The organism is Novosphingobium sp. BL-S-32, from assembly GCF_056857055.1.
This window is the reverse complement of record NZ_CM166477.1, coordinates 1,880,511-1,935,074: the sequence shown is the minus strand read 5'-3', so window position 1 is coordinate 1,935,074 and position 54,564 is coordinate 1,880,511. Positions and strand designations below refer to the sequence as shown.

At 61.3% G+C, this 54,564-nt stretch carries 63 protein-coding genes (2 of these 63 running past the window's edge); 40 read left to right on the top strand and 23 right to left on the bottom strand.

The window, feature by feature from the left end; all coding sequences use genetic code 11:
• The 3 genes from AC1VVK_RS24955 to AC1VVK_RS24945 form a co-directional block, all read left to right on the top strand.
• Positions 1-2,501: the 3' portion of a TonB-dependent receptor domain-containing protein gene (locus tag AC1VVK_RS24955; protein WP_482905842.1), read on the top strand. It extends 193 nt beyond the left edge of the window; only the last 2,501 of its 2,694 coding nucleotides appear in the window; the start codon falls outside the window, past its left edge; its stop codon occupies positions 2,499-2,501.
• 202 nt (positions 2,502-2,703) lie between these two features.
• Positions 2,704-3,339 carry a carboxymuconolactone decarboxylase family protein gene (locus AC1VVK_RS24950; RefSeq protein WP_482905841.1) on the top strand — a complete coding sequence of 212 codons (636 nt, stop codon included), beginning with the start codon at positions 2,704-2,706 and terminating at the stop codon, positions 3,337-3,339.
• Positions 3,340-3,510: 171 nt separating this feature from the next.
• A complete protein-coding gene (locus AC1VVK_RS24945) occupies positions 3,511-4,275 on the top strand; it encodes an SDR family NAD(P)-dependent oxidoreductase (protein WP_482905840.1) in 765 nt (254 codons plus the stop codon).
• A 106-nt stretch (positions 4,276-4,381) separates the two neighbouring features.
• Here AC1VVK_RS24945 and AC1VVK_RS24940 read toward each other — a convergent pair whose 3' ends face one another.
• Complete coding sequence (locus AC1VVK_RS24940) at positions 4,382-4,639, bottom strand: hypothetical protein (RefSeq protein WP_482905839.1); 258 nt, start codon at positions 4,637-4,639, stop codon at positions 4,382-4,384.
• A gap of 62 nt (positions 4,640-4,701) precedes the next feature.
• Positions 4,702-4,884 (bottom strand): hypothetical protein, encoded by a 183-nt coding sequence (locus AC1VVK_RS24935; RefSeq protein WP_132392689.1) that lies wholly within the window; start codon positions 4,882-4,884, stop codon positions 4,702-4,704.
• A gap of 807 nt (positions 4,885-5,691) precedes the next feature.
• Here AC1VVK_RS24935 and AC1VVK_RS24930 point away from each other — a divergent pair.
• Positions 5,692-5,901 (top strand): hypothetical protein, encoded by a 210-nt coding sequence (locus AC1VVK_RS24930; protein WP_482905838.1) that lies wholly within the window; start codon positions 5,692-5,694, stop codon positions 5,899-5,901.
• A 289-nt stretch (positions 5,902-6,190) separates the two neighbouring features.
• On the opposite strand, the gene AC1VVK_RS24925 is transcribed toward AC1VVK_RS24930, so the two are convergent.
• A complete protein-coding gene (locus tag AC1VVK_RS24925; protein WP_482905837.1) occupies positions 6,191-6,400 on the bottom strand; it encodes a hypothetical protein in 210 nt (69 codons plus the stop codon).
• 544 nt (positions 6,401-6,944) lie between these two features.
• On the opposite strand from AC1VVK_RS24925, the gene AC1VVK_RS24920 reads away from it, so the two are divergent.
• The 10 genes from AC1VVK_RS24920 (at position 6,945) to AC1VVK_RS24875 (ending at position 14,385) form a co-directional block, all read left to right on the top strand.
• Complete coding sequence (locus AC1VVK_RS24920) at positions 6,945-7,265, top strand: DUF736 domain-containing protein (RefSeq protein ID WP_482905836.1); 321 nt, start codon at positions 6,945-6,947, stop codon at positions 7,263-7,265.
• 108 nt (positions 7,266-7,373) lie between these two features.
• The gene (locus AC1VVK_RS24915; protein ID WP_482905835.1) at positions 7,374-8,279 is read left to right on the top strand and encodes a HEPN domain-containing protein; all 906 of its coding nucleotides are present in this window, start codon (positions 7,374-7,376) and stop codon (positions 8,277-8,279) included.
• Positions 8,280-8,309: 30 nt separating this feature from the next.
• Positions 8,310-9,254 carry a nucleotidyltransferase and HEPN domain-containing protein gene (locus tag AC1VVK_RS24910; RefSeq protein ID WP_482905834.1) on the top strand — a complete coding sequence of 315 codons (945 nt, stop codon included), beginning with the start codon at positions 8,310-8,312 and terminating at the stop codon, positions 9,252-9,254.
• A gap of 132 nt (positions 9,255-9,386) precedes the next feature.
• On the top strand, positions 9,387-9,602 hold the full coding sequence (locus AC1VVK_RS24905) for a cold-shock protein (RefSeq protein ID WP_482905833.1): 216 nt from the start codon (positions 9,387-9,389) through the stop codon (positions 9,600-9,602).
• 256 nt (positions 9,603-9,858) lie between these two features.
• Positions 9,859-10,089, top strand: coding sequence for a helix-turn-helix domain-containing protein (locus tag AC1VVK_RS24900; RefSeq protein ID WP_482905832.1), 231 nt, complete (start codon positions 9,859-9,861; stop codon positions 10,087-10,089).
• Positions 10,086-10,670, top strand: coding sequence for a S26 family signal peptidase (locus AC1VVK_RS24895; RefSeq protein ID WP_482905831.1), 585 nt, complete (start codon positions 10,086-10,088; stop codon positions 10,668-10,670). The genes AC1VVK_RS24900 and AC1VVK_RS24895 overlap by 4 nt, the downstream gene beginning before the upstream one ends.
• A 5-nt stretch (positions 10,671-10,675) precedes the next feature.
• Positions 10,676-11,308 carry a lytic transglycosylase domain-containing protein gene (locus AC1VVK_RS24890; RefSeq protein WP_482905830.1) on the top strand — a complete coding sequence of 211 codons (633 nt, stop codon included), beginning with the start codon at positions 10,676-10,678 and terminating at the stop codon, positions 11,306-11,308.
• Between the two features lie 233 nt (positions 11,309-11,541).
• Positions 11,542-11,904 carry a hypothetical protein gene (locus AC1VVK_RS24885; RefSeq protein ID WP_482905829.1) on the top strand — a complete coding sequence of 121 codons (363 nt, stop codon included), beginning with the start codon at positions 11,542-11,544 and terminating at the stop codon, positions 11,902-11,904.
• Positions 11,905-12,176: 272 nt separating this feature from the next.
• A complete protein-coding gene (gene rlxS, locus AC1VVK_RS24880; protein WP_482905828.1) occupies positions 12,177-14,132 on the top strand; it encodes a relaxase/mobilization nuclease RlxS in 1,956 nt (651 codons plus the stop codon).
• Positions 14,133-14,232: 100 nt separating this feature from the next.
• Positions 14,233-14,385 carry a hypothetical protein gene (locus AC1VVK_RS24875; protein WP_482905827.1) on the top strand — a complete coding sequence of 51 codons (153 nt, stop codon included), beginning with the start codon at positions 14,233-14,235 and terminating at the stop codon, positions 14,383-14,385.
• 78 nt (positions 14,386-14,463) lie between these two features.
• On the opposite strand, the gene AC1VVK_RS24870 is transcribed toward AC1VVK_RS24875, so the two are convergent.
• Positions 14,464-15,075 (bottom strand): SOS response-associated peptidase, encoded by a 612-nt coding sequence (locus AC1VVK_RS24870; protein WP_482906774.1) that lies wholly within the window; start codon positions 15,073-15,075, stop codon positions 14,464-14,466.
• A gap of 340 nt (positions 15,076-15,415) precedes the next feature.
• Between AC1VVK_RS24870 and AC1VVK_RS24865 the strand changes: the two genes are divergently transcribed.
• On the top strand, positions 15,416-16,177 hold the full coding sequence (locus AC1VVK_RS24865) for an ImuA family protein (protein ID WP_482905826.1): 762 nt from the start codon (positions 15,416-15,418) through the stop codon (positions 16,175-16,177).
• Entirely contained in the window at positions 16,092-17,627 is a 1,536-nt protein-coding gene (locus tag AC1VVK_RS24860; protein ID WP_482905825.1) for a Y-family DNA polymerase, read from the top strand. Before AC1VVK_RS24865 ends, AC1VVK_RS24860 begins: the two co-directional genes overlap by 86 nt.
• Before the next feature lie 127 nt (positions 17,628-17,754).
• Here the strand turns inward: AC1VVK_RS24860 and AC1VVK_RS24855 are convergent, their stop codons facing one another.
• Positions 17,755-19,494 (bottom strand): S53 family peptidase, encoded by a 1,740-nt coding sequence (locus AC1VVK_RS24855; RefSeq protein WP_482905824.1) that lies wholly within the window; start codon positions 19,492-19,494, stop codon positions 17,755-17,757.
• A gap of 372 nt (positions 19,495-19,866) precedes the next feature.
• Between AC1VVK_RS24855 and dinB the strand changes: the two genes are divergently transcribed.
• The 3 genes from dinB (at position 19,867) to AC1VVK_RS24840 (ending at position 25,147) form a co-directional block, all read left to right on the top strand.
• Entirely contained in the window at positions 19,867-20,940 is a 1,074-nt protein-coding gene (dinB, locus tag AC1VVK_RS24850; RefSeq protein ID WP_482905823.1) for a DNA polymerase IV, read from the top strand.
• Between the two features lie 29 nt (positions 20,941-20,969).
• Positions 20,970-24,245, top strand: coding sequence for an error-prone DNA polymerase (locus tag AC1VVK_RS24845; protein ID WP_482905822.1), 3,276 nt, complete (start codon positions 20,970-20,972; stop codon positions 24,243-24,245).
• 152 nt (positions 24,246-24,397) lie between these two features.
• Entirely contained in the window at positions 24,398-25,147 is a 750-nt protein-coding gene (locus tag AC1VVK_RS24840; protein ID WP_482905821.1) for a hypothetical protein, read from the top strand.
• Between the two features lie 248 nt (positions 25,148-25,395).
• On the opposite strand, the gene AC1VVK_RS24835 is transcribed toward AC1VVK_RS24840, so the two are convergent.
• A protein-coding gene (locus AC1VVK_RS24835; RefSeq protein ID WP_482903756.1) for an IS630 family transposase occupies positions 25,396-26,342 on the bottom strand; the annotation gives its coding sequence in 2 pieces (ribosomal slippage) (positions 25,396-26,006 and positions 26,006-26,342; 948 coding nt in all).
• A gap of 2 nt (positions 26,343-26,344) precedes the next feature.
• Between AC1VVK_RS24835 and AC1VVK_RS24830 the strand changes: the two genes are divergently transcribed.
• The gene (locus AC1VVK_RS24830) at positions 26,345-26,944 is read left to right on the top strand and encodes a DUF4274 domain-containing protein (RefSeq protein WP_482905820.1); all 600 of its coding nucleotides are present in this window, start codon (positions 26,345-26,347) and stop codon (positions 26,942-26,944) included.
• Between the two features lie 111 nt (positions 26,945-27,055).
• Here AC1VVK_RS24830 and AC1VVK_RS24825 read toward each other — a convergent pair whose 3' ends face one another.
• From AC1VVK_RS24825 to AC1VVK_RS24805, 5 genes are all read right to left on the bottom strand, one after another.
• Positions 27,056-27,274, bottom strand: a complete 219-nt coding sequence (locus AC1VVK_RS24825) for a hypothetical protein (RefSeq protein WP_482905819.1) — start codon at positions 27,272-27,274, stop codon at positions 27,056-27,058.
• Positions 27,275-27,276: 2 nt separating this feature from the next.
• Positions 27,277-27,879: a hypothetical protein gene (locus tag AC1VVK_RS24820; protein WP_482905818.1), complete on the bottom strand. Its 603-nt coding sequence runs from the start codon at positions 27,877-27,879 to the stop codon at positions 27,277-27,279.
• Entirely contained in the window at positions 27,876-28,046 is a 171-nt protein-coding gene (locus tag AC1VVK_RS24815) for a hypothetical protein (protein ID WP_482905817.1), read from the bottom strand. Before AC1VVK_RS24815 ends, AC1VVK_RS24820 begins: the two co-directional genes overlap by 4 nt.
• Positions 28,047-28,125: 79 nt before the next feature.
• Positions 28,126-28,428 carry a HigA family addiction module antitoxin gene (locus AC1VVK_RS24810; protein WP_482905816.1) on the bottom strand — a complete coding sequence of 101 codons (303 nt, stop codon included), beginning with the start codon at positions 28,426-28,428 and terminating at the stop codon, positions 28,126-28,128.
• Complete coding sequence (locus AC1VVK_RS24805) at positions 28,428-28,709, bottom strand: type II toxin-antitoxin system RelE/ParE family toxin (protein ID WP_482905815.1); 282 nt, start codon at positions 28,707-28,709, stop codon at positions 28,428-28,430. The genes AC1VVK_RS24810 and AC1VVK_RS24805 overlap by 1 nt, the downstream gene beginning before the upstream one ends.
• Before the next feature lie 280 nt (positions 28,710-28,989).
• Here AC1VVK_RS24805 and AC1VVK_RS24800 point away from each other — a divergent pair, with 280 nt between their 5' ends.
• From AC1VVK_RS24800 to AC1VVK_RS24770, 7 genes are all read left to right on the top strand, one after another.
• Positions 28,990-30,000 carry a LysR family transcriptional regulator gene (locus AC1VVK_RS24800; RefSeq protein WP_482905814.1) on the top strand — a complete coding sequence of 337 codons (1,011 nt, stop codon included), beginning with the start codon at positions 28,990-28,992 and terminating at the stop codon, positions 29,998-30,000.
• A gap of 153 nt (positions 30,001-30,153) precedes the next feature.
• Complete coding sequence (locus tag AC1VVK_RS24795) at positions 30,154-31,206, top strand: NAD(P)-dependent alcohol dehydrogenase (RefSeq protein WP_482905813.1); 1,053 nt, start codon at positions 30,154-30,156, stop codon at positions 31,204-31,206.
• A 16-nt stretch (positions 31,207-31,222) separates the two neighbouring features.
• The gene (locus AC1VVK_RS24790) at positions 31,223-31,990 is read left to right on the top strand and encodes a glucose 1-dehydrogenase (RefSeq protein WP_482905812.1); all 768 of its coding nucleotides are present in this window, start codon (positions 31,223-31,225) and stop codon (positions 31,988-31,990) included.
• An 11-nt stretch (positions 31,991-32,001) separates the two neighbouring features.
• Positions 32,002-32,421, top strand: a complete 420-nt coding sequence (locus tag AC1VVK_RS24785) for a carboxymuconolactone decarboxylase family protein (protein WP_482905811.1) — start codon at positions 32,002-32,004, stop codon at positions 32,419-32,421.
• A gap of 73 nt (positions 32,422-32,494) precedes the next feature.
• On the top strand, positions 32,495-32,854 hold the full coding sequence (locus AC1VVK_RS24780) for a putative quinol monooxygenase (RefSeq protein ID WP_482905810.1): 360 nt from the start codon (positions 32,495-32,497) through the stop codon (positions 32,852-32,854).
• 39 nt (positions 32,855-32,893) lie between these two features.
• Positions 32,894-33,307, top strand: a complete 414-nt coding sequence (locus tag AC1VVK_RS24775; RefSeq protein WP_132392899.1) for a (R)-mandelonitrile lyase — start codon at positions 32,894-32,896, stop codon at positions 33,305-33,307.
• Positions 33,304-34,524: a multidrug effflux MFS transporter gene (locus tag AC1VVK_RS24770; protein WP_482905809.1), complete on the top strand. Its 1,221-nt coding sequence runs from the start codon at positions 33,304-33,306 to the stop codon at positions 34,522-34,524. Before AC1VVK_RS24775 ends, AC1VVK_RS24770 begins: the two co-directional genes overlap by 4 nt.
• 21 nt (positions 34,525-34,545) lie before the next feature.
• On the opposite strand, the gene AC1VVK_RS24765 is transcribed toward AC1VVK_RS24770, so the two are convergent.
• The 6 genes from AC1VVK_RS24765 to AC1VVK_RS24740 form a co-directional block, all read right to left on the bottom strand.
• Positions 34,546-35,034, bottom strand: coding sequence for an isochorismatase family protein (locus AC1VVK_RS24765; RefSeq protein WP_482905808.1), 489 nt, complete (start codon positions 35,032-35,034; stop codon positions 34,546-34,548).
• Between the two features lie 115 nt (positions 35,035-35,149).
• The gene (locus AC1VVK_RS24760; protein ID WP_482905807.1) at positions 35,150-35,620 is read right to left on the bottom strand and encodes a nuclear transport factor 2 family protein; all 471 of its coding nucleotides are present in this window, start codon (positions 35,618-35,620) and stop codon (positions 35,150-35,152) included.
• A 33-nt stretch (positions 35,621-35,653) separates the two neighbouring features.
• Positions 35,654-36,385, bottom strand: a complete 732-nt coding sequence (locus tag AC1VVK_RS24755) for a nitroreductase (protein ID WP_482905806.1) — start codon at positions 36,383-36,385, stop codon at positions 35,654-35,656.
• 58 nt (positions 36,386-36,443) lie between these two features.
• Positions 36,444-37,247, bottom strand: a complete 804-nt coding sequence (locus AC1VVK_RS24750; protein WP_482905805.1) for an enoyl-CoA hydratase/isomerase family protein — start codon at positions 37,245-37,247, stop codon at positions 36,444-36,446.
• A gap of 114 nt (positions 37,248-37,361) precedes the next feature.
• Positions 37,362-38,378 carry an aldo/keto reductase gene (locus AC1VVK_RS24745; protein WP_482905804.1) on the bottom strand — a complete coding sequence of 339 codons (1,017 nt, stop codon included), beginning with the start codon at positions 38,376-38,378 and terminating at the stop codon, positions 37,362-37,364.
• An 83-nt stretch (positions 38,379-38,461) separates the two neighbouring features.
• Positions 38,462-39,538 carry an aromatic ring-hydroxylating dioxygenase subunit alpha gene (locus AC1VVK_RS24740; RefSeq protein ID WP_482905803.1) on the bottom strand — a complete coding sequence of 359 codons (1,077 nt, stop codon included), beginning with the start codon at positions 39,536-39,538 and terminating at the stop codon, positions 38,462-38,464.
• A 108-nt stretch (positions 39,539-39,646) separates the two neighbouring features.
• On the opposite strand from AC1VVK_RS24740, the gene AC1VVK_RS24735 reads away from it, so the two are divergent.
• The 6 genes from AC1VVK_RS24735 (at position 39,647) to AC1VVK_RS24710 (ending at position 45,371) form a co-directional block, all read left to right on the top strand.
• Positions 39,647-40,615 (top strand): LysR family transcriptional regulator, encoded by a 969-nt coding sequence (locus tag AC1VVK_RS24735; RefSeq protein ID WP_482905802.1) that lies wholly within the window; start codon positions 39,647-39,649, stop codon positions 40,613-40,615.
• Positions 40,616-40,963: 348 nt separating this feature from the next.
• Positions 40,964-42,130 carry an IS110 family RNA-guided transposase gene (locus AC1VVK_RS24730; protein WP_482905801.1) on the top strand — a complete coding sequence of 389 codons (1,167 nt, stop codon included), beginning with the start codon at positions 40,964-40,966 and terminating at the stop codon, positions 42,128-42,130.
• Positions 42,131-42,745: 615 nt separating this feature from the next.
• Positions 42,746-43,057, top strand: a complete 312-nt coding sequence (locus AC1VVK_RS24725; protein WP_482905800.1) for a hypothetical protein — start codon at positions 42,746-42,748, stop codon at positions 43,055-43,057.
• 65 nt (positions 43,058-43,122) lie between these two features.
• On the top strand, positions 43,123-43,488 hold the full coding sequence (locus AC1VVK_RS24720; RefSeq protein ID WP_482905799.1) for a hypothetical protein: 366 nt from the start codon (positions 43,123-43,125) through the stop codon (positions 43,486-43,488).
• A 41-nt stretch (positions 43,489-43,529) separates the two neighbouring features.
• On the top strand, positions 43,530-44,960 hold the full coding sequence (locus AC1VVK_RS24715) for a dihydrolipoyl dehydrogenase (RefSeq protein WP_482905798.1): 1,431 nt from the start codon (positions 43,530-43,532) through the stop codon (positions 44,958-44,960).
• A 243-nt stretch (positions 44,961-45,203) separates the two neighbouring features.
• Positions 45,204-45,371, top strand: coding sequence for a DUF1328 domain-containing protein (locus tag AC1VVK_RS24710; RefSeq protein WP_482905797.1), 168 nt, complete (start codon positions 45,204-45,206; stop codon positions 45,369-45,371).
• Positions 45,372-45,531: 160 nt separating this feature from the next.
• Here AC1VVK_RS24710 and AC1VVK_RS24705 read toward each other — a convergent pair whose 3' ends face one another.
• On the bottom strand, positions 45,532-46,128 hold the full coding sequence (locus tag AC1VVK_RS24705; RefSeq protein ID WP_482905796.1) for a CGNR zinc finger domain-containing protein: 597 nt from the start codon (positions 46,126-46,128) through the stop codon (positions 45,532-45,534).
• Between the two features lie 61 nt (positions 46,129-46,189).
• Here AC1VVK_RS24705 and AC1VVK_RS24700 point away from each other — a divergent pair, with 61 nt between their 5' ends.
• From AC1VVK_RS24700 to AC1VVK_RS24675, 6 genes are all read left to right on the top strand, one after another.
• A complete protein-coding gene (locus AC1VVK_RS24700) occupies positions 46,190-46,717 on the top strand; it encodes a lipocalin-like domain-containing protein (RefSeq protein WP_482905795.1) in 528 nt (175 codons plus the stop codon).
• A gap of 7 nt (positions 46,718-46,724) precedes the next feature.
• Entirely contained in the window at positions 46,725-47,564 is an 840-nt protein-coding gene (locus AC1VVK_RS24695) for an SDR family oxidoreductase (protein WP_482905794.1), read from the top strand.
• A 180-nt stretch (positions 47,565-47,744) separates the two neighbouring features.
• The gene (locus tag AC1VVK_RS24690) at positions 47,745-48,317 is read left to right on the top strand and encodes a sigma-70 family RNA polymerase sigma factor (protein ID WP_482905793.1); all 573 of its coding nucleotides are present in this window, start codon (positions 47,745-47,747) and stop codon (positions 48,315-48,317) included.
• A complete protein-coding gene (locus AC1VVK_RS24685; protein WP_482905792.1) occupies positions 48,310-49,029 on the top strand; it encodes an anti-sigma factor in 720 nt (239 codons plus the stop codon). The genes AC1VVK_RS24690 and AC1VVK_RS24685 overlap by 8 nt, the downstream gene beginning before the upstream one ends.
• 80 nt (positions 49,030-49,109) lie before the next feature.
• Entirely contained in the window at positions 49,110-49,679 is a 570-nt protein-coding gene (locus tag AC1VVK_RS24680; RefSeq protein WP_482905791.1) for a fasciclin domain-containing protein, read from the top strand.
• A gap of 160 nt (positions 49,680-49,839) precedes the next feature.
• Positions 49,840-50,478, top strand: coding sequence for a glutathione S-transferase family protein (locus tag AC1VVK_RS24675; protein ID WP_482906773.1), 639 nt, complete (start codon positions 49,840-49,842; stop codon positions 50,476-50,478).
• Positions 50,479-50,569: 91 nt separating this feature from the next.
• Here the strand turns inward: AC1VVK_RS24675 and AC1VVK_RS24670 are convergent, their stop codons facing one another.
• From AC1VVK_RS24670 to AC1VVK_RS24650, 5 genes are all read right to left on the bottom strand, one after another.
• On the bottom strand, positions 50,570-51,649 hold the full coding sequence (locus AC1VVK_RS24670) for an MBL fold metallo-hydrolase (RefSeq protein WP_482905790.1): 1,080 nt from the start codon (positions 51,647-51,649) through the stop codon (positions 50,570-50,572).
• Positions 51,650-51,879: 230 nt separating this feature from the next.
• Complete coding sequence (locus AC1VVK_RS24665; protein WP_482905789.1) at positions 51,880-52,458, bottom strand: PRC-barrel domain-containing protein; 579 nt, start codon at positions 52,456-52,458, stop codon at positions 51,880-51,882.
• Between the two features lie 70 nt (positions 52,459-52,528).
• The gene (locus AC1VVK_RS24660) at positions 52,529-52,939 is read right to left on the bottom strand and encodes a low affinity iron permease family protein (RefSeq protein ID WP_482905788.1); all 411 of its coding nucleotides are present in this window, start codon (positions 52,937-52,939) and stop codon (positions 52,529-52,531) included.
• 103 nt (positions 52,940-53,042) lie between these two features.
• Positions 53,043-53,957 carry an NAD(P)/FAD-dependent oxidoreductase gene (locus AC1VVK_RS24655; RefSeq protein WP_482905787.1) on the bottom strand — a complete coding sequence of 305 codons (915 nt, stop codon included), beginning with the start codon at positions 53,955-53,957 and terminating at the stop codon, positions 53,043-53,045.
• Positions 53,958-53,965: 8 nt separating this feature from the next.
• The gene (locus AC1VVK_RS24650) at positions 53,966-54,175 is read right to left on the bottom strand and encodes a ComEA family DNA-binding protein (protein ID WP_482905786.1); all 210 of its coding nucleotides are present in this window, start codon (positions 54,173-54,175) and stop codon (positions 53,966-53,968) included.
• A 260-nt stretch (positions 54,176-54,435) separates the two neighbouring features.
• Here AC1VVK_RS24650 and AC1VVK_RS24645 point away from each other — a divergent pair, with 260 nt between their 5' ends.
• On the top strand, positions 54,436-54,564 hold the start of the coding sequence (locus AC1VVK_RS24645; protein ID WP_482905785.1) for a hypothetical protein. The gene runs 135 nt beyond the window's last position; only the first 129 of its 264 coding nucleotides appear in the window; its start codon is at positions 54,436-54,438; its stop codon lies beyond the right edge, outside the window.

Below are 54,564 nucleotides of genomic sequence, written 5' to 3'. Positions count from 1 at the left end.
TCCTCAGCACAATTCCGCAAGTCGGCAACTTCTTCAATGGACTCCCAGCGGGCGTCTCGCAGCAGCCCGGGGCCAACACCAGCAACCCCATCAACCGCCCTAACCTGCGCAATCTGCCGGGTGCAAATACGAGTGGCGGTGCGCAGACGCTTGTCCTCTTTGACGGTCAGCGCGTCGTCGGTGCCGGCATTCAGCAGGTCGCCGTCGATCCCGACATTATCGCCCCGGGCGTGATCCAGCGGGTCGAGGCGATGACGGACGGCGGCTCGGCAGTTTATGGCTCGGACGCGCTTGGAGGCGTGATCAATTTCGTCACCCGCGATCGTTTCAACGGTGTGCAGGTCGACGCCCGATACGGCATCGGCGAGGACTATCAGTCGGTCGATGCAAGTGCGATTGCCGGCAAGGACTGGGGGTCAGGTGGCCTCTACGTCGCATACGGCTATTCCCATCACGACAGCGTGTTCGGCTCCGATCGGGACTGGGTGAAGCAGGTCGACTGGAACACCAATATTCCGACTGGTCGCAACTGCGCCGAGCCCAACGTGACTGTCGGCGGAAGGTCCTACATCCCATCCGGATCCGGTATTGTGGCGGGAGGCCCCAATGTCTGCGATTTCTCGGATCCCGTCGCCATCTATCCGACGACGACACTGCACACTGTCTTCGCCCGGCTCAACCAGCACCTTTCCAGCAATGTCCGCTTCGACATGACGGCTTTGTACGCCAATCGCTCGATCGATCAGATTGGCGGTACGTTGGGGACGGGCGCCCTTGGCACGGGCGCAGCGGGTCAGGCGACCCTTACCAGCGCTTCGCCGTTCTATCGCCCGACGGGCGATGCCAACGCGGGTCTGCCTCAGGTCGTCAAATACGACTACAGCCCGCTTTACGGAACCCGTTCCGCGACGCAGGGAACCGATCTCGAGACATGGCGCGTGGCGCCTTCGCTCTCGGTCGAACTCGGCTCAGATTGGGAGTTCAGCGGCCTGTTCAGCTACGGCCTGTCGACGACTTCGTTCAGCAACGCCCAGATCAGCGCAGCGGCCCAATCGGCAGCTCTCGCGGCCGGCACACTCAACCCTTACGACGTGGGCTCGACCGCTCCGGGCGTCGCCTCCGGATTGCTCCGCTACGCCACGGGTACCGGCCGGAACGAATTGTTCGACTACCGGGCCATCGTCAACGGGCCGGTGTTCGCGCTTCCCGGCGGCATGCTGCGTGCCGCCGCGGGCTATGAGCACATGCAGGACAACTTCACACGGCGTAAGTCGAATGCCTCGACTTATGCCCTGCAGGATCCGACGAACTATACCCAGAAGGTAGACTCGGTCTTCGGGGAGCTGTCCATTCCGATCGTCAGCGACGACAATGCCATGCCGTTCCTCAACGAGCTGACACTCTCGGCATCGGCGCGGTACGACAAGTACAACGACTTCGGCGACACCTTCAATCCGAAGTTCGCGGCAACCTTGCGCCCGGTCGAGTGGATCGCGATCCGAGGAAACTGGGGCAAATCCTTCACCGCGCCTTCGCCGGTTGATCAGCTTGGCGTTCTGGCGTCCTCGGTGGCGACAGTGCCTGCGGCATTCCTGCGCACACCGCCCGGGGTCACCGCAGGTCCCGGTGAAATCGGCCTGTTCGTCTCGGGTACGGCTCCGGGCATCCAGCCGCAGAAGGCGACAAACTGGTCGATCGGCGCACAGATCGATCCGCCGTTCGTGCCCGGGCTCACGCTGAATGCGAGCTATTACAACATCGACCTTACCGGCACGATTGGCCGTCCGGTGACCGGCGCGGATCTCAGCGATTACTATGCCAACTTCCCGCAGCTCTACGCAGTTCGTCCCAGCGGCCAGGAGCTTGCAAACTACCTTACCCAGTTCGATCCGGCCAATTTCAACTTCACCGTTGCGAACCCTACGTCGACCAGTCAGGCGATTATCACTTCGGGCGGCACGAGTTCCCCGGTTCTTGTCGCGCTCGACACGCGGGCAAGAAACCTCGGGACCGCAAAGCTCGACGGGATCGATTTTTCGGCAAACTATGTGCTCGACACCAGCTTCGCCTCGTTCGACGCGAGCGTTGCGGGCAACTACCGGCTTTCGCAGAAGTCGCAGGCGCTTCCTTCGCTGCCGGTCGCCGACGATTTGGCGTTCAATACCCCGGTATTCCGCATCCAGGGCACCTTGGGCACGCGGGTCGGCGGCCTTCGGGCGCAGATCACCTGGAACCACACCTCGGGTTACAAGCGAGGTACGGTTGAATTCGGTCAGACCCGGGTATCCGCCTTCGACGCAATCAACTTGTTCTTCAAGTACGACGTGAAATCCAAGTCTGTCTGGGCAAGCGACTTGTCCTTCACGCTGAACGTCCAGAACCTGTTTGACGCGGCGCCGCCCGAGTTCCGCTCGGCTGCCGGGCAGGGCTACGATACCACACAGGGAAGTGCTTTCAGCATCGGCCGCATCGTCCAGCTTGGCGTGACCAAGAAGTTCTGATGGTATGTCGGACCGCACGACCCGCAATGGTCGGGCGGTCCGCGGCCTGCTTCCTCAGTAGCGATGTGTGGTTTGCGTCATATCTTTGTTCCAGCAATTCTGGATGGACCCTCGGCCGGTTCGATACGCTTGTCGCCATTCCGGGCGGAAGCGCTTGCCAGTAGCATTTGAGCGGGGTTTCTCGGTTTCAGGAAAGGCCACAATGAACGACTACCGCATTCAATCCGGTCCGACGCATTTCGACATCGATGCACGCGATGCGCAAGTTTCGGGAAATCCCCGCATCGCCCCGTTGGACCCGCACGAGTTTACCGATGAGGCACGGCAGCTGATCGCGGAGACTTTCTCCAAAGTCGAAGCCATCGACACGTCGGACATTCCATCCATCTTCGGCATCATGTTCAAGCATCCCGGGCTATACCGGGCTCAGTTGCAATTGGGCAACGAACTTGGCCGGGGCGGCTGCATCCCTGCGCGCGAACGAGAACTGGCGGTGCTGCGGGTCGCGTGGCTGTCGCGAACGCCCTACGAATGGGGGCAGCACCTCGTATATGGCAAACAGGCCGGACTTTCGGACGTGGAAGTCGAGCGCGTCACCCAAGGGTCGAATGCTGAGGGCTGGGATGACTTCGATCGGGCAATCGTGCGCGCGGTGGAGGAGCTGATGGGTGACTACGCCATTGCCGACGCCACGTGGGAGGTGCTGGCCAGTCGCTGGAGCGAACCGCAACTCATGGAATTACCAGGCCTTGTCGGCCAATATGTCATGGCTGCGATGGTATTCAACACAATGCGCTTCGACCTGCTGGAGGGAAACACCGGATTGCGCAGGCGCTGAGAGCGGGGGCGCGCAGGCTCGATCGATTTCCCAATCATCCCATCGCGGTGGCGCTGAAAAAGCGGGGCCGGTGGCCTGAAGGCGCAGGTGCATACATTGTCGCCTTCGCGGACAAGCACCGGCAGCTTTTGCATCCGGCGAAAAAATGCACTCACCCCGAGGAGAGAACAGATGAAAATGATCCCCGCACCGCTTAACGGAAAAGTCGCCGTCGTCACCGGCGCTGGCTCGGGCATGGGGCGGTCGATCGCTGAGCGCTTCGCTCGCGACGGCGCCAAAGTGGCGGTATGGGATATCAATGGCGATGCCGCAGCCGAAACCGCCAAGGGCATCACCGATGCTGGCGATGTCGCCATCGCCCTCGCCGTCGATTGCGCCGATGAGGCCGCGATCAAGGCGGCAGCGGATGAGACCCGAGCCGCGCTCGGCCCGATCGACATTCTAGTCAACAATGCCGGTATCGGCCCACATGTCCGGTATTTCGACCAGGACGTGGCCATGTGGGAGGAGATGCTCCGCATCAATCTGACCGGACCGCACTTGTGCATCCGCGAGATGCTGCCCGCGATGCTGGATGCCGGGTGGGGCCGGGTCATCAACATCACATCCTCCTCGACCCAGAGCGGTTCGCCTAGCCAGGCGCATTATGTCGCCAGTAAAGGCGGCTTGCTCGGATTGACCAAGGCGTTGGCCCTCGAATTCGGCAAGAGCGGCGTCACATTCAATATGGTCCCTCCAGGGTCCATCGACACGCCCATGCTGCGCCGCGCGACAACGCTCGATATGGAAGCATTTGGAAAGACCATCCCGGTCGGCCGTCTGGGGGTTGGCGAGGACATCGCTGCCGCTTGTGCCTACCTCGCTTCGCCCGACGCTGGTTACATCACCGGCCAGACCATCAGCGTCAATGGCGGCAGATACATGGGGTCTGCCTGATTGCGCAGACACCTGTCCGGCAGGATATTGGGTGGATTCTGACCGCGGTCAAGCGCAGTGTTGGATGCTGAACGAGCTCTCCCTGTCACTTCTGATCAACGAGTTGTCAGCAGGCCGAGCGCGGCTCCGCTGTTCGTTCGGCGATCTTGTGCTGGGTAATGAGCGGATTTTCCTGCCGACCCATCGTCCAGTTCTTTCCCAGCCGCACAGTCGCATTGGGCGCGCACCAGATCTCACCCGAACTGTCGAGCGCGGTGACCCAGATCAGGTTGTGTTCCTGGCCGTAGTCGATGATCCCGATCGCATAGCCGTCGCCTTTGCCAAGAACGTGCAGGGGAACAGTGGGGTTGAGCTGCGTAAACATGCGGCGAAACTTTCCAGGAATGACCGGGCCGGCGTGACGGGCGCACGCCGGCCCGTCGTGGCTTATTCGCTCTTGTCGGTGCCCGGCTTTGAGGTCTTCGGCGCCTTGCCGTCCTCGACCCGGCCTTCGTTGCGAAGATCGCGACCTTCTTGGGCCTTCTTTTGCGCCTCGGGCGACTTGCCGTGCTCGTTCATCTCTTCCTTGATGTAGCCGGCAGCTTCCTTGGCCTTGCCTTCGATGCTCATGGTTCTCTCCAAAATACACATCCAACGCTCTTGCGTGGTGTATACTAATTGCACGAGAAACGATTTGGCTCCTGTGAACAAAAGTGATCATTTCGTCGTGCTATATTCATCGATAACTAAGTATTTTAGGGTGTCTCGGGAACTTTTTTGAATTGTTCCGGAGTTGGTCAGCGGTCAGCGGGTAACGGCCAATGGTCAACGGGATGCGCTGGCGTGCGATGCATCCGTCTGAAGCGCCGGGATCAACAGGCTTGTCACACAAGCCGTGCCGATGTGCGGCGATCGGCGGGACGGATGGGTTTCAGCCTCTTGGACGGCCGGATTAGCGGGCAGAATGGGCAGTGCTCCCCCGCGCCTGAGGCGCGAACGCGCTCTATGCCGCGCGCGGACGGGCTGAACGCCCGGTTTTTCCGTGCACACGGCACCGAGCCCCTTCGGGTCTCGTCCTTGCGGCCACGATCGCTGGCGCTGCGAGGGCACGCCTTCGGCGCGCTACCCTGCAAACCGAGTCCGAACAGGCAGTGGATGAGGTCGGTGAGGGTTCGGCGCAAGATTACGATTCGCGTGTGACCCATGGCGCTGGGCCCGAGGAGCGTGAAGAGGATGCGGGGCCGGAAGGCGATCGGCAAGCAGCCTGAATAAATGATGGGAGGCGGGCACCCCGCCTCCCATTCATCCGCTTGACCGGACGCGAAATTTTTGCGGGGAGCCCGCGCCCTGAAAGGCGCGGGCTCCCCGCTGATACCAAAAGTACATTGCCGCAAGTCCAGCCTGGTGGCACGGCTTTGGGTGAGGGAAAAAACGGCCATGACTGCACTTCAAGCCATCGAGAAACTCGTGTCCCGGCTTTCGCCAGAGCCGGTCTGCGACGACTGCATCGCGCAGACGCTCGGGCTTTCGCCATGCGAGCATACCGAACAGGCTGCGCGCGAACTTCTCGGAGCCGGCGGCTTTGAGCGCAGCAAGGATGTCTGCAGTCTGTGCGGCGAGACGCGCCTCGTCACGCGGCAGCGGTGACGAACAACCGAGGCATCACGCGGCAGCGGTGACGATTTGCCGAAGCTTCATCCGGTGATGACGTTTCGGGCCGAAACGACCGCCGAAACGACCGTCGCGGCTGTGTGCATTATGCCTCGTTTCGGGAACGCCCTGTCGCCACCTCGTTGCCGTACTGGGCAGAGCCGCTAGGCGCTCGGGCGCGGCCCGGTGCCCCCCATTCAGGGCCGCGAGCCACTTTGTGGGGGGACCGTCTCACCGCCCCCCGAGGCGGTCCCTTTACGAACCCGCCATTCGGCATTTGCCGCGATCAGAACGCATATTGATTGAAACTTGCGGCTACTTCGGCCGGCTTGCGGATGGTGCAGAGCTTCATTGCCCCTTCCCAGAGTTCGGCGCTGCGGCGCGCCGCCTCGCGGTGCGCGATGATGAGCGCTCCCATCAGATCTTCGGCCTTGAATTCGAGGCGCCGGGCGACGCCATGTCCATCATCGCTAAAGCTCAGCGTGTAGATCTTCATCCGCTTCCTCCAACCTGCCCCCAGGTATTTGCAGCGTATTGGTGCCTGCGGGTCTCGATACTTTCGGAGTGCATAACTGCTGAGCCGGTTTGCGTTGGAACGTTTCGCGCGAAAGCCGGTCTGCCGCATTTTGCTTTTGAGTACTCCGATTTCTCCGAACGACTTCTTGCGACACCGGTTTCCTTGAAAGAGCGTTCATTTTTTGTAAGATTCGCTGGGCTTTGGCGGCCTTCTGAAAGCTTGGGCTGCTGGCGGCGATCTTGCGCTGTATTGGGGATCACCCGGGCATCGACCTCGGCCCATTCCGGGTGGGAGGGCAGCGACCTGGAACAGTCGCGCCCCCGCAAAACCATCGCGCCCCGCTTATTTCCCCGCCCGCCGGAGGCGGTCTCCTCGCGCCCGCTTGCGCGTTCAAATAAGCTCGTCGCTCCGGTCCGGCACTAAAGCTGCCGGCCTCCGGTTCGCGGAGGCGCTGCAACTGTCCCCTTGGTCTGCCCATCGCCCGGAAATGGTCCGGAGCGAGCAATGCCAAGGAGATCATGAAATGCCCGCAATCGGATATGTCACCCGCGATGGCCGCAGCTTCAAGGGCCAGCTTCGCACCCTCTCGATCCGCGCCGAAATCGAGATCGCTCCCAACTCCCGCAAGACCTCCGACGCACAGCCCGATTACCGGGTAACGTCCTCCGGCGTCGAAGTCGGTGCCGGCTGGCTGCGCCGCAGCGAGGCGTCCGGCAACGACTACGTCTCGCTGAGCCTCGCCGCGCCGGAATTCGGGCCGCGCCGGCTCTACGCCAATCTCGGGCGTGCTGCCGGGCAGGATGATGAAGACAGCTACGCCATCATCTGGAATCCGGCCGACTGACCGCTCGGACTGGCACCTTCCCCGCGCCGGAAACGGCGCGGGGATTTCCTGGCGGATGCGCAAAACGAGTGTTGTCCTTACCCGGAACTCGTCTAGAATCAGCCGATTATGAAGTCGGATCTCGATCACCTTCCAGAAGAAAAGCGCCGCGACCTGAAGCGCGTGGTGGAGATTGTCTTCGCTGAATTCGAGGATGTCCTGGGGCTCGCCACGCAGGGCTGGAAGAAGCAGGGACGGATCATGAAAGTGATCCTCTACGGCTCCTATGCGCGCGGCGACTGGGTCGCGGATCCCGTCGGCCGGTACTATTCCGATTACGACATCCTTGTCGTGGTGAACGACGAACGCCTCGCGGATGAGGCCGAATACTGGGGCAAGGCGAAGGATCACCTCAACCGGGCATACGACATCATGAATTTGATCTCGGCGCCGGTCGGCCTGACCGTCCATTCGATGGCGGACGCGAACTTCCAGCTTTCGCGTAGCCGACCGTTCTTCGTCGATGTCGTGCGTGAAGGCATCGTGCTGTACGAGCTTGAGGCCCAGCAGTTCGAATTGCCCAAGCCACTCGATACCGCTGTGGCACACATCGAAGCCGAGAACCATTTCAAGCAGTGGTACAGCACCGCGCAGCAGTTCCTGGTACTTGGAAAACTCGGCATCGCCGGCGGAATGAGCAACGTAGCCGCATTCCAGCTCCACCAAGCCACAGAGAACTTCTACCACACAGTGCTGCTGGTCCTGAAACTCTACAGCCCCAAGTCGCATAACCTGAAGTATCTACGCGGGCGAGCAGAGGACATCGCCCGCGACCTGATCCCGATCTGGCCGCGCGATACCAAGTTCGCCAATCGCTGCTGGGAACTGCTCTATCAGGCCTACGTCAAGGGGCGGTACTCGCCGCATTACGTCATCCGCGACGTGGAACTCGAGTGGCTGGTCGAGCGCATCGAACTGCTCGAAACCGAAGTCAAAGCGATCTGCGAAAGGCATCTGGGCAAGTCGCTGGATTAAAAAACGAACACCTGCTGGGGGTGTTTCTCGATGATCGGCGTCTCTGCTGCGGACTTTTCCAAAGCCGGGGGGATTATGAGGACCGATCTCGACCATTTGCCAGATCAGCATCGACGTGACCTCGAGCGGGTTGTGCAGATCATTTTCTCCGAGTTCGAGGACGTGATTGCTCGGGGAACACAGCCGTGGAAGAGGCGGGGGCGGATCCTGAGCGTCATTCTTTACGGCGCCTACGCCCGTGCCGATTGGACCGCCTCTCACAGCGAGGGCCACGCATGGGATTACGATATCCTGGTCGTCGTCAACCATGAGCGGCTCGCCGACGAAGTTGACCATTGGAGCAAGGCGAAGGACGCGCTCGCGCGCGAACATTCGATAGCCAAACGCATATCGGCCCTGCCAAATCTGGTCGTCCATTCGCTGGATGACTTCACCAGGCAACTTGGTCACGGACGCCCGTTCTTCGTGGACCTGCTGTACAAGGGGATAGCCCTCTACCAGTGCAGCTCGACACAGTTCGAGATACCCAAGAAGCTCAGCCGAGACGAACTTCGCCAGCAAACCCAGCAGCTTTTCCACCAGTGGTTCGACAGCGCCAAAATCTTCCTCGATATGGCGGATTTTGCACTAACGCGCGGAGCGAATAGCCATGCCGCGTTCCAGCTTCATCAGGCCGCCGAGCAATCGTATCAGGCCGTTCTTGCGGTCAAGACCCTCCACTGCTCGCTCTCACACCACCTCAAATTCCTGCGCGCCCGGGCCGAGAACGTCGCGCGTGAACTGATCCCGATCTGGCCGCGCGATGACAAGTTTTCCATGCGGTGTTTCGAGCTCCTGCACCTCGCTTACATCAAAGGCCGTTATTCACCCCGCTACTCGATCAGCGACGCCGAACTCGACTGGGCTTTTGACCGGGTACAGACGCTCCAAGCCGCGGTTCAAACCATTGCGGAAAAGCGAATTTCCAGCATCTGAAGGCTGAAAATCGTACTGGGTCTGCAGAAAAATGACCCTTGTGAATTCCGGCTTGCAACAATCGTCAACTAACAGACTTGTCTTCCTTGGGGACTGCGGCTCACCTTTGCTGCAGGTTGAAAGGCTGGGCAGATGCCACGGGGGAAAGTTCTGAATTTCGACACCCGAAAAGGCTATGGCTTCATCGCGCCGCTCGATGGCGGGCCCGACTGTTTCGTCCATATCTCGGCTGTGATCGCATCCGGAATGTGGACGCTGACGGCCGATCAGCAGATTTTCTATCAGATATTGATCGCAAGGAACGGCAAAGTCTCGGCGGTCAATTTGCGCGGCATTTCTCGCGAATGAGCGTGTAGCTGACAATCGCTTCCTCGCCATTTTTCGAACCCTGGAATACGATCTGTCAGCTCAGTTTGTCATGATCGAAACGCCAGCGACCCAGAAAGGCGCCATCGTCATATTGATGGCTCATGGCGAAGCCGTCGGGCCGGGGGGAGTCGAATTTACCTATAGCCGAATTCGACCCTGCCTGAAGCATGGATTGTCCCTCATTTGAGTGTCCCCCAGGGCGACAACGTGTCGCCCGGCGCACGGAAGGGACACCATGGAAAACTCCGACGAGATCGATCGGGCGCGGGCTGCGAAGCGCGGTTCGCCTTTCCTCAACACGCCGCAGGCAGCCGCTTATCTCGGCATCTCGATCCGCCTGCTTCTGCGATATCGGCGCAATGGGGGTGGGCCGATCTTCCGGCGCCACTGCCGTTTCATCCAGTACCACATCGACGATCTCAACGCCTGGAGTGAGGCGAACTCCGACCGGGCCTTCCGCCGATGAACGGGCCCGACGTCGCCGGCAATGACGCGCCGATCCTGCCAGTTGTCGAGGCCTGGAAGACCCGATGGAGCCGTTATCGAAGGCGGCGAGCCTTGGTGCTTGGCATCGCTTTCGCGGGCAGCCTGCTGGGTGCAACCTTGGCCTTCCCGCCTGCACCGCGCCTTCTCTGGAATGCCAGTCCCAGCGCGCCGATGGGCCTTTACCTGGTATCGCCGGGAAGCGACCCGCTTCCGGGCGATATGGTGATTGTCCGCATGCCCCGCCCCTGGCGCGACCTTGCCGCCTCGCGCCGTTATATTCCCTCGAACGTACCATTGGTGAAGCGCGTCGTCGGCTATCCGGGACGCGAGGTTTGTGCACTGGGAAACGAGATTTTTCTCGACGGCGTTCCACTGGTCGTACGCAAGGCGCGCGATGGGAAAGGCCGACCCATGCCCTGGTGGGAAGGGTGCCGCGTGCTCGCTCGCGGTGAATATTTTCTCCTCATGACGGCCAGCCCCGATTCCTTTGACGGGCGGTATTTCGGGATAAGCCTCAGCTCGGACATCATCGGTCAGGCCTATCTGTTATGGGAGCGCTGAAAGCGATGATCGTCGCCGCGACGATCATCGCGGCAAGCCCTGTCCGCGCCCAGGATCTGGAGCGCTGGCAGCCCCATATCGAAGAGGCGTCGGCTCGCTTCGGCGTGCCGACGGCCTGGATAAGGAAGGTGATCTGGGCCGAGAGCCGGGGCCGACCGCAGATCGGTGATGCGCCGATCCGCAGTCCCAAAGGCGCTATTGGCCTCATGCAACTCATGCCCGGGACCTGGGCGGATATGCGCGCCCGCCTGTTGCTCGGTAACGATCCCGACAACCCGCGCGACAACATCCTTGCCGGGACATTTTACCTGCGACTGCTCTACGACCGCTTCGGATATCCGGGCCTGTTTGCTGCCTACAATGCGGGGCCGGCGCGCTATGAAAAGTATCTCTCCGGCGCGCCATTACCGAGTGAAACCGTGGCCTATCTGGCCGCGATAAGCGGGAGTGACGCCCCCGCTTTGCCGCAAGCGCCGCCGCTTTTTGTCGGGACCACGCGGGCTGCCCAAACCCCTGTGGAGAAATCGGCGGACAAGCTGGGGCAAACAGGTGGGGAAGTGGTGGACGGAGGCGGCAAAACTCCCGTTCGGCCGCCTGTACGCGACCCATTGTTCGCGGTTCGTAACGACGCCCACTGAGAGGTTGAGCCCAGACGAGAGGTAGGAATGCTCGTCTGAGATGTCGCAGTGTGACGGGCGCCGAACAGTCTATCAAGGCCCGCGGGTACCCCCCAATTTGCTTCGCAAATCGGTTCCCCCCACGTCCGCTTCGCGGCGCAGGGCTAAAGCCCTGCGGCCCTGACAGACCGCCCGGCGCCCGTCTTCGTAAGGTCGTTCTCAGTCACGGGAACGGTCACGCGAGGAGCTTCATCATGCAGATCGATCGCACCATTGCCGCACACCATAACGATGTTTTCGCGAGCCTCGTTCACGGGCTCGAAATCGAGTTCGGAGTAGGCGCAGGACACGCCCTGGCGCAGCGTTTTATCGACGCGGAGGAAAGCGATTTCCTCTGGGATGCACGTATCTCGGAGCGCTGGCTCGGGCGCTACGAAGGCCTTGGCGAGGATGATGCGTTCGATCTGGATCGGGTCGCGGTCCTGGGACGACTGGGGCGCCGCTGGTTTGCCGCCACGCTCATCATCGATGGCGATGGCGATCCGGTCGGCCTCATTGCCCGGCGCAATTTTGCGAAGCGTGCGGCTGCCGAGATGGCGAGTGCGCAGGCCCACTAGAGGTTTGCACAATGGATGGGGCAGTGCCTGACCGGTGCTGCCCCGTCGATTTGCCGGTGACCGATCTGTACCTGGCAGCTGGTCACAGGGTTGGGACAGGCAGGTTGGTTGAATTGATCGGGAAGGGGCTGAGAGGAGGAAAAGTGGCGGACGACAAGATTGAAGGCGTGTCTCGCGACACGCTTAAGTTTCTGTCTGCACATCGTTTTTCTACGAGACTGTAGGGTTGGTGACGAGACTGTAGCGAGACATGCCGTTTCGGGAGGCTTTGCATGGATTTCGACGACGATTTCGAGCCGCGCCTTGGCCGGCAGCGCGATGCAAGCGGTAGGAAAGCGATCAAATACGCGACCCGCGTTGCCGTCGCAGCGGGGCTGATCGGCGGCGGGAAGAAGGGCGGCAAGTTCGTTGGCAGCCGTATCGGCCGGGGCGCGGTGCTCGGGCGCGCGCTTTCGGGGCGAGACCGGCTGGCGGGATATCGGGCCCGCCGCGTCGTCGTGAAGACAAGGCTCGTCAAGGTGCGTAGCGGTAGCGCGAGTGCCCTCAGGGCGCACCTCCACTACATCCAGCGCGACGGTGTGACGAAGGAGGGCGAGCGGGGCGTGCTTTACGGGCCCGATAGCGACCGCGTGGATGGCGCTGAATTCCTCGATCACTCCAAGGACGACCGGCACCAATTCCGCTTCATCGTCTCGGCCGAAGACGGCGACCAATATGGAGATCTGAAGCCCTACATCCGCCGGCTCATGAACCAGGTCGAGGAGGACCTTGGAACCAAGCTGGAATGGGTCGCCGTCGACCACCACAACACCGGCCATCCTCACACGCATATCGTGCTTCGCGGGATCGACGACCGGGGCAAGGATCTCGTCATCGCGCGGGACTACATTGCCCATGGTTTCCGTGAGCGCGCCGTTGAACTCATGTCGCTCGATCTCGGGCCCCGCGCAGACCAAGAAATCGAGGTGCGGCTTCGTCAGGAAATGGAGCAGGAGCGTCTTACCAGCCTGGACCGCCGTCTTATCGGTAGGATGGACGCCGATCGGTGCGTCTCACCGCACGATCGCGATCCATTTTTCCAGGCACTTGAGACCGGACGACTTCAGGCGTTGAAGCGGATGGATCTCGCGGCGGAGTTAGGTGACGGGCGTTGGCAGCTTGCCGATCGGCTCGATGAAACCCTGAGGGCGATGGGTGAGCGCGGCGACATCATCCGCCTGATGCAGCGCGAAATCACACGCGCCAGGCTGGAACGACAGGACCAGCGCATCTATTCGCCGGACGTTGGGCCGCTTGTCGGCAGGGTCATTTGTCGCGGGCTAGCAGACGAGCATCGCGATCGTCATTTTCTGCTGGTCGACGGTGTCGATGGACGTTCGCACTACATCGACATTGGACCGTCAACAGCGGTCGAGCAGTTGCCGCGCGATGCTGTTGTGCGGGTCAGCCCTCGGATAGCTGCAGTTCGGGATATCGATCGGAATGTGCTGGCGGTATCGCAGGCCAATGAGGGGCGGTATTCGATCGCGCGGCATCAGCGTTACGATCGCTCGGTCAGTCAGGCTTTCGCCGAAACGCATGTGCGCAGACTTGAGGCGATGCGGCGGGCGCGGTTCGATGTCACCCGCGAGGCCGATGGAAGTTGGCGTATTTCCGCAGAGCATCTGGAAGTCGCAGAACGCTTCGAGCAGCGCGATGTCACTTCCCGGCCCGTTGCCATCGAGGTCCTGGGATCGGGATCGGTGGAGCGAATGTCCGGCATGGAAGCGGCAACATGGCTTGATCGCGAACTTGCCTCGCCTTCGGGACTGGTAATGCGCGATGCGGGGTTCGGACGCGAAGTGCGCGCGGGCCTGGACCAGCGGCGCCAGTGGCTGGTCGAGCAAGATTTGGCCGATACTTCTCCCAGCGGCGTCAGATTGCGGCAGAATGCCCTGGCGTTGCTTCAGCGGCGCGAATTGCTCCGGATCGCCGAGCGTCTTTCCGGGGAGCTGGGGAAGGAGTTCTCGGAGGCGAAGGCCGGCGATTGGATCGAAGGCAAGGTGAGCCGCAGGATCGATGGTATTTCGGGGCGCTTCGCACTCATCGAGCACAGCCGCGAATTCACTTTGGTTCCATGGCGGCCGGAGCTTGAGAAACAGCTTGGACAGGAGGCCGGCGGGATCATGCGCGAGGCCGGTATCAACTGGCAGTTCGGTCGCGGACGATCGGGACCGGAAATCTCGTGATCGGGGCCTGGCGGCGGTCGTAGGTGCTGCCTCCGCGAAGCGCCGCCAATCCGGATGCATCATCGGTCGTGCTTGTCGTTTCTTGTTGTACGTGGCTTTGATGGAAAGCGAACGTGCAGCGCAGCGTTATCGGCAGGCCGTGAATATTGCAGGAAACAAGCAGGCCGTCGAAAGGGCGGGGCAGGCCCTCATCAACGCGTTATTGGCGGAGGGTTTCCGTCCGTCCTCCGAACGACGGGAGCGTTTCCATTGAAAGCTTACATTGAAGCTGGTCCGCTCGGGGCGGCGCTTGCGCTTCCCCGGTTGGTACGCCTTATCGCGTGATCTCCACCTACAGTGGCAACGATAACTGGTGCGACTGAGCAGGCGGCTTTTCCGCCTTCTTGTCGGACCAAGGCTCGTCGGAAGGTTCGCGCAGCAACTCTGCCTCCCAAGGCTTGCAAAGCGCGTGAGCGGCGGTGGGCGAGCCCTCGGTCCAGGTCGCCCAGTCCTCGCGGCGCAAGACCACCGGCATGCGGTCATTAAGGTCCGACATTGCCTCGTGCGCGCGAACCGTCATCATCGAGAAGACGTGCGCCCATTCGTCACTGCGTTGCCAAATTCCGGCGATCGCGAATACTTCTTCGTTGGGCAGAGAGAACCACGTACGGGTCATCCGGCCCTTTTCGCCTTCCGCTTCAGCCCATGCGTTCAGCGGGACAAGGCAGCGACGGCGCGCGAAGCTACCGCGCCAGAACTTAGAGCCGATTTTATCCGTGCGTGTGTTGTAGACCGGATGCGGCTTGAGGGGTTGGCCGGTTACAATGCTCGCATCGATGCGAGGGTATCCCCAAGCCATCGCCCGAACCTGGTTTTGCGCGATGACCAGGCCGGGATCCGTTGGCGCGACAACCTCGAGATAGTTGGCTCCAAGTGGAGCCTCAGTGTCGAAGAGGGCTGCGATGGCGCTGGCCGGCGTCGTCAGGCGATAGAGGTTGCAGATGACAGCGTCCTTTCAAAGCCAATTCTACGCCTGCGGGAAGGGGCGGAAAAGCGAGTAATCACTGCCGGCGGCGGGCGCATTCCGATTCGGCCGTTCCTCAGCCGCCAGCGGATTTGACGCTGGCCAAAATAGGAGCCGACGGGCATCGTCGCGGCAGGAAAATTCGCTGCCTTTTTTGCCTGAAATCTGGGCCCTTTCCTCGTCGAGCGCTGCCACGTTCCAGGCGCGGCGTTGACTCTTGGATGGAATGGAACAAAATAAGAACATAATTTCCCACGCAGAGCCACAAAGGAGGCCCTTCATGACGGCGCGAGGGTCGCCATCTCGCATTGATGCCCTGCGCACCCGGATCGCCGAGATCGAAGGCGGGGACAGGCGCGCGCGCGAGGTATTGCCCTTCGGGCTTGAAGCGCTCGATGCCAAGCTGCCGGGCGGAGGGCTCGCGCTGGGTGCACTCCATGAGGTAGCCGGCGGCGCCCAGGGGGTGACCGACGGCGCGGCGGCTGCCTTGTTTGCGGCCGGCATCATGGCGCGCGCCGAAGGCAAGATCCTTTGGTGCATGACCAAGGCCGATCTCTTCGCACCGGCCATTGCTCAGGCCGGGCTCGATCCCGACCGTGTCATCTATCTCGAAGCGCAGGACGAAAATTCGGTGCTCGCCTGCTTCGAAGAGGGGCTGCGCCATGGCGGGCTGGGCGGCGTCGTTGCGGAAGTGTCGCGGCTTTCGATGCCCGTCTCTCGCCGCCTGCTTCTGGCTGCGGAAACCAGCGGCTCGATCGGCATAGCGCTGCGCCGCTGGCGCAGGCGCCAGGATGCGGCCGATTTTGGGCAACCGACGGCGGCGGCGACACGCTGGCGGGTGACGGCGGTTCCTTCCGAGGTTTTGCCGGTCCCCGGCGTCGGGCGGCCCCGCTGGTTCGTCGAGCTCATCCGGTGCCGGGCTGGCGAGAGCGCCGATTTTCTATTGGAATCCTGCGATGCGACAGGTCGTCTCGCTCTTCCTGCCGACCTGGCCGATCGACCGGCTGCGGCGCAGGCTTGGGCGGCAAGCACCGCCGCCTGACGCGCCGCTGGTCCTGGCGGGCATGGAAGGCCGTCGCCGGGTGCTGACTGCGGTGAGCGCGCCTGCGCGAGTGCTTGGCCTCAACATCGGGATGGCGGTGACCCAGGCGCAGGCGCTGGTGCCCGATCTGCCGATCATGGATGCCGACCGTGAAGCAGACGATGAGGCGCTGCAGCGCCTCGCGGTCTGGTCGCTTCGCAAATACTCGCCGCTCATTGCGCTCGATCCGCCTGATGGCTTGATGCTCGACGTGACTGGGGCAACCCACAGTCACGGCGGGGCCAGGGGGCTGCTAGCCGACATGCTGCGCCGGCTCGCCGAAGTGGAAACCGCTGCGCGCGCCGTCTGCGCACCGACGTACGGGGCTGCCCATGCGCTTGCCCGGTTCGGAGGTGAGATATTGCGCCCCGAAGGACTTGCCGTCATCGGTCCGGCCGACTTTGTTGCGGCGGTTGCGCGGCTGCCACTCGCGGCCCTTCGCCTGGAGGTCAAGGCAATCGAGAACCTCGCCGCGCTGGGCATCGAGGTGATCGGGGAACTTGAGGCTATGCCCCGCGCCTCGCTCGCCTTGCGATTTGGCTCCGATCCCGGTCGGCGGCTCGACCAGATCTATGGGAGGCTGTCCGAGCCCTTCGAAGCGGTCGAGGCGCCGCGGCAGATCGAAGTCGAGCGGCGCTTTGCCGAGCCGATCGGGGCCCCGGAGACGATCGCGCGCTACACCCGCAAACTGGTTGATGCGCTCTGTCAATTGTTGGAGGAGGCAGGGCTTGGTGCGCGCCGGCTCGATCTTCGCTTCCACCGCGTCGACAATGCCGTTCAGGCCATCCGCGCCGGGCTAGCCAAGGCGAGCCGCGAGAAAAAGCAGATTGCCCGGCTGCTGTGCGACAGGATCGAGACGGTCGATCCCGGGTTTGGCATCGAGCGCATGGTGCTGGCCGCGCCGGTGATCGAGCCGCCGGGGCTGCGAGCGATGTCGAGCCTCGACGAAAAGGCCGTTCCCGATGTCTCGGCGCTCGTCGATATCCTCGGCAATCGTGTCGGCGAGGAGCGATTGTTCCGCGTCACCGCACGGGAGAGCCATATCCCCGAGCGTTCGGTCATGCGGATCGCACCGATGGCCGATCCGACATTGCTGCGCTGGCCGCAGCGCTGGCCGCGACCGGCACGCCTGTTCGCAAGGCCGGAGGCTATCGAAACCATGGCGCTTTTGCCCGACCATCCGCCTGTTCATTTCGTGTGGCGCGGCGTGCGCCGGCGCGTGAAGCGAGCCGATGGCCCCGAGCGCATATACGGCGAATGGCATTTAAGCGAGGCGGAATGGCTAAGCGTGCGCGACTATTTCCTCGTCGAGGACGAGACGGGCGCGCGGTACTGGGTGTTCCGGCAGGGCGACGGCATGGACGCTGCGACCGGCGAGCAGGACTGGTTTCTGCATGGCCTGTTCGGATGATGGTTAGGCAAGAATTATAGAGCTTCTCAAGCTTCCCGCGTCGACTATCGCGCAGGCTAGCTCGGTCCCATATCGTAGACCCAGAGGTCCGCTTTTTGCCGCGATGTCGGCAGGTGATAGACGAGTATCATCCGCCTCGCTTCGTTTTGGGTACTGCCGGTTTGGCTTTCGAAGACGGCTTCTTGGTTCTGAGCGTCCCGGCAGTCGGCTTTGAAGGCGTCGACTTTGGGGGCGTCGCCGCGCCGACAGGCTGCGTCAGCTGCGCGACCAACCCGGCAATGTTGGGCGCGCCCAATCCTGTCACCAGATCATAACCGGCGGCCGCACCGTAGGCGCCGTTCGAACCCACGACGATGTCCCGGAACCCGGCACTGCCGGCCATCGGGTAGATTTTGGGATTGAGAAACGGCAGAAAGGGTAGGGCTGCTTTCTGGCGAGCTTCGTTGATCAAGGCGCAGATCCCGGCCCACATCGGGGCGCTCCAACTGGTCCCGCCAATTCCCATCGGCTTTCCGTGCAGGACAAGGAAGGCGCCAGTGTTTGGATCGGCGGCCGCGCAGACATCCGGGACCAGGCGATCCGACCCGGAAGGAACGCCCGGTGCGACCTGCCAGACCTGGCGCTTGAAGAGGACGCTTCGTCCTCCTCCGCCCGCACTCCAGGCTGTTTCTGCAGCGACAGTTCCATCCGCCGCGAGTTGCAGGGAGGTCCCACCCACAGCAATGACGGACGTGTCCGTGGATTCGTATTCCGCCTGCAGGGGCCCGGTAGGGTTGTGACCGGTCGCATCGGGGTTGGATCCCGCATCACCCGTCGACACAAAAACGTTCACGCCGGCAGCGGCAAGCTTCAGGAAGCGGAGGTGCTGGGCGGCAACTTCACCATCCGGTCCGCCCATGTAAGTCTCGCCAAGACCGAGACTGATAGAAAGCTGGCGCAGCCCCGGGTTTGCGGGAAGGTCGCTGATGATCCGGTCGAGCGCCCTGTCGAGCGCGGAGAACTGGAGCGATCCTGATGCGTAAACCCGAACCGTGGCTCCCGGTGCAAGTCCCCCGGACCAGCATACATCGAGTGTCTCTTCTCCTTCCGGCGTCGGCAAGGAAGTGTTGCCAACGTTGATCTTGACGACTTGCGAGGACTTTATTTTGAGCCCGTTGGCCTTCCAGAAGGCGGACAGATCGCCGTCATCGGGAAATGTGTCGATCAGGATCGCGATGCTCTGACCCTTCCCGGTGACGCCGATGCCGTCTCCCCCATAAGCCTTCAGAATCTCGGAAACGAGGTAAGGGGGCTTGTTCGCGACGTTCGGCGTCAGCTTCCCGGTACTGGACAGCGATCCGCGGTTGACGGCCGAACGGGAGAAATGGGCCCTGAAGTGCTTTCGCGCTCTGCGGAATGGTTGCAGGCCCAGGATCGCGTGGACAGACGCGCCGACCTCTGCCGGAAGGCTCGGAGCGTTCTGCGCGGACATGTAGGTGATGCCGTCGCGAACGACCGGGACCATTTTTACCTGAAGCGTCTGCTGGACAAGGGACACAGGGCCTTTTGCATAGACGGCGCTATTGTCCGAAGCGACTTCGTCGATCGTGAAGCCTTGCCCCTTTAGCCAGTCGGCAAGATCCTTGGCGCCTTTCGCATCGCCGCCATATTTCGCCGTCAGGTCGGACGCCGGTATCGTCTCGCCCGCGGCGACCTTGTCCTCGAGTTCCTGGCGGAGCGTATCCGGAGTATCGAGCGAGAACATAATGTCGACCGGCTGCTCCGAAGTCGCAGGATCGATTGCGCTAATCATGAGTCCTGTTGGGGTGAGGCCTACATGATCAGGAAGCGGGATGACGCTATTTGTGAAAATCTTGCGGTCAGGCATGTTTCATCCCCCCAGATTGATTGGACGTGAAAACGACTCGCTAAGCAATTATTCTCGACGATAACAGATATAGATGCGACTTACTTGTGCTCGATCGGCTCGTTGGAAGAGACACAAGCTCGTGGATTGTCGCCCGCTACGATCGCATGCTGGCGAACGTCTACCCAAGCCATCGCGGCCGGGTCAAAACTCCGTCAATATCTTCGCCGATGTTTTCGAACGTCGCCCGTCGGTAAATATCGAGGACCAACTTGCACTTGGAAATCTTCCGCTCCGGGTTTGATAAAGCTTGTTCGTTTGGTCGACGGCGTTTTCGAGGTTCGCCGCGCGCCAGAGTGTTCACTAAATGTTCCATCCGGCGTATATGGGCCCATGGCCGATTCTGCGCTCCGAAAGATCATTCACGTCGACATGGACGCCTTCTTCGCGTCGGTGGAACAGCGCGATAATCCTGCCCTTAGAGGTAAGTCGGTTGCCGTCGGTTATCCGGCCGCGCGGGGCGTGGTGGCGGCGGCAAGCTACGAGGCTCGGACTTTCGGCGTGCGTTCGGCGCTGCCGTCGGTCACGGCACTTCGCCGCTGTCCGCACCTGATCTTCGTGCCGCCGCGTTTCGAGGTGTACAAGGCAGTCTCGCTGCAGATCCATGCGATCTTCGAGGATTACACCGATCTCATTCAGCCGCTCTCGCTCGATGAGGCCTATCTCGATGTGACGGCAAATCGGCGAGGCATTGCGACCGCCTGGCTGACTGCCAAGGAAATCCGTAGCCGGATCCTCGAAGAAACCGGCCTGACGGCTTCGGCGGGCATCTCCTACAACAAGTTCCTGGCGAAACTCGCCTCCGACCAGAAGAAGCCCAACGGCCAGTTCGCCGTCACTCCCGACATGGGTGCGGCCTGGGTCGAGAGCTTGCCGGTCAAACGCTTCTACGGCGTCGGCCCCGTCACCGCCCGCAAGATGGAGGCGCTCGGAATCGAGACCGGCGCCGATCTGCGCGCCAAGACGCTCGGCTTCCTGCAGGAGCATTTCGGGAGCTCGGCCGACTGGTACTACCACATCGCGCGCGGCATCGATGAGCGCCCCGTCAATCCCGACCGCGAACGCAAGTCATCGGGATCCGAAACCACCTTCGATCGCGATCTCATGGCGGACACCGAGATCGAAGCCGGCGTTCTGGGGCAGGCTGACGATGTGTGGGCGTGGTGCGAGAAGGCGCAGTCGTTCGGCCGTACCGTGACGGTGAAGATCAAGTACGCCGATTTCCAGCAGATCACCCGGAGCCGGACGTTCCCGGGCGTTGTCCGCAATCACGCGCACCTTCGCGATGCAGCCCTCGCGCTCGTTCGTCTCGTGCTCCCGACCGAGAAGGGCGTGCGCCTGGTCGGCGTGACGGTGTCCGGATTCGAGCATCAGGATGCCGAAACCGCGCTGCCCCTGTTTGCCTGAGAATTCGGCCCGGATGGGCCGGTGACGCCATGCGCTATGCCGAACTCCAGTGCGCCTCGCATTTCTCGTTCCTGCGCGGGGCGTCGAGCTGCGAGGAGCTGTTTGCCGCCGCCGAGGCGCATGGCCTGGAGGCGCTGGCGATCACCGACCGCAACAGCCTCGCCGGGATCGTACGCGCCTACGATGCGGCGCGATCGACGGGCGTCCGGCTGATCGTCGGCTGCCGTCTCGATCTCATCGAAGGACAATCGCTGCTCGTCTATCCGATGGATCGGACAGGCTATGCCCATCTCTGCCGTCTCCTCAGCCGCGGAAAGCAGCGAGGCGGGAAAGGCAAATGCCTCATCGGTTGGGACGATGTCGCCGATTATGCGGAAGGCCTGCTCGCCATCCTCTTGCCCGGCGAAGTCGAGGACGCATCGGCTGTCATCGCCCGCTTCGAGCGGATCTTTTCAGGCTGTTGCTATCTGGCCCTGACGCTGCACCGCCGGCCCGGAGACCAGATGCGGCTGCATACGCTGTCCAACCTGGCTGCGCAGCATCGTGTGGCGACCGTCGTCACCGGCGACATACTATATCATCATCCCCACCGCCGCGTGCTGCAGGACGTGATGACCTGTATCCGTCATCGCTGCACGATCGACGAACTCGGTGCCCGCCGCGAAACCAATGCCGACCGCTTCCTTATGCCGGCTGCAGAAATGTACCGTCTCCATTGCCGCTACGAAGCTGCATTGGAGCGCACGATCGAGATCGCCAAGCGTTGCCGCTTCTCACTGGACGAACTGCGCTACCAGTATCCCGAGGAGGCCTCGATCCCCGGCCTGACCTCGCAGCAGGTCCTCGAAAAGCTCACCTGGGAGGCAGCCGAGCTGCGCTATCCCGAGGGCGTCCCAGACAAGGTGGCGAGGCTGCTGCGGCACGAACTCTCGCTGATCGGCGAGCTTGGCTATGCGCCGTACTTCCTGACCGTCAATTCGATCGTCCGCTTCGCGCGCAGCCGCGAAATCCTCTGCCAGGGCAGGGGATCAGCGGCCAATAGCGCGGTCTGCTATGTGCTTGGCATAACCTCGATCGATCCCGTGTATTCGGATCTGCTGTTCGAACGCTTCATCAGCCAGGAGCGCAAGGAACCGCCCGATATCGACGTCGACTTCGAGCACGAACGGCGCGAAATCGTCATGCAGTGGGTTTTCGAGACCTACGGCCGCAATCACGCCGCTCTCTGTTCGACGGTCATCCGCTACCGCGCCAAGGGCGCCATCCGCGATGTCGGCAAGGCGCTCGGCCTCTCCGAGGATCTCATCAAGTCGCTGTCCGGCCAGATGTGGGGCTGGAGCGAAGACGGCGTCGAGGACCGCCACGTCAAGGAATTGAACCTCAATCTCGAGGATCGGCGGCTGCGCCTCGCCATCGACCTTGCGCGTGAGCTTATAGGGACGCCCCGGCACCTGTCGCAGCATCCGGGCGGTTTCGTGCTTACCCACGACCGGCTCGACGAACTCGTGCCGATCGAGCCGGCGGCCATGCCGGACCGCCAGGTCATCGAGTGGGACAAGGACGATATCGATATCCTCAAGTTCATGAAGGTCGACTGCCTTGCCCTCGGCATGCTGACCGCCATGAAGCGAAGCTTCAATTTCCTCAGCCAGCACAAGGGCATCGAGATGGATCTCAGTTCCATTCCGCCCGAGGATCCGCGCACTTATGCCATGATTCGAGCGGCCGATACGCTCGGTGCCTTCCAGATCGAGAGCCGCGCGCAGATGGCGATGCTGCCGCACATCAAGCCGCGCACGTTCTACGATCTGGTCATCGAGGTCGCGATCGTCCGCCCGGGACCGATCCAGGGCGACATGGTCCATCCCTATCTGCGACGGCGCGCCGGCAAGGAACCGGTCCACTACCCCAAGCCCGAACTCGAAAAGGTTCTCGGCAAGACGCTCGGTGTGCCGCTGTTCCAGGAGCAGGCGATGCGGGTCGCGATCGAGTGCGCGGGCTTCACGCCGACCGAGGCGGACCAGCTGCGCCGCGCCATGGCGACCTTCAAGTTCACCGGCGGCGTCTCGAAGTTCAAGGAGAAGCTCGTCGCCGGCATGACCGAGCGTGGGTACACCGCCGAGTTTGCCGAGAAGACCTTCGGCCAGCTCGAAGGCTTCGGCAGCTACGGCTTTCCGGAGAGCCATGCCGCCAGCTTCGCGCTGATTGCCTATGCATCCTGTTGGCTCAAGTGCTGGCATCCCGACGTCTTCTGCGCGAGCCTGCTCAATGCCCAGCCCATGGGTTTCTACGCTCCGGCACAGCTCGTGGCCGACGCGCGCGCGCATGGAGTCGAGGTCCGGCCGGTCTGCGTCAATGCGTCGCGCTGGGATTGTACGCTCGAACCTACGGCGCGTAGCGGTGAGGATGACCGTTTCGCCGTCCGTCTTGGCATGCGCATGGTGCGCGGGCTTGCGGAGGCCGATGCGGCTAGGATCGTCGCCGCGCGAGCGGACCAGCCTTACATGAGCGTCGAGGAGCTCTGGCGCCGGGCCGATGTTCAGGTGGCTGCCCTCGGACGGCTCGCCGAGGCCGATGCGTTTCGGCCCTCGCTTCGCCTGGCCCGCCGCGAGGCACTATGGGCGATCAAGGCGCTGCGCGACGAGCGGTTGCCGCTCTTTGCGGCCATGGAAGCGCGCGCCGATGGCTTCATCCACGAGATCGTCGAGCAGCCCGTCCTACTGCGCGGCATGACCGAGGGCAGGGAGGTGGTCGAGGACTACGGGCACGTCGGTCTTACCCTGCGCCGCCATCCGGTCGCATTTCTGCGCGAGGAACTCGAAGCCAGGAAGATCGCACCCTGCCGTTCGCTAGAGGCCATTCGCGACGGTCGCCGCGTCTCGCTCGCCGGCCTGGTGCTGGTGCGGCAGCGGCCCGGCTCTGCCAAGGGCGTGCTCTTCATCACTATCGAGGACGAGACTGGCATCGCCAACCTCATCGTCTGGCCCCGCATGTTCGAGGAAAACCGGCGGATCGTCATGGGCGCACGAATGCTGGGCGTCGAAGGCGTGGTCCAGCGCGAGGGCGAGGTGATCCATGTGATCGCGAAGAAGCTGACCGATCTGACACCGGCGCTGTCTACAGTGGGGCGTGAGCGCGAAACTGCGAGCGAAGGATTTCCGCTGCCCTTTAGGTGTGGCGATGGGGCGAAGAATGGCGGCGGACCAGATTCGCGCGATCCAGTCGATAAGCACCCAGCAGCCCGCGACATACTGATCCCGGACCTTCACATCGACACGTTCGGGAAGGGGCGGAATTTCAAGTGAGCGAGAATGTCGGCTTGTGGCCGGAAAGAGACTGACAGGTTTGCGGTGGGCGGCCCAAGATAGCTGCCATAGGACGAGGTCGCTGGAAACTGGTCAGCCCGCGCGCTTTCGGACAGGCTGATGCGATTTTCGGTAGCCACCGATTATTAAAGATGGTCGGCTATCCCGGGGCAATGAACGATGCCGAGCGACAAGAATTTCAGCAGCAGTTTCGCAAACTGGTTGAGCGAAGGCCGTTGCCGGAAGCAGAGATTCTATTACACCACGCCATAAATGTTTCCGATGATCCGTTGCTTGTATCGCTGATCGAAAGGCCGGTGGCCGACTTTCATATTGATCGGTGGCCGTCCATTAATGCCGCGATGAAGAACGCGCGCGACGGGTCGATCGAGGGCAAAATGAGCGCGATGATCCTATACCTCGTGCACCGCAACACGCCCGATCTCGACATGACCGTTGAAGTCACCTTTGCAAAAGGCGCGGTGGAAGCCCCGTTCGCAGAAAAGACGTTCTCGATTTTTAACAACGAAGCGGCGGGTTACGTAGAGAGGCTCAACAGAGCGCGCGCATTGGCACGGTTGCCAGACTGTCCGCACTCTAGTCCTGCCTGGATCAATCCCAAGCCCAAGCTTGTCGGAATGGAATCCGTTGGCTCTATTTACGAACGAAGGTATGCGGCGGGTGAGAGCTGGAAGGATCGGGCCGATACGATCAGCACCACGCAAAAACTCGCCTCTGACCTCGTCTTTCTGCGCTTTTGCCAAGCCGCAGAGCACCATCTCGCGGATAGCGATACGGCTCGGCTTCCTACGTTTCTAACGGTGAAGATGGAGGCTTGGCCGATGGAAACGGGCACAGTCGACTATTGCGACCAAGCGGTGAGAATAGTGCCTGCCCGATAGAACCAAACCGATAATCAGGCAATTGCCACCGCCCCTCATGTGATCGGTGTCGGAGGTAGCGCGATTTATAGCAGAACGAATGTTTAATGTTACCGGCCTACAAGCACCGATCCTTGAGGAGTTAGTGCAACGATGGATGGATTGAACGAAGACGAGCGCAATTGTCTCGCCGCCAACATCACATGGCTTGAAGGCACTAACCCGGATGATTGGCACCGGGTCGCACTGGATTTTAGAGCGGATTTCGATCAGTCTGGATCATATCCGCAAGAGCTGAAATAATTGGCGCATTCGGCGGGTTGGAAGATGTCGACGAGCTTGCCGATGAGGCTCCACAGACCGCTAACCGTTCGCTCGCCGATTTTCCGGAGCAAGGCCTTGAGGCGGGAGAAGGCCTTCTCGATCGGATTGAAGTCCGGGCTGTAGGGCGGAAGGAAGCGCAGTGTCGCACCTGCTGCTTCGATCCGATCCCGGACAGCCGGACGCTTATGGCTCGATAGATTGTCCATGATGACGACGTCACCGGGCCGCAGTTCAGGCACGAGAACCTGGGCCACGTAGGCCTCGAACCAATCGCCGTTGATGGGACCGTCCAGTACCATCGGCGCGACCATGCCCGTCATGCGCAGAGCCGCGACCAGCGTGGTGGTCTTGCGGTGCCCGTGAGGGAAACCCATCCGCAGTCGCTTGCCTTTGGCACAGCGGCCGTGGCTGCGGGTCATGTTGGTGGCGGTCCAAGTTTCATCGATGAAGACCAGGCGTCCTGGTTCGAGATCGACCTGCCCCTCGAACCAATCATGCCGCTGCTTCAGGACGTCGGGACGGTCCTGCTCGATTGCATGGCCAGTCTTTTTTTGCGCGTCATGCCCCGACGCACGAAAAACCGATGAAGTCCCGCTACCGAGACGATCAGTCCGGCTGCGGCCAGCTCCACCCGTAGTTCTTCCAGCGAAATGTCCTTCCGCGCCTCCCAGACAGAGAGGACTTCCGCCGCTCGCTCCTCGATCCGGCGCGAACGCACGTCACCGCCTTGCGGTTTGGCGGCAAAGGCGCCCGTGTCGCGCCGAAGCGCATGCCAACGGATCGCCGTCGAGGGGGCAACGCCAAATCGCGCCGCCGCCGCCCGGCAGCTCAATCCGTTATCGATCGCTGCCAAAAGCCGCGAGCGCAAATCCATCGAAAGCGGGTGACCCATCCATGCCAGCCTCCTTCACCAGCACGGATTATGAATCACAAAACGCTATCGTAGGGAATCCCTGCCGATTCATACCGGTCGAAATCCGCTCTAACTGGAGCGAGCCCCTCTATTTGTTGGACTGGATTGTTCGGCAGCCTGAATGCGACGTGGCGACGGCATTGACACTTTTCTGGAAAGGAGAACCCGGCTGTTGGCTTGAGGAAGAAGGGTCGAAGCCGGAACAGCCGAACGGCTTTTCCTATCTCAACAAGAGAATCTGTGCCTATATAGCAAACCGCATCAGCACGGGAGGTTATACGCGTTCCAAGATCGCCTATGTTCCAGGAACATGGACGAAAAAGGATTACCTTGACCTAGTAGCTGACGAAAATCGGCTGGAGAATCCTAACTTCCGCACCCATCCTGACTTGATCCGTAAACGCCGTGGGCGAAAGATCATAAACGACGCGAAATTTTATTCTCGATACCCCGAAGATTTTCACCACTCGTTCGATTGCGACGAGCTTGACAACGCCCCGTGGTCCATCGCTTTGATTGAGCGCGTCAGAATGATCGAGCAGGCTACGTTGCGCCTGCTTCCATCTTGCCTGCGGAGCTAAACCGACATCCGGCAATCAGGTGATTTCCGCCAACGGTAGGTATCAGGCTCCTCCGTCCAGCGTGGGGTTGACCGGAACGGGCGCGAAGCCAACCGACCGACTTTCAAGGATTTACTCTGAAACCGGCTCGGCGTTAGTCTCCGCCGTTCCGGGCATTGGCCGGGCCTTGACGGTCACCCGAAACTGGAATGGCGGGATAGCACGCTCCTGATCCAAAGTCGCAGATCGGAAGCTGTCGCCATTATTGGAACCCGGAGCATCCACGATCTGCAGAATGACAAGAATGTCGGGTGCTTCATCTAATGTGACGCACCCGACGTTGATCTTCATTTTCAGTAAGCAACGTAAATGTGTGTCGTCTGCTTCGAAGAACCACTCAGCGAGCGGCTAAAAATCTCACCCCTAACAGGATGATTGTCGGAGCCGATCTTGCCAGCAAACTCATAGTAGTGGGGCAGGTCGACGCTCTTACCGCCAATACCAAATGCCTTGAACGCTGCTTTTAGTTCGCCCCCATACGGTATAGCGTTCTTCGGCCCGTCGAGTATCAATGCGCACAGGTTTTCATAGCGCGGCTTTCCCGCGAATGTTGCGAGAATAATATGGGCTCTGCGCCCATCAATATCGCCGGACCACTGCCGTGCGCTAGTGACATCGTTGAACGAATAGTTGTGATCAATCGTTGGAGAAATACCAATTTTAGGGATATCAATGGTGACCGAATGATCCTCTCGCCAACCAGATTCTACCGTCACGGCTGCCAGCCTGTCAGCTGAAGCGACTCCCGCCGTTAAACAAATCCGCTGAAACTTCGCGACTGCTGATGGATACTCATTGTCCTGTCCAAAGCTTGGAACGGCGCACAGCGCTGAGATTGCACCAGCCAACGCAAATACAGCGACCTTCAAGCGGCCACCAACAAAATTGCCTTTCATAATACCCCCAGATTCAACTCATTTCGCCCAGCAGCCGTCGCTATCAGCGATCCGGTTGTTCCAGCAAGCAGGCGCAGTTCATCATCAACAATATGAAGCTGCCGCTCGAGTAATGTCAGATAGCCGGCGAACCAAGCTAAAGCGCCAGACGACAGGAGTTTGGCCATTTCCGGGTGCGTTACCCTGAAGGGCCAAGTGTCGGCTGACAGGATTCTCAAAATGCCCGCTAAGCGACCGGAATGGGCGCTAAGCTGCTTCAGCAATCCGTTCTACCTTGATCTCATCTTCATGCGCGCGTGCGCCAGCGAGGTCATAGGCCGACTGCATGCGAAGCAGCGTATCGGCCTTGATCCCGAATGCCTTTTCGAAGCGGATCGCCATGTCGGCCGAAATCGACGAATGCCCGTTCAGCAGGGTGCTGAGAGCTTGGCGCGAAACACCAAAGTGCTTCGCCAGATCCTTAGTCGTGTAGCCGGAAGGATCCACAATCTCTTCCTTGAGCCAAACCCCGGCATGGACACGGAGCGAAGAATGCATCTGCAGAGCCATCAGTGATAATCCTCCAGATCGAGGTCGGCGATGGTTGTTTCGTCAACCTTAGTGAAAGTCAGCCGCCAGTTCTTGGTGACGGTCATGGCAAAAGTACCTGTCCGCTCACCGGTAAGCGGGTGGAAGCCAAAATTTGGGGGAATCGCGAGTTCATCAAACGAACCCGCATCCACGATGTATTGAAGCATGTTGATCACACGACGATGCTCGATAACGCCTTTGGTCAACCCAGTGGTGAACATCTTGCGAAGTGGTTTGTGAGTGATGCTTTCGATTTCCACGTGTCAAGTCATAGGCGACACAGCGCCGTATGTCAACCACTGATTGACACAGCTAGACGCTGATCGACACCGCCGGCGAAAGATAGCGGACAGGCTGCTTCCAGGATCGCCAAAGCGAGCGCCAAGGGTCTTGAAGGGGCGCACAGCCGCGGTTTCGGCCATCGACCCTATTGGAACATGGCGCTCGGCGACCGGCCCCTGTCTTCGCTGCAACTCCTTTAGCCGTGAGGGCCATGCGGTGCGCCGTTTTGAGCAGCGCTCATGAGATAATCACCCCGCGGTGCGTTATCAGGAGATCGTTCCGACCTGGAACGTCGGCGGCACCTCAAGGCGTGAGAAGGGACCATTGCAATTGAGGGATGCGCCGCGCACAAGCCGGATCATGCAGATCGGGCGATCGGACCTAGCGGATTTTTCCTATTTTCTTGCCATTGCGCGGCATCGCAGTTTCCGCTTGGCAGGGCTGGAGCTTGGCGTCAGCGCCTCGGCGCTTAGTCATGCACTCAAAGGCCTGGAAACCCGCCTTGGGGTCAGGCTCCTCAACCGTACCAATCGCAGTGTCACCCTGACGGCGGCGGGTGCGGAGCTACAGGCAGCGATCGCGGAGCCGTTCGAGGCGATCTCTCAGGCGGCGGACATACTGAACCGCTACCGAGATGCCCCGACGGGGCGCATCCGGCTGAATGTTCCCACCGATGCCGCGCTCCTTCTGCTGGCCCCGGTACTGCCGGTGTTTGTCGATCGCTATCCCGACGTCGAGATCGACATTTCGGCCAGCAATCGCTTGATCGACGTCATCGAGGGCGGTTTTGATGCCGGGATCCGCTACGGCGGCACTGTCCCCGAAGACATGATTGCCCAGCGGCTCTCCGCCGATATTCGCTGGGTCGTTGCTGGTTCCCCTGCCTATCTCGAAAAGCATGGTACCCCTTTGACTCCGGCAGATCTCAAGGATCATCGCTGCCTGCGCTTCCGCCTCGGTGACGACCGGATCTACCGCTGGGAGTTCGAACGGGATGGCGAAGAGGTCGAGGTGGATGTGCCGGGCGCACTGACGCTCGACGACAGCCCCCTGATTCTCTCGCTGCTCGCTGGCGGCGCCGGTCTTATGTACGGTCCCGAGCCGCTGATTGCGCCCTATGTCGAAGCCGGCCAGGCGCGCTGGGTCCTGGAAGAATGGGCTTCGCCGGGCCCCGGTTATCACATCTACTATTCAAGCCGGCATCAGCTTCCCTCGGGACTGCGATTGCTGATCGACCTCATTCGGGAACTGCGTCCGCTGGGGCTCTGAACCAGCAAGGTTCCCCCCCCTCAGTGTTGAGAAACGCTCAACGACGCATGGACCTGTCTTGGGCTAATCCTGCAGCGCGAAAGCCTCTATTTGAAGGACGTCAGGCGGCGGTGCTCGCGCCCCCCACGCAACCTTTGATGAGGAAAACCCCGCATGGTCACCAAAGCCTACGGCGCCTATTCCGGCGACAAGCCCCTCGAACCCATGCTGATCGAGCGCCGTGAACCGGGGGCGCACGATGTCGCGATCGAGATAGCCTTCTGCGGCGTTTGCCATTCGGATCTTCACCAGGTTCGCGGCGAATGGGCGGGAACGCTCTACCCTTGCGTGCCCGGACACGAAATCGTCGGCCACGTCACTGCCATTGGTAGCGCCGTTACCGCGTTCGCCGTTGGCGACACGGTTGGCGTGGGCTGCATGGTGGATAGCTGCCAGCATTGCTCCTCGTGCGAGGAAGGGCTGGAGCAATATTGCGACAGCGGATTTGTCGGGACTTACAACGGCGTAACCGGCGACGCGCCCGGCCATACCTCGGGCGGCTATGCGCAGTCGATCGTCGTCAACGACAAGTTCGTCCTGAAGATCAAACATCCCGAGGAGCAGCTGGCCGCCGTTGCACCGCTGCTCTGCGCGGGCATCACCACCTGGTCGCCCCTGCGTCACTGGAATGCAGGGCCCGGCAAGAAGGTCGGTATCGTCGGCATCGGCGGTCTCGGGCACATGGGGGTGAAGCTCGCCCATGCCCTTGGCGCGCATGTCGTTGCCTTCACCACGTCAGAGAACAAGCGCGAAGCCGCGCTGGATCTCGGCGCGGATGAGGTCGTTGTTTCACGCAACGCCGATGAAATGGCCGCGCATGCAGGCAGCTTCGATTTCATCCTGAACACTGTCGCCGCCAGCCACGATCTCGACGCCTTCACTGCCTTGCTGAAGCGCGACGCCACCATGACGCTGGTCGGGGTGCCGGAGCATCCGCATCCCAGCCCGAGCGTCGGCGCACTGATCTTCCGTCGCCGCTCGATTGCCGGATCGCTGATCGGCGGCATCGCCGAGACCCAGGAAATGCTCGACTTCTGTGCAAAGCACGGCGTCGTGGCCGACATCGAGATGATCCCGATCCAGAAAATCGACGAAGCCTTCAACCGGATGCAGCGCAGCGACGTCAAATATCGCTTCGTCATCGACAACGCCACGCTCGAAGCGTGAGGCGAGGAACACGATCATGACACTGACTTACGATTTTTCCGGCCAGGTTGCCCTTGTAACCGGAGCCGCTTCCGGCATGGGTTTGGCAGCCGCCCGGGCCTTCGCCGAAGCGGGCGCTGCCGTCGTGCTGGCCGACGTCAATCAGGCCGCGCTCGACGCGGAAACCGAAAAGCTTGTTTCGGCGGGCCACCGGGTGCTCGGCGTGCTTTGCGATGTTTCGGATGAAGCCCAGGTGGAAGCCATGGTTGCGCGCACGGTCGATACTTTCGGCCGGCTCGACATGGCATTCAACAACGCCGGTATCCAGATCGACCCGAGCGATGCGGCGGATGAGACAGCCGCAAACTTCGATCTGGTAAACGGGGTGAACATGCGCGGCGTCTGGGCCTGCATGAAGCACGAACTCAAGCAGATGCGCGCGCAGGGAAGCGGCGCCATTGTCAATTGTTCCTCGCTCGGCGGACTGGTCGGCTTGCCGCAGCGCGCAGCCTACCATGCGGGCAAGCACGGCGTGATCGGCATGACCAGGAGCGCGGCTATGGAATATGCGCCGCGCGGCGTGCGGATCAACGCGGTCTGCCCCGGTGTGATCGAGACACCGATGGTGGCCGACATGCTGGTCGGACAGGCCGAAGCCATGGAGGCGATCATGCGTGAGCAGCCGATCGGCCGCCTTGGTCGCGCCGACGAGGTCGCTGCCGTCGCGCTGTGGCTCTGCAGCCCCGGTGCCAGCTTCGTGGTCGGCGTGGCGCTGCCCGTCGATGGCGGATTCACAGCGCATTGAGATAGTCTGCCGTGACGCTCGCCCCGGAAATGACGCGCCGAACGGCCCTGATGATGTCACTGGCCGCCGCCATGCCCTGGCCGGCCTTAGCTGGAGAAACCACAATGGCCATTGAACCGACCAATGCCCGCAAGTCGTTCGGCGATATCGCCCCGCACCTTGCCGAGATCACTGACAAGGTGCTGTTCGGCGACGTCTGGGAGAACCCCGTCCTCTCGCCGCGCGACCGCAGTCTGGTGACGATCACCAGCCTCATTTCGATGTACCGGATCAACGAAATGCCTTTCCATCTCAAGAAGGCGCTCGAGAACGGCGTGACGCGCGACGAGATCATCGAAACGATCACGCACCTGGCGTTCTACGCGGGCTGGCCGCCGGCGATGACGGCGCTTCCGATCGTCAAGAAGGTGTTCGAGGAAGTCGGTGTCTGACACCATGCGCTCGGCGTTTGGCGTGATCAGGGCTCTGATCGCGCCGATGCTTCTGGCAATCGGAGGAACTGCCATGGCACAGACCTCAACCGCACCTGTTGTGCGCATGGCGGAACTGGAAATCGATCCGGCGCAGCTCGATGCCTACACGGCACTGCTGACCGAAGAGATAGAAGCTTCCGTGCGGATCGAACTGGGCGTGCTCGCGCTCAATGCAGTCGCGGTGAAAGGCAGCCCGAACCAGATCCGCATCCTCGAAGTCTACGCCGATCAGGCCGCATACGAAGCGCACCTGAAGACGCCGCACTTCCTCAAGTACAAGTCCGGGACAGGGACCATGGTCCGTTCGCTCCGTCTGATCGAGACCGACGCCGTCATGCTGTGCAGCAAGCCGGGCAAGGGCGCCGATGCCTGCCCGCCGGCAACCCGCTGAGTACCCGGCATCAAATCCCCCCATTGAAAGGAACCACCCATGTATCTGAAGCGCGCTGGATCGCAGCCCTCGCAAAAGGGCCCCGAAGAGTTCTTCACCGGAACCGTTCGGATCGATCCCCTCAATGCCCCGCCGGAGCCCGCACGTGTATCCTGCGCGGCCGTGACCTTCGAGCCGGGCGCCCGCTCGGCATGGCATACCCATCCGCTCGGCCAGACCCTTCTGGTGACGGCCGGCTGCGGTTGGACACAGTGCGAGGGTGAGCCGATCGTCGAGATCCGCGCCGGTGACGTGATCTGGTGCCCGCCCGGCCACAAGCACTGGCACGGCGCCACGCCGACGACCGCGATGACCCATATCGCCATTCAGGAGGCGCTCGACGGCAAGAACGTCATCTGGATGGAAAAGGTTACCGACGAAGAATACCTCGCCGGTCCCCCGGAAGCGGCATGACCTCGGGCAATGCCGGCATGACACAGGCTATCGCAGTCCACGCCGAAACCGAGCAGCATCCTCTGCGGGTGCTCGGCATCCTCTCGCTGCTGCTGGGCTTCGCGTCGATCTCGACCGACCTTTATCTGCCGGCATTGCCGACCATGGCGGCCGCACTTCATTCGAATGCCGGGTCGATGGAGTTCACCATCACCGGCTATCTGATCGGCTTTAGCCTGGGGCAATTGTTCTGGGGGCCGATTGGAGACCGGTTCGGCAGGCGGCTGCCGGTGGCGATCGGCATCGTGCTCTTCGTGATCGGGTCAGCCGGATGTGCCGTGGCGGACAGTGCGGCTGTCCTGATCGCCAGTCGTCTGGTCCAGGCGGCCGGAGCTTGTGCGGGCGTCGTACTGGCACGGGCCATGGTGCGGGATCTCTATGCCGGTACCCGCGCCCCGCAGATGCTCTCCACGTTGATGATCGTGATGGCCATCGCACCGCTCCTCGGGCCGATCCTGGGCGGACAGATCCTGGCAATCGCGGGTTGGCGCACCATCTTCTGGACGCTCGTTGCAGTTGGCATTCTGACTTTCTGGGCCGTGCTGACGCTGCCCGAAACCCTGCCAGTTGAGCGGCGCAGCAGTGAAGCGCTGACCCGCGCCCTCTCGCGCTATGGCTTTCTGCTGCGCCAGCGGCGATTGCTCGCCTATGCCGCCTCGGGCGGTTTCTACTACGCCGGCACCTTTGCCTATGTCGCCGGCTCGCCCTTCGCCTATATCGCCTACCACCATGTTCCGGCGCAATATTACGGCCTCATTTTCGGAGCCGGCATCCTCGGGATCATGGCGTTCAACTTCGCCAATGCGAAGCTGGTCCAGCGTCACGGCGTGCGGCGGATGTTGACCGTAGGCGCGACCATCGCCGCGCTGGCCGGTGTGGCCGTCGCCATCAACACGGCGAACGATTGGGGCGGAGTTCTTGGGCTCGCGGTACCGCTGTTCGCATTCGTTTCGGTCACGGGGTGGATCGTGGCAAACTCGGTCGCCGGCGCGCTTGCCGATCATCCCGAATATGCAGGGGCAGCATCGGCACTTGTTGGCGCCATCCAATATGGCTCAGGTATCTTCGGATCGGCTCTTGTGGGCGCCTTCGCGGATGGCACCCCATGGCCGATGGCCGTCGTTATCGGAGTGTCCGGAATCGGATGCCTGCTATGCGCGCGCATGCTGCGGAATTGACTGACGGCCGGCGCTGGAAGTTCATCTCCGCATGATAGCTTCGAGTTCCTGAGGGGTTTCCAGCACCGAGCCTTGACCAAAGTGGTGTCGCCAAAGCCGGGCCCCCAGTCCGGCGGACCGATCCAGCGAAGAACCAACGGTCAGCCATTTGAGCATCGTGGGATGCAGGCCGGCATCGAACAACATGAAACCCGCAGCAAGGCAGCATGTATCGGCCTGGATGCCACAGACCAGAACGCGCTCGACGCCTGCGTCTTTCAGATAGCGGATCAGTTCGGGTGGCGGCGAGTAGCCATGCTTCACAAATACTCTGTCCGTCACGACCAGCGATTGATCGTCCGGCGCCGGTTTCCAGCCCAGTTGCTTCCAGAACGGCGTGATGGTTTCGTCATGGTGCTCGACCGTGGCGACCGAGCGCATTGTACGGGCAACGTGAGAGACGCCCTCGACTTGCCATTCCGGCGGATTGAAGCTTGGCTGGATGTCGACGACGAGAAGAGCCTGTTCCATGGATCGCCCTAACGAAAATGGCGAAACAACTCCACTCCCAACATCACAGCCAAGCGGATCGCCATACATCGGCAGACCTGTAACGTTGAGGCCCGACCAATGGGCCTCGGGACCGTCAGATCTTCGAGACGCGCGGCTGCATGTCCACCCACTGATTGGCGATGGCGCGCTCGACGATGAGCCAGCCATCGGGATAACGCCGGCAGGTGTCGCGGTACTGGACGCCGGCGATGATTTCGTCTCGTTCCTCACCCTTGGCAACCTTGTGATGGGCGACGCCATAGCTCCAGACGGTCGCCTCGTTGCCGTTCAGAGCGACGTACTGGTTTGCTATCACGTGCTGGGTGGCCTTGAAGCTGGAGGCAACGGCATACGTTGCAGGCAGGCTTTCATCGACCGGTTCAAGCCCGGCCTTTCCTTGGATCTTCGCCTCGTCCGTGAACGCGCTGCGTGCCAGGTCATAGTCGCGAAGGTCCATTCCCAGCGCGTAGATCTTGCAGAGCTGTCCAACCGCGTGACGATCGGCAAGCTCCTCAGGCGATAGTGGCAGGACCGGTCCCCGCCAGCGCGCGACGTCAAATTCCATTTCTCATTCCTCCCGTGACGGTAATTGGCCGGTTCAAAAACCGACAAAGCGAACTTGCTGGTCCAGGGGGACGCGCGGCCGTTCGAAATTGTTGACCGGTGCGGTCCGGTCGGCGTGGCCTATGGCGAGGCCGCAGAAGAAGATGTGAGTTTCATCACTGACGCCGATGTGGTCCTTGATAACCCGGGCGTAGAGGGAGAGGAACTCTTGAGGGCAGCTATCCAGCCCTTCCTCCCGCAAAAGCAGCATCACGGTTTGGAGCCACATGCCGATGTCCGACCACTGCGGCGGCCCCATGACTCGAGGGAAGTAGCAGAGCATCAGGACCGGGGCGCCAAACCCGCAGTAATTGCGCATTACCGAAGCCTGACGGCCGGCTGCATCGTCGCGGGCGATACCTTCGGCAGTATATTGTCGATCGCCGTTCTCGGCCAGGCGCGCAAGATAGTCGGCGCCGATGTCGGCGGGCTGTATCACGTATTCCACGGGATCCTGCGGCGGCAATTGCCGCATCTTCGCTTGCAGTTCGCCAAGCGCCGTTCCGGTGATGACGGTCGCTTCCCATGGCTGGAAGTTGCATCCCGACGGCGCAAAGCGCGCCTTGTCCAGCACGCGTTTCAACACTTCGAGCGCGACCGGCTGATCCGTGAACGCGCGGGTAGCGCGCCGGCTCATGACCGCATTGGTCACGGTCAGGCTTGCCGCAGGCGCTTCTGCGTCGACCCTCGTTGAGACCGGTCGATCTGCGTCGATTTCCTGTTCCATCGTTAATCCTTGATGCCGCGCGGCGCGGCCAAATGAGAGGTCGTGATCCGGGGCGGCTTCATGCCGGTTCGCCCGCATCGGCCAGCTTGTCCTTCGAGCCGACTCCGGCGAGATAGGTTTCAAGGCGTTCGAGATAGTCGGGGTTCAGCATCAGGGCGCTGTTCGCCATCCGCTCGACGTGCGCCGCTGAATCGCGACCCAGCTCGGCAGCCAGTTCGATGGCCACTTTGGCAGCGCCCATCTGTTCGCCGTTTTGCCTGGCGAGGTGGCGGCAGAATTCCATCAGGTCCTGCTCGAACATCTCATCGGGAAAGACCTGGTGGACGAGGCCCATCATGAGCGCGAGATCGGCGGACGCCGGTTTGTTGGCCATGATCAGCCAGCGCGCCCAGTGCGGTCCGCACAGACGCGTCAAGCGGCTTACACCGTTGGATGCAGGAAGAACACCGAAGAGGCCTTCAGGGAAAGCATAGGATGCGCTCTCGGCCGCGAAACGAAAATCGCATGCCAGCGAAAGCTCCAATCCGCCGCCGACGCACTTGGCATGATGGCCAATGACGATCGGCTTTTCGATGTGCTCCATCTCATCGTAGATCGCGCGCACACCATAGACGCCAAGCCGGTGATTTTCCCGGATCCCACGAGCCGTCATCGAGGCCGGCTTCTTCCCGCCCTTGAGATCGGCCCCTGCACAGAAGTAGCGTCCGGTCGCGCGGATCAGCATGACCTTCAAGTCATCGCTATCCCGCAGCAGAGCGAGGGCCTCCCGGAAGATGTCCATCATCTCCTGGGTCATTGCATTAAGCTTCTCGGGCCGATTGAGCGTGCAGATGACAATCGGTCCCTGGATGTCGACGAGCATGTGAGGTGCGTCAGCCATGGTCATCTCCCATCAGCGGCTGCTGGAAAGCCAGCAAAGGTATCGCGCAGCAGCTCCTGCTCTTCGTTCAATCCGAAGTTCATCGTCTCAGTCCGGTTATCTGGGATTGGGATGGGTGTCGTGCACCGCGTTTATGGCCTTCGCGAGATCCTTGGGTACGGCGAGATCGATCGCGCCCAGATTGCTCTCGAGCTGGGAGACAGAACTCGCTGCCATCAGCACACTGGTCATGAATGGCTGGGAGCGGGCAAATGCCAGAGCCATATGTGCAGGCTCCATACCGTAGTCATGCGCCAGCTGCGTGTAGGCGGCGATCGCCTTTTGCCTCGCCGGGGTAAACCGGGACAGGAATGCCGCGGAATCGCTTGAGCGACTGCCGGCTATGGGGGCAGGGGCGCTGCCGTATTTTCCGGTCAACGTGCCGCCGGCCAGCGGCGAGTAGGCGATCAGGCCGACCTGCTCGCGCATGGAAACTTCGGCCAGTCCCAGCTCGAAAGAGCGATCCAGCAGGCTGTAGCCGTTCTGGATCGATGCGACGCGGGGCGCGGCTCCCTGGTCCGCCGCTGTCAGGTAGCGCATCACGCCCCAAGGAGACTCATTGCAGACGCCGACCGCGCGGACCTTGCCTGCCCGCACCAGTTCGCCGAGCGCATCCAAGGTCTCTTCGATCGAGATTTGTAATGGATCTTCCGCAACCTGCGAGTAACGCGATCGTCCGAGCGTGGTGATCGCGCGCTCGGACCAATGGACTTGGTAAAGATCGATGCAATCGGTTCCGAGGCGCTTCAGGCTGGCGTCAATAGCCACCGCTATATTGGCTCGGTCGAGCCGCCGGTTCGGTCCGCGAAGGTAATCCAGAGACATTCCGGCGCCGTTCGGCCCCGCGACCTTGGTAGCGATGACCACTTTTTCGCGCAGCCCTCGGCTTGCAATCCAGCTGCCCAGAATTTCCTCGGATCGCCCCTGCGTCTCACCTTTGAGCGGCGTCGGGTAATTCTCTGCCGTGTCGAACAAAGTGATGCCCGAAGCGAACGCCAGATCCAGCTGGCGCATGGCATCGTCCTGCGGCGTTTGTCCGCCATAGGTCATCACGCCGAGGCCGAATGCGCTCACCGTGATGCCTGTTGTGCCTAGTTGGCGATATTCCAAACATCCCCCTTCGGGCCAGTTGGCCCTGAGAACTTACAAAACGTGCCTTATTGAGCAGCGCCCGGCGTAAATGGCGGCATTCCCTTGGCAACCTGCCGCCCGCCGGCTCGCTTGAGGATGCCGTCTGTCTTTTCGCGCGGATTATAGAACTGGCTGTACCAGATGCGGGATTGCCGAAACGGTCCATCGCCTGGCATCTGCATGACATTGATGGCCGGGCGCTTCGTCGCCCACACCTCGCCGTCGCGCATCAGCCCGTTGCCCATCGACGAGCTGAGGCGCTGGCGGGCAATGTCTGCCTGCTCGGCAGTCAGGCCCTGCGGAATTTTCAGCATCGCTGCCTGCCAAAGACGGCATGTGCCGTCTTCGATCGGAGTGACGCAGATAATCTGCTTGGCATCGATCTCGACGAAATGACCGAATGCGATGCCGGGCCCGACGTAACCGGCGAGTGTCGTCAGGGTCGATGCGTAAATGGCTTCGCCTTGCTCGGTCGTGTTTCCGCTTTGACGCTGATGCAGGACATGGCCGTCGTATTCGTTTTCGTACGAGGTGACGTTGCCGCCGTGGAGATGATCCAGGTGCGTGACGTCGGACATGTTGTCGAAAATCTCGATCGGGTGCTGGAGATCGCACAGAAGCTCGAGCTCACTCCAGCTTGCCCAACCAGGCCGCCCCCACTCGGAGAATTCGGCGATTTCGAAATCGGGTGGCAATCCCTCAGGGTCGTGCCAGCAGAAGACGATTCCGTAGCGTTCCTCGACCGTCCAGCTGTTCACCTTTGCAGCGGGCGGGATGGGGCCGTCGTGATAGGGAATGTGGTTGCAGACACCGTCGGAACCGAAGCGCCAGGCATGAAAGGGACAACGGATGTTGTCGCCCTCCATGAAGGTATCGGAGGTGGTCGTCGCTGAATGGGGGCCGCTACCAAGATGGGTTCCCATGTGCGGGCAGTATGCATCGAGCATGACGACCCGGCCACTCGCTCCCCGGTAAAGGATCATGTCCTGACCGAAGTAGCGGACATTTATGGGCTTGCGGCCGACTTCGGCGCTTTGCGCGACGGCGAACCAACCTCGCGGAAACGCGTAATCGCCCAGCCGATACTCGGCGCTCGTCGCCATGCTCGCCTCCCATCAAATGGCTCGTTTCGAGCCCGTCCTTCTCGTTAGTGCGCGATTGCCACATGCCACCACTACAATATTCGTGCCGTAGGTATGCCGATCTGCTATATGTTGCTGATGGAACTGCGCCGCCTAACCTATTTCCTGCGGATTGCCGAGGAAGGCTCGCTCAATGCAGCGTCACGCTCACTCGGCATTGCGCAGCCGGCCCTCAGCCGGCAGATGCAATTGCTGGAGACCGATCTCGGGGTGCCGCTGTTCAAGCGCGTCGCACGCGGCATGCAGCTTACCGAAGAAGGCGATTATCTGAGGTCCGGCCTCGTCCATCCCCTTAAGCAGATCGAAACCGTGCTTGCCAACGCGCGGTCGTTTTCGACGCGCGTCGAAGCGCATGCGAAGATCGGGTTGCCTCCGGGCTTGGCTGGGCTGATCGGACCGCGCCTTATCACCCGCTTGGCCGCCGAAATGCCGAACCTCAGATTGAGCATTATCGAGGAAGATTCTGCGATGCTGGCGAACGAATTGCTGCACGGCCGGATCGATATCGCGTTGCTTAGCGGATTGACGCCCGACGATCGCCTCTTCCATTCCGAAATCGTCCGTGAGGATCTGGTGCTTGTGGGAAGCTCCGGATCCTGCCTCGCCAGCCGTTCGGAAGTGACATTTTCGGAGCTTGAGAATTATCCTCTCGTGGCGCCGCCCGCTCCGGCAAGCCTGACCGTTATGTTGGAAAAGCTGGCGGCCCGCCGGGCATGCAAAATCAAGATTGCGTTTGATGTTGCATCACCGGCCATCAGCAAATCTCTCGTCATCGCGGGGGATGCCTTCGCCGTGGTCACGCCGCTGAGCGTAAAGCGTGAAATTGAACGCGGGCAACTCGTGTGTGCGCGGATCGTCGATCCCACGGTCTTACAACTCACTCATGTTTCAGTGCAGGCCCATTGGCGAATAGCTCGGAGCACCTACAAACAGTTTCACGGGGTTTTCTACAGCGTCCTTTGTCAAACAGTTGATAGCGGCGATTGGCCCGCAACTTGGTTGCTCGACTTGGCAAGTGTCGAAAATGCTATGACCTGAGCTGCCCAGGCGCTCGGCCACTAGTCGAGTTGGCCGGTTTGCCCTCTTGGAAAGGTATTTCAAAGACGAGCCTCACCCCTAGGAATGCAGACAGGCGGGTTCCAGGCAGGCCAAGATGACCGCGCAACGTCCTGTTTCGGGCGGCTCCGGAACGGCAGCTCTTTCCCCACCGCCGTCCGAAAGTCGCCAGCCTCTTCACGGCCAAACCCAGCCATAATTTCGAGCCCGGCGAGATTGCCCTCGATGCCCCACGCCGGCTGCAGCCGCTTGGAAAAAGATCCCATGGGCGCGGGTTGGCGCTAGTTAAGGCACACTGACCTCCCCGCTTTATCGTCAAGGAGGCTCTCCATGTCCGGTTTATCCCATGCCGCCGTCAGCACTCAGTTAAATGCGATCTTTGTGTCATTGGAGCTGAGCCGTTCCACTTGGTTGGTGACGTCTCTGTTGCCGGGGCGCGGCGAGCGCATTTCGCGGCACCAGGTGAAGGGCGGTGATGTGCCTGTCCTCCTCGAGCGGTTCGCGCAGTTACAAGCCAAAGCGCGCGAGCGGACCGGCAAGCAGTACCCATTGGTCGTTATTCAGGAGGCTGGACTGGACGGCTTCTGGATACACCGTTGCCTCATGTGCGAAGGAATCGAGAGTTACGTCGTCGATGCAGCCTCGATCGCGGCTTCGCGACGGAGTCGGCGTGCGAAGACGGATAAGCTCGACGGTGAGGCCCTGGTCCGTACGTTGCTCGCCTATAAACGTGGAGAGCCGAGGGTCTGCGCGATGGTCGCAGTACCAAGCGTCGAAGACGAAGACCGCCGTCGCATCTGCCGGGAGCGACGCTCGCTGGTGATCGAGCGCATCCGGCACGTTAACCGAGTGAAAGGCCTGCTGTTCGCGCAAGGAGTGGGCGACTACGAGCCGCTGCGCACCAACCGGCGGGCTCGGTTGGAAGAGCTCACTACCGGCGACGGACGACCGTTGCCACGCCATCTCAAGAATGAGATCGAGCGCGAGCTAGACCGGTTGGAGTTGGTTCTGGGGCAGATCAAAGACGTTGAGCGGGAACGCGATGCGATGCTGGAACTAGACACGGCGATCGAAGAGGCTCCAGCGTCAGCGTCGGCCAGCGCTCGTCTGCTTCAATTGCGCGGTATCGGCCCGGAATTCGCTGGCGTGCTTCATGCCGAGGGGTTGTTCCGCAGCTTCAGTAATCGACGACAGGTCGCCAGCTATGCGGGACTGGCGCCATCGCCGTGGCAAAGTGGTGCGATGGACCGAGAGCAAGGGGTGTCCAAAGCGGGCAATAAACGGCTGCGCGTCACGATGATCCAAGTCGCATGGCTGTGGCTGCGACATCAACCAACATCAGAACTGACACTCTGGTATGAGGAGCGGGTGCGAACCAACGGCGGCCGCGTCCGCCGCGTGATGATAGTGGCTCTCGCGCGCAAGTTGCTGATCGCGCTGTGGCAATTCAATTCCGCTGGCGTCGTGCCAAAGGGCGCAATCCTCAAAGCAGCCTGACTGGGTACTCATAGAAGATTTCCTGCGGGGCGACACCCGCCGGATCCAGGTAGACGGACCGTCGATCCCCCTTGGCTTCGATTGCCGATAAAAAGGTTGGTCCCGTTTTCCTGAGCCAAACCCGACGCAAGCGGGATTGTGGTGTAGCCGTGCATGAGCGGCGACCGGATGTGAGGTTAGAGCGGACCGGTTGATGGGACGCTTGTTGCAACAGGCTCAGACCATGGATCTGATATCGAGAGACAGCAAATGCCGTAGCTAGACCGACGATTGACACAAAGCTCCCCATGTGAGGGGGCTTTGGCTAATAGCTGTGGGAATCCAGGAACGTGAGCCCGTCGGCCATAAAAACTACTGTTGCTTGAAGAGGATTTCGGAAAGCTTTGCCTTTGCATTGTTGAAATCCAATCGGCAGTCGTCCGCACGAAAGGTCTGTGCTGACAACGGCGCCATCCATGACGGACGTTCGAGCCCGGATCAATCGCTGTTCGCCGCGCGGCGCGCCTGCTTCCGTTCCATCGCTCCATTTTCGGCAGGAACGATGACCACCTCAGCGGTTTGCATTCGCATCCACGGTCGATCGTTCTCACCTTTAGCGAAGGAGCCAAGCCGACCATGCAAAAGCTTGCCGAGAATTTCTGGAATTTCTGCGGCTCGTTCAAGATCGCAAAGATCGTCAATCTTGGCACCCAGATGTCTCTGGTGCGAAGGCCAGGAGGGCGCTTCACCCTTATCGACAGCTACGGCGTGTCCGGTGACGACCGCAATGCGCTGCTCAGCCTTACCGGAAACGGCGATGCAATCGACACGATCATCAACGTCCACCCCTTTCACACGCTGCACTGCGCCGCCGCCCATGAACTGGCGCCGCATGCGCGGTTGTTCGGCACACGGCGGCACCGCGAACTTGGGAAGACGACGCGATAGAGGACACGGCAACCCAGGCCAGGTTCCAGGATCTCGACTTTTCAGTCCCTGCCGGGCTCGATCTGGTGACCGCAGATGACACCGTCCATGCCGCCTCCGTCCTCGTACGGCACCGGGAGAGCGGTATCGTTCACGTCGACGACACGCTGATGGTGCTGGCGGCTCCTGGCTTGCTCGGCCACGTCCTCTCCCAGTCGCGGCTGCGCTTTCATCCGATGCTGGGAAAGGCACTGCAGCACCGCCCCGGCGCCGCCGACGATTTTGCAGCATGGGCGCTGGCTCTGGCACATAACTGGGCGAAAACGCCGATCGTCTGCGCCGCCCATTTGGCCGTGCGGCGCCTGCGTCCCGGTGCCTGGCACGAGGAAGTGACGCATGCGCTTTCCGCTGCCGCCAGGACACTCGACCGTCACCGCGCGCGTCACGGCTAATGCCGGCACATCCTCCCCAATCCATCGGAAGCACCCAGCCCATGAGCGAGAATCAAGCCCGCACGATTGTCCTGCAGACCGATGTCGCGGTAATCGGCGCCGGCACCGCCGGTCTCGCTGCCGAGCGCGCCGCGCGCAAGAACAGGGCCTCCACCCTGTTGATCGATCCCGATTTCAACGGGACCACGTGCGCGCGGGTGGGCTGCATGCCCTCCAAGCTGCTGATCGCCGCAGCCCGTGAAGCCGCGCGTATCGGGCGAGCGAGCCTGTTCGGGATAGAGGTCGATGGCGTCAGGATCGATGGTCCTTCCGTCCTGCAGCGCGTGCGCGCGGAGCGTGACCGGTTCGCCCGCCTGGTACGCGAGTCGATCACCCGGCTGCCAAAGGACGTGGCGATCCACGCACACGCCCGTTTCGAGGGGCCCGGCCGCCTCATTCTCGACGACGGGCGGCGCGTGGAAGCGCGGGCGATCGTCATCGCTACCGGCTCTGCGCCGATCCTGCCCGCGCCTTTCGCGGCGCTGGGGGAGGCAGCGCTCACCAGCGACACGGTGTTCGAACTGGCGGACCTGCCGAAACGCCTGGCGGTGGTCGGCTCGGGCGCCATCGGCCTCGAACTGGCGCAGGCGTTCGCCCACCTTGGCGTTGAAGTCGCGCTGTTCGACAAGGGCGCGCGCATGGCCAAAGTGCGCTGCAACAAAGTCCATGGCCGGTTGCGCGAGGTTCTGGAAGATGATCTCGCCCTGCATCTCGGCGTCGACGTCATGCCCTATGCGACAGAGCGTGGCGTGCGCCTGAACTGGAGCGGCGCGAGCGAGGGCGAGGCGGAATTTGATAAGGCGCTCGTCGCCGTCGGGCGAAAGCCGCAGCTGGACGGGCTCGATCTCGACAAGGCCGGGCTCGACCTCGACGATCATGGCGTTCCCCGGCACGAGCGCACGACGATGCGCTGCGGGGAAAGCGCTGTCTTCCTGGCAGGAGATGCAGCGGCCGATCTGCCGCTCCTGCACGAAGCTTCGCACGAGGGCGCCATCGCCGGCCGCAACGCCGCTGCCTATCCCGCGCCGATCCCGGCGGCGCGCAACACGCCCATTGCCATCACTTTCACCGAACCGGTGCTGGCCACGATCGGCAAGGCGGAAGAGGAGGGGACGGTCACCGGATCGGCGGATTTTTCCGATCAGGGCCGCGCGCGCGTTGACGGGCTCAATTGCGGGGTGCTGACCCTTTACGCCTCAGCGCCCGACGGGAGGCTGATCGGTGCCGATCTGATCACGCCTGCGGGCGAGCATCTGGCACACATGCTGGCCTGGGCGGTGCAGGGCGGCTTAACTGCGACGCAGCTTCTGGCCATGCCCTTCTATCATCCGACCATCGAGGAAGGATTGAAAAAGGCACTCCGCACCATCTGTGCCGCTACGCCCATCGCGCTCCCTCCCGATCAGGATGCCGGTACGCCCGCGGGCGCGTGATGGCCCGCTTCACGAAAGGCACCGCGTGATCTGCCAATTTTCGAGAGCACGACAACCAATTCGGGCGATACAACTGCCTCCAGGACGGGCAGCGCAGAAGCCGCGCCGGGAAAATACCAAACTCGCTCTCTATAATTGGCGTCGGCCTTCGCAACATCTCTTGGAACACCGGGGGCGGCCGAAAGTTCTGCAAGAGAGCTGCTCGAAAAGGTCGGCGCAGCGTTTATATAAAGGAGAGCCCTCATGTTTCGCTGGGCCATCATTTTTGCCGTTGTCGCGTTAATCGCGGCGCTTCTGGGCTTTGGCGGCGTAGCAGGTCTTTCTGTCAGCCTTGCAAAGCTCTTCCTGCTCGTTGCGGTCGTAATCCTTGTTCTTGGCTATTTCTTCGGTCGCGGCAGAAGAGTGCCTTGAGGCATGACGGTTCGACATATTGCGGTTCGCCAGAGACTGTCGGCCGTAACCTGAAGTTTCAGATCTCACGGCAGGAGGCTCTCGAGCGCTCGCTCCTGCCGTGACCTTTCATCCCCGCCCAAATGGGAGGGGACTCGAAATGTGCGTTCTTTGGCCGGCGTCACACGTCGGTTGGCGGCGTTCGCTTGCGCCGCCGAAATTCTGCGACCTTGGCCTTGTTTCCACAGGCCGACATCGAGCACCAACGCCGATCACCAGAGCGCGAAGTGTCTACGAATTGGATCGTACAGGTAGGCGACTGACATTGGCGAATGTTCGCCGCGTCCTCGTTGCCGAACAGGTGAACTGCTTTCCTTGCCAGGAACGACAATAGACCCGCGACCGATCCATCGAGCGTAAGCCCGCCGTCCGCACCCAGGACCGGCGCCGCCGCCGGGGCTGCGGCGATGCGATTGAGCTCATCGCGTGCATCAGCGTCGAAGTCCGACCCTTCCAGCCCTCCAGCGAGTTCGAAAATCGCCTCCCGTAGGGAGCAAGCTGTTGCCAGGTCTGCCTCTGTCGCACCGGGCGAGGATGCCACCATCCCTGCCGATACCAGCCAACGGTCGAGATCTTCCGGCGTTGCCAGCAACTCGCGAGGAGCGGGCTTGAGTCTGCCCTGAAGCGTCGCTGCCAGATCGATTGCGGCGTTGCCGCCTCGAAACCGAAAGCCATCCCGATCCTCGGGGAGGGAAACCGCCGTGCGATGTTTTCTCATGTAACCTTATTGACAGGTTTCTCGGATCGGCGCAACTGATGTAACCGCACAAAGAAGTTACATGGAGGCCGCCGTGAATCATCGCGTCTCGTTTGCGTCTATCGCCGCTGCTTCATTGCTATCCGGGGCCGCCCCCGGGGCGGCGCAATCTCGGGAAGACATCACTTCGCTGCAGGGCACATGGACGATGGTCTCCGCCTACGAGATCAAGGCCGATGGCACGCGCTCGACCAATTACGGGGAGCATCCGCTTGGCCTGCTGACGATCGATGCTGCACACCGATACAACATGCAGATTTACAGGGTCGGCCGGCCTTCCTTTGCCAGCGGGGATAAAGCACGCGGTACGACGGAAGAATACCGGCAGGCGGTGGTGGGATCGAGTACGCACTTTGGCACCGTCGCGATCGACAGGGCTAGGCACAAGCTGGTGTTCGATGTGACAGCCGCCTCCTTTCCCAATTGGCAGGGCAAACGGCAGGAGCGTGACTATACCTTCAAGGATGGCCTTCTGACTTATGCCGTTCCAGCCGGTGCATCGAGTAGCGGAATAGTCGCCTATTCGGTCTGGCAGCGCCTCGACCCGTGAAACGACCATGATCGAGGAAATCGCGAATTCCGCTTGGGCGGAGCACCAATCCCACGTTTCGGCGCAGTTTTCTGCCCTGCTCGCAGCTATTTCGCGGCGTATCGCCCAGTTCGTGCCAAGCCTTCCTTTCATGAGAAGTACCCAGAACATGAGCGATATACTTTCCAGGCAAACCGTTGTCGTGATCGGGGGCGGAAGCGGCATCGGCGCAGCAGTGGCCGAACTTTCGCGCTCGAAGGGCGCCCGGGTCGTTGCCATCAGCCGATCCGGCAGCGCTCCCCAAGGCGTGCAACCAATCGCACTCGATGCCTGCGATCTCGATGCGCTCGGCAACGCCTTCGCCGCCATTGGTCCTATCGATCACCTCATATATACGGCAGGTTCGAGAAGCACGGCAACGGCGTTGCCCCTGCTTGATCCCGACGACCTGTCGCTGGCGTTCGACATCAAACTCTTTGGCGCAATCCATGCCGTTCGATTGGCCCTGCCTCATCTATCGGCTCACGCGTCGATAACATTTACCTCAGGCCAGGTGTCCCGCAAATATGGCATTGGCAGCATGGTTAAGGGCGCAGTCAACGCCGCTACCGATGCGGCGGCCCGCCATTTGGCGAAAGAACTGGCCCCGCGCCGTGTCAATGTCGTCAGTCCAGGCATTGTGGACACCCCAACCTGGGGGGAGACCGGGTCCGATGTCCGTACGGCGTTTCTTACCCGCGTGGCAGCCGGGCTTTCGGTGGAGCGGGTCGGCACGCCGCAAGATCTGGCTCACGCCTATCTCTTCGCCATGAGCAACGCCTTCGTCACGGGATCGGTGATCGACGTCGATGGCGGCGGGCTTTTGTAAACTGGGAGGTAAAGAGCGGGGACAGTCCCGTACTGGTTCCAGGCCTCAAGAACCTGAGAACTGCGACGCCGCTCGCCAGAACACGAGCGATGTCGCGCAGAAAGTTCCACCGCTTTGGCGCAGACAGCTCAGAGCCATCAGGGAGTTTGAAACACAGTCCCAGACTGATAGGCTGGGTCCGTGGAAGATGCAGACGCCGAGCGCCAGAAACTGATCGCCGCGTTGGGCAGGGTGGCCTGCGGCGAGCGATCAGCACTCCGCGAAGTCTATGAGAAGACATCGGCGAAGCTTTTCGGCGTGTGCCTGCGTATCTCCGCTGACCGAGAGGCTGCGGAGGATATTTTGCAGGACGTGTACATCAAGGTGTGGAATCGGGCCGACAGGTTCGATCCCGGACGTTCCAGCCCGATCACGTGGCTTTGTGCGATAGCGCGCAATGCCGCGATCGACTGGAGCCGGGCATCGCACCGGCTTGGAACTGCCGGCACCGTCCCGCCGGAAGAGACCGCTGACCAGATCGCCGACAATACCTTGCCGGCCGACCAACGGATCGAGCAGGACCAGCTTCAGGCGCGCATAGTGTTCTGTCTTGACGAACTGGAGCAGCGGCAAAGCGATTCCATTCGGGCCGCCTTTTTCGATGGCCTGACTTATGCAGAGTTGGCAGAGCGCATGGCCGTGCCGCTCGGTACCATGAAAAGCTGGATTCGACGTGGGATGCAGCGGCTGAAGGAGTGTATCGGTGATGGCTGATACGCCGTTGCCTCCCGACGAGCGCGATGCTCTGGTTGCCGAACTGGCACTTGGCGTTCTGAGCGCAAGTGAGCGTGCAGACGCACTTCGGCGCCTTATAGCCGATCCCAACTTCGCGCCTGAGGTGATCCACGAATGGGATCGACGGCTCGAACCACTTTATGACCAGTACGCTCCGATCCAGCCACCTTCGCACCTATGGGCAAGGATCGAGACGGGCATTGCCGGTGCTACGTCTTCAATTGACCCTGGCAATCGGCGGTTGCGCATTTGGCAGGGCAGCGCGCTCATGGCGGGTCTGGTTGCTGCCTCGCTAGCGCTGATGCTGGTTTTGCGTCTCTCGCCCGCCACCACGGCAGGTAATCCGCAACGCACGGAACAAGTCGTCATCGCCCAGTTGACCGGGGCGCCCGATGGCCCCGTGGTTCTCGCCCGCTTTGATCCTGCAAGCGGACGGCTTGCGCTACGTCCGTCCGGCATAAAGCCGGGCACATTGCAGCCCGAGCTCTGGATCATTCCGGATGATGGTAAGCCGCGATCGCTGGGATTGATTCCGCGCGATGCCGAAAGTCATGTCCTGGTCGGCGCCGCGCTCCGAGCGTACATGACGGAAGGCGCGACACTGGCTGTCACCATGGAGCCGGGTGTCGGCGCGCCCCACGCTGCCCCCAGTTCCACCCCGATCGCTTCCGGAAAAATATCACTGATCTGACTGCATCCAGCGGCAGCCCGCCGTCGTAGCTGTCATGCACGCCCGCCTTTCGGGACGCGCGACACAGGAAGGATGCCAGGATGTCAAATATCCTCACGAAGCTCTCTCTTTCGCTCGCTGGCGCGGCGCTGCTCGCCGCCGGCGCGCCGATCGTGGCGGCAAGCATGGGAGCTAACCCGATGGTCGGCGGCGCCGCGATGTATCCATCGAAGGACATCATCGACAATGCCGTCAACTCAAAGGACCACACGACGCTAGTCGCTGCGGTGAAGGCAGCGGGTCTGGTCGACACGCTCAAGGGAGCAGGGCCGTTCACCGTCTTCGCGCCGACCAATGAAGCTTTTGCCAAGCTGCCTGCCGGTTCCGTCGACACGTTGTTGAAGTCGGAAAACAAGGCGACGCTGACCAAGCTGCTCACCTATCATGTCGTTCCCGGGCGCCTGACCGCCAGGGATATCGCCGCGAAAGCGAAGATGGGCGGCGGCAAGGCCACGCTCACGACTGTCGAAGGCGAGAAGCTGACTGCCTGGGAAAAGGACGGCGCCTGGTATCTGACCGATGCCAAGGGTGGCACCGCAAAGATCACTATCGCCAACGTCATGCAGTCCAACGGCGTCATTCATGTGGTGGATACGGTGCTGATGCCCTGAGCACAGGCTCGGGGCGGGAAAGCCCGCCGATCGTGGGGGTCGGCGGGCTTTCCTTTTGTAAATCCTGCAAATGTTGCCCAAGCTCCAGGGCGCGCTCGGGCAACCAAGTGCGGAACCGACCGTTGGTCTGATTGTGTCCCCGCAATGGAACCCAATGGCGATGATCACCGTCCACCATCTGGAGAATTCGCGATCGCAGCGCGTGCTGTGGATGCTTGAGGAACTTGGCCTTCCTTATGCAGTCAAGCGCTATGAACGCGATCCGAAAACGATGCTCGCGCCGCCTGAGCTGCGCTCTGTGCACCCTCTGGGAAAATCGCCGGCGCTGGTCGATCGCGATCCATCCGGCGCGAACCGTATCGTCGTGGAAACCGGCGCGATCGCCGAATACCTTGTCGACAAGGCAGACGGCCGGCTTGGCAAGCCTTATGGCGAGGATGCGGCGATGCGTTATCGCCAGTTCCTGTACTATGCCGAAGGCTCGTTGATGCCGCCGCTTCTGGTCAATCTGGTGCTGGAGCGCATACCAGTTCTGGGAAAAGTGGCGCAGAAGCGCCTGCAACCCATGATCGACGTGCATCTGGATTTCGTGGAGCGCGAATTGAGCGCCCGTCCCTGGTTTGCCGGAGACACATTCACGGCAGCCGACATCATGATGAGCTTTCCGCTCGAAGCAGCAAGGGATCGCGGCTTCTTGACTATCGGCCGGCCGATGACCGGGATCTGGCTCGAAACGATACAGGCAAGACCCGCCTATCAGGCGGCACTCGACAAAGGCGGCCCCTATCGGTTTGCGTGATTCCGACGATCGGCTTGGCCCTCAGGTAACGGTCACTCTCGCGCAATTTCAGGGAAGCAGCCAGATAGGGTGTCCAGGATAAGGCGCGCTTCTAGCTTCGCCGCCCGAAGTGATAGCTCGCACCGACCACCGATCGAATGACCTTGTCTGGCATCGCTTCCGATGCGGAAGCGATGAACACGTCGCCGCTGCAATGGCCGGGAATGACATAGTCGGGATCGATTGCCTGCATCATCGCCACCGTCTCCAACGCCTGCGCCCTGGTTTGGGGCGGGACGAGATGAAACCCTCCGACAATGGCGTGGATGCGATTGACGCCGGAAACAGCCTGTGCGCGGCGCACGGTGTTGATGATGCCGCGATGACTGCATGAGCCAATGACGACCAGCCCGCGGCCTGCCACGTTGTACACGGTTCCCAATTCGTGGATCGCGTCATCTACAATGAAATCGACATCGCGTTTTGCCGGATCGAGCAAGGCGCGGTTGCAGTTCTGACCCGGAAGCATCGCAGTCGGGACGCGAGGACGTTCGGTCGTTACGAACGGAATTTCGCCCGTGGTGAACGCTTGTCCGGCGACCGACTGTGGGTCCGGCGACACGACGAGCTGAATGCCGGCCTGTCCCAGTGCAGCGCGATCAATTGCGCCGAAGGATGATGTCCCGGGTGTGACACCGCGCAGCCTTGCACAGAACGCTTCCTCGCCGCCGACGAACAAGGGTGTGCCACGACGGACCGCTGCAGTTCCCAGCAGGCCATCCAGCCCCCCGAAATGGTCGTAATGTCCATGGCTGAGCACCATCGCATCAAGCGTAGCCGGATCGGCACCGATCAGCACAAGGTTGTTGAGCAATGCCTGCGATGTGTAGCCAAAATCAATGAGAACGTTTTTTGGTGTCGCTCCAGAGCCCGGCGTGCTGCGGGCAAGAAGCGAATAGCCCCATTCGGCAGAGTAGGTCTGATGATAGTCCCGTGCTGGGTGCGGGGGAGACACCGATATATCGGGGCGTTCGAATTCCGTCATGAATACGTTGGCGAAATTGTCGACGACGACCGTCAGATTTAGTGAATCAACGAGCGGCACTTTCGGTATTTCTGCGTCGGCCGCGCGCGGAAACCGAAAGAGCGCTGCGACTCCCAGACCCATCAATGCTCTTCGATTCAGTTTCATTTCTTCATCCCCAGCTTGCATTAAAGCTCACTGAGCGCAGGCGCCCGGTCAAGATTTCAATTGGATCGGTTGTCCTCTTTGCGGCGGGTTGGAACTCAGCAACCAATAGACTGAACTTGGCCCGATCCGGTTTGGCCGAAGTGTGAAGTCCTCGAGCAGGCGCGTACGCGCGCCCAAGGCAACGCCGACAGCCCGATCGTTTTGGCAGAGTTCCGCTCTCTCGGTCGAGGTCACCCGCCATGGACGAAGGCGGGCCATTCATCGGTCTCGAGAGGTTCGATTTGCTCAAAGTCGGCTTCGGAAAGCGCCAACGCCAGCGCATCGCAGCCAAATCTGATCATTCCGGCAGATACGGCACGTAGAACTTCATTCAGTCCCCCAACTGCACTGGTAGCCACAACCACGTAGCTGATCTCACCGGAGCGGCATTCAATAAGCGCATCAACGGCTTTCCCGACGTGTTTGCCGTTGGCCGTGACCACGGGCATGCCCTTCAAGCCCGCTGCCGTGAAAAGGGTGGCGCTTGCCGATCTGCGGCTCGCCGAGGTTGCCGACCTGGCGCCATCTTCGTGAGCGGTCTGGCGTCCCAGCCAGCGCCATACACCGACAAGATTGACCAGCGTCAAAAAGGCATTTGCAACAATCAGAGAGGTTTGCCCCGACGCAATGCCGACTATCGTCCAGCAAATTGAGCCCAGGGTGAACACCGCGAAGCCCCACCCGGTCACGCGGGCGCCGATATTGGCGGCCGTCATCATTGCGGCTGTCATGGTGGCAATCGGGGCAATCCAGTTAGCGAGGTCGTTCATTCTGGCTGCCCTCGTTAAACGGGCTGGAGGTTTGCTATCCCTGGGTCCGTCCAGATGCCTCCGGGGGCGCTCAATAGCGGGACAGTAGGCTGTCTACCGTCCGGGTGACTGTGCGATCCTTGTCGCCTTCAGAGCGTATGTCTTTTTCCAGCGCGGCGCGAATTTCACAGATTTGCGCATCGGTCAGATGCTCGATGCCCACAAACTGGGACCGGGCGCTCTCCTGAGACCGCAGGATTTCATCGAGTTTGGCCTGCATCGCCGCGCCGTCGCGGTTCTGGCTGTTCTGAATCAGAAATACCGCAAGGAAGGTCATGACCGTGGTGGCAGTGTTGATGATCAGTTGCCAGGTGTCGGAGTAATGGAGCGCCGGGCCGCTCACGGCCCAGAGAATGACAGCGGCCACCGCGACAACGAAGGCCGAGGGGCGGCCCATCCAGTTCGCCGCTTTGGAAGCGATTGCAGTGAAGAAGCGATCCATAAGAAATTCCTGAAGCTGGAGACCGCAAAAGCGATCAACACGGCAATCGCACCCATGAGGAAACGAAGCTAGAACTGGCTTTGTTGCTACGCTCTGAAGAGAATTAGCGGGCGAGCGGGCTCTGCTCTTCAAGGTCATTCCGGATAGTTGTCGCCGCCACGCCGGCCTCGCCCATCGCGTGGCTGATTTGATCCAGCCCTTTGCTCACGTCGCCTGCCGCGTAGAGCCCCGGAACCGTCGTTCGCTGGTGCGCGTCGACGACAAGGCACCCGTCGGCACTGCATTCGGCGCCAAGGGCGCTCGCGAGTTCGGAGCGGATTTGCGATCCAAGCGCGGGATAGACGGTATCGAACGCAAGAATGCCCTCGGGGGTAGGAACCAGGATCGCTCTGTCCTCAAGCTGCAACGACGAGCAGGGGCCGTCGACCAGGTGCACGCCCAGATTGCCTAGCATTTCCCTTTGCCGCGCTGAAAGGTCGTGGCAGCTGTCGGGCGCGATCAAGGTCACCAAGCGACTGTACATTCTGAGAAAGATCGCCTCGTTGTAGCCGTGGGTATGCGTGCCGAGGACTGCGACCTTTTTGTCCGTGACTTCATAACCATCGCAAATTGGGCAGTAGCGGATCAAGCCTCTGGCAAGCGCCTCGTCGTGCACCGCGCAAGGCAGGTCCGGGCGATTGTTCACAACGCCTGTCGCAAGCAGGACTGTCCTTGCCGTCAGGCGGAGCTTTCCCAGTTCGGCCTTAAAGCCGCCAGCGCTCCGCTTCAGGTTCGTAACAGAACCAGAAATGATGTTGCCGCCGAACTCCGCCGCCTGCTCGCGCATCCTGCCGAGCAATTCCTTGCCGGAGATACCTCCAGGATATCCCGCGTGGTTGCGCGTATGGGGGATCAGCGCAGCCCGACTGTTTCCGTCATCGATTATCGCCAGCTTGAGGTGGAAGCGCCCCAGGTAGATCGCTGCGGTTAACCCGGCAGGCCCGCCACCGATAACAAGACAGTCAAGCAGCTGTTCCATGACGGATCTCAGTCGATCGATCTTCGAGCGCTAACGGTCAGAGGCGCGTTTTGATCTACCTTTCCGGCAAGTCCGGGCACTTCGTCGAGTTGATGTACCGCGGTAAAGCGGCCACGGTCTTCGCGGTAGCGCACGATCTCAAAGCCATGGCCCTTTAGGCAGTCCACAGTGTCGAGTTCCTCGGCCGTAGCTGTATTGATGTCGATCCGGGATTCCATGCCGACTCATCCTCTGCCTGCGTAAACGTGACCGATGAGCTGAACGCCTGGAGGGCTGGCCAGTTGCCCGTGGTGGCAAAGCCGCAGAAGCAACCAAAGCCGCGCGCAACCCTCACGATGTTGCTGGGGTTACGCATGCTCGGTAAATGACGGGAAACGAACAGCGCGTAAACGCTCGCGGCGCCGCCTCGACATAACATGGAGGCGCCGCCCTGGCTGTAGGGCGGCATTGTCGATGCTACGCTTTATCGGACGAGGCGATGAAGGAGATGATCGTGAATATTGAGCGACCACCCTCAGAAGTGCGGGTTTTCGGGTGGCTGACGCTGCCAGTGCTCAAGACATTCGGCTATCTGGTTTCCACAGCAAGCGTCATCCTCCTCGCGATT

Bases quoted from the DNA above. Each gene is read 5' to 3' on its own strand.
- AC1VVK_RS24825 (WP_482905819.1), bottom strand. From the start codon at position 27,274: ATGAAGATCAACGTCGGGTGCGTCACATTAGATGAAGCACCCGACATT.
- AC1VVK_RS24860 (WP_482905825.1), top strand. From the start codon at position 16,092: ATGCGACAGGTCGTCTCGCTCTTCCTGCCGACCTGGCCGATCGACCGG.
- AC1VVK_RS24900 (WP_482905832.1), top strand. From the start codon at position 9,859: ATGGAAAACTCCGACGAGATCGATCGGGCGCGGGCTGCGAAGCGCGGT.
- AC1VVK_RS24930 (WP_482905838.1), top strand. From the start codon at position 5,692: ATGACTGCACTTCAAGCCATCGAGAAACTCGTGTCCCGGCTTTCGCCA.
- AC1VVK_RS24780 (WP_482905810.1), top strand. From the start codon at position 32,495: ATGGCACAGACCTCAACCGCACCTGTTGTGCGCATGGCGGAACTGGAA.
- AC1VVK_RS24700 (WP_482905795.1), top strand. From the start codon at position 46,190: ATGGAGGCCGCCGTGAATCATCGCGTCTCGTTTGCGTCTATCGCCGCT.
- AC1VVK_RS24665 (WP_482905789.1), bottom strand. From the start codon at position 52,458: ATGAACGACCTCGCTAACTGGATTGCCCCGATTGCCACCATGACAGCC.
- AC1VVK_RS24935 (WP_132392689.1), bottom strand. From the start codon at position 4,884: ATGAGCATCGAAGGCAAGGCCAAGGAAGCTGCCGGCTACATCAAGGAA.
- AC1VVK_RS24755 (WP_482905806.1), bottom strand. From the start codon at position 36,385: ATGGAACAGGAAATCGACGCAGATCGACCGGTCTCAACGAGGGTCGAC.
- AC1VVK_RS24795 (WP_482905813.1), top strand. From the start codon at position 30,154: ATGGTCACCAAAGCCTACGGCGCCTATTCCGGCGACAAGCCCCTCGAA.
- AC1VVK_RS24890 (WP_482905830.1), top strand. From the start codon at position 10,676: ATGATCGTCGCCGCGACGATCATCGCGGCAAGCCCTGTCCGCGCCCAG.
- AC1VVK_RS24895 (WP_482905831.1), top strand. From the start codon at position 10,086: ATGAACGGGCCCGACGTCGCCGGCAATGACGCGCCGATCCTGCCAGTT.
- AC1VVK_RS24675 (WP_482906773.1), top strand. From the start codon at position 49,840: ATGATCACCGTCCACCATCTGGAGAATTCGCGATCGCAGCGCGTGCTG.
- AC1VVK_RS24865 (WP_482905826.1), top strand. From the start codon at position 15,416: ATGACGGCGCGAGGGTCGCCATCTCGCATTGATGCCCTGCGCACCCGG.
- AC1VVK_RS24905 (WP_482905833.1), top strand. From the start codon at position 9,387: ATGCCACGGGGGAAAGTTCTGAATTTCGACACCCGAAAAGGCTATGGC.
- AC1VVK_RS24925 (WP_482905837.1), bottom strand. From the start codon at position 6,400: ATGAAGATCTACACGCTGAGCTTTAGCGATGATGGACATGGCGTCGCC.
- AC1VVK_RS24735 (WP_482905802.1), top strand. From the start codon at position 39,647: ATGTTGCTGATGGAACTGCGCCGCCTAACCTATTTCCTGCGGATTGCC.
- AC1VVK_RS24710 (WP_482905797.1), top strand. From the start codon at position 45,204: ATGTTTCGCTGGGCCATCATTTTTGCCGTTGTCGCGTTAATCGCGGCG.
- AC1VVK_RS24770 (WP_482905809.1), top strand. From the start codon at position 33,304: ATGACCTCGGGCAATGCCGGCATGACACAGGCTATCGCAGTCCACGCC.
- AC1VVK_RS24760 (WP_482905807.1), bottom strand. From the start codon at position 35,620: ATGGAATTTGACGTCGCGCGCTGGCGGGGACCGGTCCTGCCACTATCG.
- AC1VVK_RS24845 (WP_482905822.1), top strand. From the start codon at position 20,970: ATGCGCTATGCCGAACTCCAGTGCGCCTCGCATTTCTCGTTCCTGCGC.
- AC1VVK_RS24750 (WP_482905805.1), bottom strand. From the start codon at position 37,247: ATGCTCGTCGACATCCAGGGACCGATTGTCATCTGCACGCTCAATCGG.
- AC1VVK_RS24945 (WP_482905840.1), top strand. From the start codon at position 3,511: ATGAAAATGATCCCCGCACCGCTTAACGGAAAAGTCGCCGTCGTCACC.
- rlxS (WP_482905828.1), top strand. From the start codon at position 12,177: ATGGATTTCGACGACGATTTCGAGCCGCGCCTTGGCCGGCAGCGCGAT.
- AC1VVK_RS24790 (WP_482905812.1), top strand. From the start codon at position 31,223: ATGACACTGACTTACGATTTTTCCGGCCAGGTTGCCCTTGTAACCGGA.
- AC1VVK_RS24840 (WP_482905821.1), top strand. From the start codon at position 24,398: ATGGTCGGCTATCCCGGGGCAATGAACGATGCCGAGCGACAAGAATTT.
- AC1VVK_RS24815 (WP_482905817.1), bottom strand. From the start codon at position 28,046: ATGGCCAAACTCCTGTCGTCTGGCGCTTTAGCTTGGTTCGCCGGCTAT.
- AC1VVK_RS24660 (WP_482905788.1), bottom strand. From the start codon at position 52,939: ATGGATCGCTTCTTCACTGCAATCGCTTCCAAAGCGGCGAACTGGATG.
- AC1VVK_RS24775 (WP_132392899.1), top strand. From the start codon at position 32,894: ATGTATCTGAAGCGCGCTGGATCGCAGCCCTCGCAAAAGGGCCCCGAA.
- AC1VVK_RS24680 (WP_482905791.1), top strand. From the start codon at position 49,110: ATGTCAAATATCCTCACGAAGCTCTCTCTTTCGCTCGCTGGCGCGGCG.
- AC1VVK_RS24885 (WP_482905829.1), top strand. From the start codon at position 11,542: ATGCAGATCGATCGCACCATTGCCGCACACCATAACGATGTTTTCGCG.
- AC1VVK_RS24670 (WP_482905790.1), bottom strand. From the start codon at position 51,649: ATGAAACTGAATCGAAGAGCATTGATGGGTCTGGGAGTCGCAGCGCTC.
- AC1VVK_RS24725 (WP_482905800.1), top strand. From the start codon at position 42,746: ATGCAAAAGCTTGCCGAGAATTTCTGGAATTTCTGCGGCTCGTTCAAG.
- AC1VVK_RS24920 (WP_482905836.1), top strand. From the start codon at position 6,945: ATGCCCGCAATCGGATATGTCACCCGCGATGGCCGCAGCTTCAAGGGC.
- AC1VVK_RS24730 (WP_482905801.1), top strand. From the start codon at position 40,964: ATGTCCGGTTTATCCCATGCCGCCGTCAGCACTCAGTTAAATGCGATC.
- AC1VVK_RS24695 (WP_482905794.1), top strand. From the start codon at position 46,725: ATGATCGAGGAAATCGCGAATTCCGCTTGGGCGGAGCACCAATCCCAC.
- AC1VVK_RS24685 (WP_482905792.1), top strand. From the start codon at position 48,310: ATGGCTGATACGCCGTTGCCTCCCGACGAGCGCGATGCTCTGGTTGCC.
- AC1VVK_RS24820 (WP_482905818.1), bottom strand. From the start codon at position 27,879: ATGAAAGGCAATTTTGTTGGTGGCCGCTTGAAGGTCGCTGTATTTGCG.
- AC1VVK_RS24715 (WP_482905798.1), top strand. From the start codon at position 43,530: ATGAGCGAGAATCAAGCCCGCACGATTGTCCTGCAGACCGATGTCGCG.
- AC1VVK_RS24810 (WP_482905816.1), bottom strand. From the start codon at position 28,428: ATGGCTCTGCAGATGCATTCTTCGCTCCGTGTCCATGCCGGGGTTTGG.
- AC1VVK_RS24650 (WP_482905786.1), bottom strand. From the start codon at position 54,175: ATGGAATCCCGGATCGACATCAATACAGCTACGGCCGAGGAACTCGAC.
- dinB (WP_482905823.1), top strand. From the start codon at position 19,867: ATGGCCGATTCTGCGCTCCGAAAGATCATTCACGTCGACATGGACGCC.
- AC1VVK_RS24765 (WP_482905808.1), bottom strand. From the start codon at position 35,034: ATGGAACAGGCTCTTCTCGTCGTCGACATCCAGCCAAGCTTCAATCCG.
- AC1VVK_RS24915 (WP_482905835.1), top strand. From the start codon at position 7,374: ATGAAGTCGGATCTCGATCACCTTCCAGAAGAAAAGCGCCGCGACCTG.
- AC1VVK_RS24705 (WP_482905796.1), bottom strand. From the start codon at position 46,128: ATGAGAAAACATCGCACGGCGGTTTCCCTCCCCGAGGATCGGGATGGC.
- AC1VVK_RS24875 (WP_482905827.1), top strand. From the start codon at position 14,233: ATGGAAAGCGAACGTGCAGCGCAGCGTTATCGGCAGGCCGTGAATATT.
- AC1VVK_RS24910 (WP_482905834.1), top strand. From the start codon at position 8,310: ATGATCGGCGTCTCTGCTGCGGACTTTTCCAAAGCCGGGGGGATTATG.
- AC1VVK_RS24655 (WP_482905787.1), bottom strand. From the start codon at position 53,957: ATGGAACAGCTGCTTGACTGTCTTGTTATCGGTGGCGGGCCTGCCGGG.
- AC1VVK_RS24740 (WP_482905803.1), bottom strand. From the start codon at position 39,538: ATGGCGACGAGCGCCGAGTATCGGCTGGGCGATTACGCGTTTCCGCGA.
- AC1VVK_RS24950 (WP_482905841.1), top strand. From the start codon at position 2,704: ATGAACGACTACCGCATTCAATCCGGTCCGACGCATTTCGACATCGAT.
- AC1VVK_RS24830 (WP_482905820.1), top strand. From the start codon at position 26,345: ATGCCAGCCTCCTTCACCAGCACGGATTATGAATCACAAAACGCTATC.
- AC1VVK_RS24855 (WP_482905824.1), bottom strand. From the start codon at position 19,494: ATGCCTGACCGCAAGATTTTCACAAATAGCGTCATCCCGCTTCCTGAT.
- AC1VVK_RS24940 (WP_482905839.1), bottom strand. From the start codon at position 4,639: ATGTTTACGCAGCTCAACCCCACTGTTCCCCTGCACGTTCTTGGCAAA.